The organism is Microbacterium wangyouchuni, assembly GCF_051546305.1.
In the GTDB taxonomy this organism is placed as follows: Bacteria; Actinomycetota; Actinomycetes; order Actinomycetales; family Microbacteriaceae; genus Microbacterium.
Window position 1 is genome coordinate 110,399 of record NZ_JBPTMA010000003.1, and the last position, 57,671, is coordinate 168,069.

Sequence of the window (57,671 nt, forward strand, 5' to 3'; positions counted from 1 at the left end):
GGGAGGGCCGCGACGCCGATGAATGCGAGCGTGGCGAGGATGTAACCCACCCAGATGCCATTGATCGCCCATGAGGTGTAGAGCGCTCGGCGGTCCGCCGGAGCGTGCTCGAGGGTCAACGAGGATGCGCCGGAGAGCTCACCGCCCACGGACAGGCCCTGGCACAGGCGCAGCACGATGAGCAGCGTGGGGGCGAGGATGCCGACGCTGTCGTACGAGGGCAGGCAGCCGATGAGGAACGTCGCGATACCCATGACGAGCAGCGTCAGGATCATGATGTTCCGTCGGCCGAAGCGGTCGCCCAGGTGGCCTGCGAGGAAACCGCCGACCGGGCGCGCGATGTACGCCACGCCATACAGTCCGAGGGCGTAGAGCAGGCCCGTGGCGCCGGCATCCGGGAAGAAGACGCGTGCGAAGACGAGCGCCGACGCGGATGCGTAGATGTACATGTCGTAGTACTCGAGCGCGGAGCCGATGAAACCCGCGAGCGAGGAGCGCTTGCTCTGGTTTCCCGGAGCGCGCATGCTCGCCGTTTCGGTGAGGATTTTTGTCTTCGTTGACATCGGGAGGTTCCTGATTCTGTGGTTGTTCGGTGGATGGGGAAGCTGGTCGCTCAGCAGGTGAGCATGCCGCCGTTGACGTCGAGGCTCGCGCCCGTGATGTACGAGGCGTTGTCGCTGATGAGGAACTCGATCGCGTCCGCGATCTCACTCGGCTGGGCGAAGCGTGCCATCGGAACCTGCCCGATCATCTGCTGCGCCTCGGCCGATGGCACCCCGCCAGTCATCTGCGTCTGTACGAATCCGGGCGCGACGCCGTTGACGCGGATGTGGAAGCTCGAGAGCTCACGCGACAGTGAGGCGGTCACGTTCTGCAGAGCGCCCTTCGAGGCGGCGTATGCGATGGATGACGGAAGGAAGGGCGGGAATGTGTCGCTCGGGAGACCGCCGGTGCCGAGGCGCGACACGATCGAGAGGATATTGACGATGGATGCCGATCCGTCTGTTGGCATGTGCCGGAAGGCTTCTTGCACCAACAGCAGCGGCGCCTTCACATTGACGGCCATCACGAGATCCCATTCGTCGGGAGAGACGTCGTAGAACGGACGCTTGCGCCCTTCGTCCTTGGGAGAGATTCCAACCCCGTTGACGAGAACGCTCAGCGTCCCGAGTTCGCGGGCGGCCTCGACGGCGGCGCGGTTCGTTTCGGGGCTGGTGAGATCTCCGGTGACCACTCGGTGGCCACCGTTCGGTGTGGGAAGGGATGCTCCGACGGCTTCGGCCGAATCGGCGGAGGCGTCGGCGATAACGACCCGGTAGCCGACCGAGGCGAGTCGCTCGGAGACGATGCGGCCAATGCCGCCGCCTCCGCCCGTGACGATCGCGCTGCGCGTGGTGGTGTTCATAAGTGCTCCTAGTAGGTGGCCCGGCCACCGGAGGCGTCGAAGACGAAGCCCGTAGTGAACGAGGAATCGGGAGAGGCGATGTAGGCGACAAGGCCGGCGATCTCTTCGGCCGTGCCGAACCTGCCCATCGGAATGAGCGACTTCTGCACCTCGCGACGCTCTGCCGTCATCCCCTGGATAAGGGGGGTGTCGATGGATGCCGGGGCGATGGCGTTGACGGTCACGCCGCTTGCCGCGTACTCGCGGCCGATCGCCTTGACCATGCCGATGACTCCCGCCTTTGATGCGGAGTAGGCGGCCATCTGCGGGTTGCCCTCCTTGCCGGCGATCGAGGCGATGTGGATGATCCGGCCAAAGCCCTGTGGCACGAGGTGCGCAAGTGCGGCCCGCGTGACGGCGAACGCACCGCCGAGGTTCAGTCCGACGATCCGGGAGAAGGTTGCTTGATCGGTCTCGAGGGTGGGCGCGACCGGGCCGAGGATGCCGGCGCAGTTCACGACGATGTCGAGGTGCGCGAGGTGTGCGGATGCTTCGGCGATGGCACGCGCGACGCCTTCGGGGTCAGTGACGTCTATCGAGCTGGTAGTCGCGCCGAGGTCAGCGGGCCATTGTGCGGTGGCGAGATCAAGGGCGACGACCTCGATGCCGTCTGCGACGAGTCGGCGCACGATGGCCGCGCCCATTCCGCTCGATGCGCCGACGACGATAGCGCCGCGGTCTGCGTCTGTTCTGATCGGCATTGAATCCTCAAACTTCATCGTTCGTTGGGGTACGGAGTTTTTCCCGGACGTTGCGATGATAGAGGGATATTGCGCGCTAAGCAATGCAAGGTAGTCTGTTTTGCGTGATACGCAAAGATGCTCCGCGAGTTGAGTCCGTCCACCGGGCGCTTGTCCTGCTGAAACTCCTGATCGAAGAAGGAAATCTGGGGGTGACGGAAGCGGCAGCGGCGCTCGATGTCAATGCCTCGACTGCGCAGCGTCTGCTCGCGACGCTCGTGCAGGACGGCTTTGCCGCGCAGGGGCGCGATCGTCGGTACTCGGTCGGGCCCGCTCTGCATAACCCCGGCCTTTCGACACGGATTCCGCAGCTGACCGATCGACTGCGTCCGGCGCTGGAAGACCTCTTCGAGCGGACGGGGGAGACTGTGCATGTCGCCGCGCTCGTCGGCACGCGCATTCTGCACTTGGACGGCATTGAGGCGCGCACGCACATTCTGCGCTTCGGACTGCGCGTAGGAGTGTGGCTCCCAGCGCACGTCACGTCCGGTGGAAAGGTTCTGCTGGCGGATCTGACCGACGAAGAGGTCGACGCGCGTTACAAAGTCGCCCTGGCGAGCCCAAGAGCGCAGCACGTCGGTGTCGACCTGGATTCGCTTCGGGAGCAGCTCGATGATGTGCGCCGATCGCGGATCGCATGGAACTTCGAAGAGAGCGAGCCGGGCGTCGCCGCGCTGTCGATCTCGGTCGGGGAATTCGGAGGTCAGCGCGTGGCCTTCAGTATTGCGCTGCCGATCGCCCGCTTCACCCGCGAACTCGGCGAGAAGTGGATGCAGGATCTCATCGAGGTGGCGGACGCCGTCGCCGGGCGGCGTTCCTAAGAAGAATCCGTCACGCGGGCCTGCGCCGGTACTCGCCGGCGGCGACGGCGTCGAGCACCACGTGACGGAACCACTTCTGGGCCGGTGACAGGCTCGCCTCGCGCCGGGTGTACAGCGAGACCGGCGTCGACTGCGCGGGCCACGGAAGATCGGTGATCCGCAGCCCTTGGAACCATCCGCTGAACACCTCGGCGACGTGCCTCGGCAGCAGTACGACGAGGTCGGTGGCCTGCAGCACAGCGGGCACGGTCGCGTACTCCTCGACCGTGAGTGCGACCTGCGACATGAGCGCGTGCTCGGTCAGCACCTGCAACGGGAACACGTGCCCCCCGCGCGCTGAGACGCGCACGAAATGACGTCCGGCGAACATGTCCGCCCCGGTCAGGGGTAACGGATGCGCAACTGAGGTCAGCGCCACGTATTCGACGGCTCGCACGTGCGTGCGCCACAGCCGCGGACTGCCGATCATCGAAACGGTCATCGCCAGGTCGATCGTGCCGCGGATCAGTCCGTCCTCGACCTGATCAGAATCCAATCGTTGCACCTGCAGGTGCGGACTCGCCGCTTCCCGGGCGAGTGCCGCCATGATCGGCGGCAGGAACGTCTGCTCGCCGATCGAGGTGAGCCCGAGCGCCAGCTCGCCGCTGAACCCGGCGGGCTCGAACGCATCCGGATCGCTGACCGTTTCGTCGATCTGCGCGAGGGCTTCGTGCAGCGGGGCGAACAATGCAGTGGCTTTCGCCGTCGGCACCATGTCCCGCCCCTCACGGCGGAACAGCTCATCGCCGAACTTCTCGCGCAGGCGCCGCAGGGTGTAGCTGACGGTCGGCTGCGTCACGTGCAGGCGTTCGGCAGCGGCTGTCACGCTGCGCAACTCGTAGAGCACGACGAAGGTGCGCAGCTGGTTGAGATCCGCCATGACCATGTATAGAGCGTATCTATAGTTTGGGTGCAAAACATCTATTGGACTGTATGGAAACGGCGACCTAGAGTCGTGAGCAACAGCATCCGAGTGACAGCATCCGAGTGACAAGGACGACACACGTTGATCATTGACATCCACGGCCATTACACGACGGCTCCCGCGCAGGTCGGCGCTTGGCGTGAACAGCAGATCGCCTTCACGAAGGGCGAGGGCGACGCTCCTGACCCCGCCGCGCTCGAGGTCAGCGACGACGACATCCGCGAGAGCATCGAGAAGAATCAGCTCCGCCTGATGAACGAACGCGGCAGCGACCTCACCGTCTTCAGCCCGCGTGCATCGTTCATGGCGCACCACATCGGCGACCGTGAAGTCAGCGCGACCTGGGCACGCATGTGCAACGACCTCGTCGCACGCGTCAGCTCGCTGTTCCCCGACCGGTTCATGATGGGCGCCATGCTCCCGCAGTCCCCGGGCGAGGACCCGAAGACCACCGTCGCGGAGATCACTCGCGCCGTCGAGGAGCTCGGGGCTGTCACGGTCAACATCAACCCCGACCCGTCGGCCGGCCGCTGGACGTCCCCGGCGATCACCGACCGGTCCTGGTACCCGATCTACGAGAAGCTCGTCGAGTACGAGCTCCCGGCCATGATCCACGTGAGCTCCACGTGCATGCCCGACGTGATGCACACCACCGGTGACCACTACCTCAACGCCGACACGACGGCCTTCATGCAGCTGATCCGCGGCGGCGACACCCTCTTCAAGGATTTCCCCGACCTGAAGCTCGTCATCCCGCACGGCGGCGGGGCGATCCCTTACCACTGGGGCCGCTTCCGCGGACTCGCGATGGCACTCGGCAAGCCCGAGCTCGAGGAATACCTGCTCGACAACGTCTACGTCGACACCTGCGTCTATCACCAGCCCGGTATCGACCTGCTGACCGACGTCATCCCCACCGACAACATCCTGTTCGCGAGCGAGATGATCGGCGCGGTCCGCGACATCGATCCGCGCACCGGTCACTACTTCGACGACACCAAGAAGTACGTCGACGCCACCGCGAACCTCACCGACACCCAGCGGGCCCAGGTCTTCGAGGGCAACGCCCGCCGCGTCTACCCGCGCCTTGACCGCGCCCTGACCGCTCGCGGTCTCTGAGAACGAGAGAAGAAAATGCGACTGAATAACCTCGGCATCGTCCACACGAACATCCAGCGCCCCGACCCCGATGACGTCGCGCGCCTGTCGAAGTTCGGCGTTGCGACCATCCACGAGGCGATGGGCCGCGTCGGCCTCATGCGCCCCTACATTCGTCCCGTCTACAAGGGTGCGGCGATGTGCGGTCCCGCCGTCACCGTTCTGCTGCAGCCCGGTGACAACTGGATGTTCCACGTCGCTGCCGAGCAGGTGCAGGAGGGTGACGTGATCGTCGCCGGCTGCACCACCGAGAGCGAAGACGGATTCTTCGGAGACCTGCTCGCCACCTCCCTCACCGCTCGTGGCTGCAAGGGCCTCGTAATCGACGGCGGCGTTCGCGATGTTGAGGACCTCGAGAAGATGGGCTTCCCGGTCTTCTCCCGCGCGATCAACTCCAAGGGCACCGTCAAGGCCACGCTCGGTTCCGTCAACGTGCCGGTCGTCGCAGCCAATGCCCTGGTCAACCCGGGAGACGTGATCGTCGCCGATGTCGACGGTGTCGTTGTGGTTCCGCGCGAGCTCGTCGGCGCGGTAGCGGATGCCAGCCAGAAGCGCGAAGACAACGAAGAGGAAAAGCGCCAGAAGTTCCGCGACGGTGTCCTCGGACTCGACCTGTACGGCATGCGCGAGCCGCTCGCCAAAGCCGGCCTGGAATATGTGGAGGACTGAGCATGGCGCACGGTGACACCACGGGTGACTTCACGAAGTCAGAAGGCTGGCTGGACTGGTACGACGGTCCCACGAAGCCGACGTTCACCCTGCCCGCAGGAGCCGTCGATGCGCACTGCCATGTCTTCGGCCCTGGCGCGGAATTCCCCTACGCCCCCGAGCGCAAGTACACCCCGTGCGATGCTTCGGCTGAGCAGCTGTTCGCACTGCGCGACCACCTCGGTTTCGACCGCAACGTCATCGTGCAGGCCACCTGCCACGGCGCAGACAACTCCGCACTCGTCGACGCGCTGAACCGCAGCGAGGGCCGTGCCCGTGGCGTCGCCACCGTTCGCCGCGACGTGACCGACGAGCAGCTCGCCGAGTTGCATCAGGCGGGCGTTCGCGGTGTGCGCTTTAACTTCGTCAAGCGTCTCGTCGACCGGGTCCCCACCGACTCGCTTGACGACATCGTTCAGAAGATCACGCCTCTCGGATGGCATGTGGTCATCTACTTCGAGGCAGAGGATCTTCCCGAGCTCTACGACTTCTTCTCCAGCATCCCGGCGCCCGTCGTCGTCGACCACATGGGTAGGCCTGACGTCACGAAGGACGTCGACGGCGAAGAGTTCGGCCTGTTCTTGCGCTTCATGCGCGAGAACGACAACGTGTGGACCAAGGTGTCGTGCCCGGAGCGGCTGAGCGTCGCCGGTCCCCGCGCCCTTAATGGTGAGCAGCAGGCGTACAGTGACGTCGTGCCGTTCGCCCGTCGCGTGGTTGAGGAGTTCCCCGACCGCGTGCTGTGGGGCACCGATTGGCCCCACCCCAACCTGAAAGACCACATGCCTGACGACGGGCTGCTGGTCGATTACATCCCCCAGATCGCGACGACGCCCGAGCTGCAGAAGAAGCTGCTCGTGGACAATCCGCGCCGCCTCTATTGGCAAGAAGGAGAATGACCATGGCACTCGATAAGCCGTACAAGGACATTCCTGGCACCACGATTTATGATGCCGACCAGGCCCGCAAGGGCTACCACCTCAACCAGTTCTCGATGTCGCTGATGAAGCCGGAGAACCGTGCGCGCTTCCTCGCCGACCAGGAGGCCTACCTCGACGAGTGGCCGCTGAACCCGGTGCAGCGTCAGGCCGTGCTCGACATGGACATGAATACCATGATCGCTGAGGGCGGGAACATCTACTTCCTCAGCAAGATCGGCGCCACGCATGGGTTGAGCTTCCAGCAGATGGCCGGCTCCATGACCGGCATGAGCGAGGCCGCGTACCGCGACATGATGGTCGGCGGTGGGCGGCGCCCCGAGGGCAACCGTCTGAAGGATCTGGACGGCTGGACCCCTCCTGCGCCCGGCGAGAAGGCCGAGACCTTCCGCCCGAATGCGCCAGCGAAGTACACCTCCGCGTTGTTCACCTCGCACGTGCCGGCTATCGGTGCCGCGATGGATCTCGGCAAGACCGAAGAGCCGTACTGGAAGAAGGTTTTCGACGGCTACCAGTGGACGCGCTCGTGGGTGAAGGACGAGAAGCCCGACGTCGTCATCCTGGTTTACAACGACCACGCCACCGCCTTCGACGCGTCGATCATTCCGACCTTCGTGCTCGGTACGGGCGCCGAGTATCCGGTTGCTGATGAGGGCTACGGCCCGCGTCCGGTTCCGGACGTCAAGGGTTACCCGGAGCTTGCTGCGCACATCGCCCAGTCGGTCATCCAGGATGACTTCGACCTCACCCTCGTCAACGAGATGGTCGTCGATCACGGCCTGACCGTTCCGCTGTCGCTCGTGTTCGGTGAGCTCAGCCCCGAGGAGCAGTGGCCCGTGCGGGTCATCCCGCTGGCGGTGAACGTCGTGCAGTACCCGGTGCCGTCCGGACGTCGTTGCTACGAGCTGGGCAAGGCACTGCGCCGCGCGCTGGACAAATGGGACGGCGAAGAGCTCAACGTGCAGATCTGGGGCACCGGCGGCATGAGCCACCAGTTGCAGGGCCCGCGCGCCGGCCTCATCAATGAGGAGTGGGACAACGCGTTCCTGGACCACCTCATCGAGGACCCGCTGGGGCTGACCGAATGGCAGCACATGGAGTACGTTGACGAGGCGGGCTCTGAGGGCATCGAACTCGTGGACTGGCTCATCGCCCGCGGTGCGATGGATGACCAGTTCGGTGGGGATGCCCCGGAGCTGAATCACCGGTTCTACCATGTGCCCGCGTCGAATACGGCGGTCGGACACCTGGTGCTAACCAACCCGTCCGCCCAGAAGGAGTAATGCATGACTGACAAGATTCGCGTTGCCGTCGTCGGCGCTAACGGGGCCTTCGGCATGAAGCATCTCGATGGCCTGAAGAATATCGAGGACGCCGAGGTGACTGTCGTCAGCGCCACCTCGCAGGAGAAGGCGGATGCCGTCGCCGCGCAGTACGGCGTCGCGAACGCCGTCGTCGGTCTCGAGGCCGTTCTTGAGCGTGATGATGTGGATGCTGTCATCCTCGCGACACCGACCGGGATGCACGCGGAGCAGACGCAGGCCGCGCTCGCCGCGGGTAAGCACGTGCAGGTCGAGATTCCGCTGGCCGATTCGTTGGCGGATGCCGAGGCTACGCTCGCTGCGGCCGAAGCGGCAGAAGCATCCGAGCTGGTCGCGATGGTCGGCCACACGCGCCGCTTCAACCCCTCGCATCAGCTCGTGCACAACCGGATCGCCGCAGGTGAATTCGCCGTGCAGCAGATGGACGTGCAGACGTACTTCTTCCGCCGCACCAACACGAACGCCAAGGGTGAGGCGCGGTCGTGGACCGACCACCTGCTGTGGCATCACGCAGCGCACACGGTCGACCTGTTCGCGTACCAGGCGGGCAAGATCGTCGAGGCTCACGCTGTCCAGGGGCCGATCCACCCGGACCTCGGCATCGCCATGGACATGGGAATCCTGCTCAAGAGCGAGACCGGCGCGATCTGCACGCTGTCGCTGTCGTTCAACAACGATGGACCTTTCGGCACGTTCTTCCGCTATATCGGCGACACCGACACCTACATCGCCCGCTACGACGATCTCTTCACCGGCAAGGAAGAACAGATCGACGTGTCGAACGTCGCCGTCAGCATGAACGGCATTGAGCTGCAGGATCGCGAATTCATCTCGGCGATCCGTGAGGGACGTGAGCCCAACTCCTCGCTTCGGCAGGTCATCGACTGCTACCGGGTGCTCGGCCAGCTGGAGAAGCAGCTCGCGTGACTGTGCTTGAGGGTGGCGCGCGGGCGCTTCCGCGGATGGGGCTGGGCTGCATGAACCTGAGCCACGCGTATGGCGTGCCCCCATCCGAGGAAGAGGGGCTCGCACTGCTGCGTGCTGCTCTCGATGACGGCGTGACGCACCTCGATACGGCCACGCTCTACGGTGCCGGTCGTAACGAGGAGCTCGTCGGTCGCGCTCTGCGTGGACGCCGCGACGAGGTCGTGCTGGCCAGCAAGGGCGGCATGGCGATGGTGGATGGCGTCAAGGTCATCGATGGGCGGCCCTCGACCTTGCGTGCGCAGGTGGATGCTTCGCTCTCACGCTTGGGCGTGGACCACATCGACCTGTACTACTTGCACCGGTGGGATAAGACCGTACCGATCGGCGAGAGCGTCGGCGCCCTTTCCTCTCTCGTGGATGCCGGAAAGATCGGCGCGATCGGGCTTTCGGAGGTGTCTGTTGAGCGGCTGCGCGAAGCGCAGGCGGTCGCTCCCATCGCCGCCGTGCAGAACGAGTACTCGCTGTGGAGTCGGAACCCGGAACTCGGGATGCTCTCCGCGACGCGTGACGCCGGGATCGCGCTGGTCGCGTTCTCCCCGGTCGCACGTGGGTTCCTCAGTGATTCCGTTGCTGATCCAGGTGAGTTGGCGGAGAAGGACATCCGTCGGGCGATGCCGCGGTTCTCTTCTGACAACTGGCCCGCGAACGAAGCACTGCTGCCCAGATGGCGCGCGCTCGCCGCAGAGGCTGAGTGCACCCCAGCGCAGCTTGCGCTCGTATGGCTGCTGTCGCGGGGCGAGCATGTCGTGCCGATTCCGGGCACCACGAGCGTCGACCACATGCGCGAGGACTTCGCTGCCCTGTCACTTTCGGTGGATGCCGCGCTGCTGGCGCGTGCCGGTGAGCTGATCTCCACTTCCACCGTTTCGGGTCCGCGCTATGCGCCCGGTCCTGCCGCCGAGGTGGATGCAGAAACTTTCGAGGACGCATCGTGAAGGCGATTTCCTCGATGGCGACCCGGCGGGTGCTGGCGGATCTGACAGCCGTCACAGCTGCGACCGGGCTCGCCCGTGTCGACATCGAGTCGGTCGGGGGAGTGGATGCTGCGGACCGTGTGGCGGCGGGCGAGGCCTTCGACCTCGTCTTCCTCGCGCAACCGGCGCTGTCTCGTCTGGCCGACGAAGGGCACGTGGATGCCGCCACCGTGGTGCCGCTCGTGCTCTCTCAGGTGGCGGTGGCCGTTCCAGCGGTGGGCGCGGGGCCCGCGGGGCTACCGGCGGGGGCGGCATTCGACTCTGCCGAGGGCGTGCGCGAGGCGCTGCGCGGCGCGAACCGCATCGGCTATTCGACGGGCCCCAGCGGCGCAGCGCTCGTGTCGATGATCGAGGAGTGGGGGCTTTCTTCGGAACTGGAGGGGCGTCTCGTGCAGGCGCGTCCGGGGATTCCTGTGGCCACTGCGCTGGCTGCGGGCGAGGCCGATCTCGGGTTCCAGCAGCTCAGTGAGCTCGTCGGACAGCGCGGCATCCGCATCCTCGGCGTCATGCCCTCCGATTGTGCAATCGACACCGTCTTCGCGGGTGCGGTGGCAACGGCATCCGTCGACCAGGAGCGCGCCGGTCGGGTGCTGAAATTCTTCGCGTCGCCGGCGGCTGCGCCGATCAAGGTGCAGAACGCGTTCGGGGTGCCGGGGCGCTGACGTCGCCCTCCCGTTCGGCCGGCACGCGTGTCGGTCGGCGCCCCTGTTTGCCCGGCACACGGTGGCGCGGCCCAGAGCCTCACGCGTACACTTCCACTCACCGGAAGCGGTTCGTCACGAGGAGGTGGCCGATGGCTGGACGTACATCCGAGCCAGGGCAGAGCGTCGCAGGGCGAGTGCTCACGATTCTGGCGCTCTTCGAGAGGTCGCTCTCACCGCGAAGCCTGACCGAGATCAGCACCGAGACCGGACTGCCGTTGAGCACGACCCACCGCCTGGTCGCCGAACTGGAAGCTTGGGGCGCGCTGCAGCGGGACGACAACGGCCGCTACCAGATCGGGCTGCGGCTGTGGGAACTCGGCCAGCACGCGGGACGTCAGGTGCGCGAGATCGCCCGCCCGCTGCTGCAGGACCTCTTCACCCTCACTCAGGAGACGGTGCACATCGCAGTCAGGGAGAATGCCGAGGCGCTGTATATCGACCGTGTATACGGCACTAGGCGTGTACCGCAGGCTTCGCGCGTCGGTGGCCGACTGCCGTTGCATGCCACCGCAGTCGGCAAAGTGCTGCTCGCATTCGAGGAGCCATGGGTGCGCGAGGCGATTATCACGCAACCGCTCGAAAGACGCACAGCGCTGACGCACGTCGATCCGGATGCGCTGCGCGCTGAGCTCGCAACGGTGCGGTCGCAGAGCTTCGCCACGACCGTCGACGAAACCAGGCTCGGGGCAACATCGATCGCCGTACCGGTGTTCCAGCTGGGGGTGGTCGGCGCTGCCCTGGGGCTGGTCACCACGACAGATGCCGCGTCATCGATTGAGCGTCATCTTCCGGCGATGAGGGGGATCGCGCGACGCCTCGAAGCGAGTGTCGGCGGCTTCCCGTTGCAGACACTTCAACAAGCCGCTTCCACTGGGCGGAAGTCGACCACCCGGAAGCCTGATCCGAAGCGTTAGATGAACAGTAGTTCCGGCGGCCCACCTTTACTTCACGGAAGGTCGTCGGAATCCCAATGCATCAGGTGCTGACACGAAGGAGTCGTCATGGCGCTCTCGCCAACCGAAGCCCGAGCCGCAGCTGCAGCCGGCTGCCCCATTGATCACAGTGCAGCCGCTCAGGCTGAGGCCGCCCACGATCGTCACGGCTATGAGCCGTTCGATATGAAGAACCCGTTCCCGTCCTACACCGAACTGCGTCGCAACGAGCCAGTCATGTACGACGAGCGCATCGACTGCTGGGTCGTCACCCGCTACGCCGATGTGAAGTCGACGTTCGAGAACTGGGAGACGTTCTCCAGTGAGAACGCGCAGGCACCGGTCCGTGAGCGCGGCCCGCAGGCCACGCAGATCATGAAGGACGGCGGCTTCACCGCCTACTCCGGACTCTCCGCTCGTATGCCTCCCGAGCACACCCGCATTCGAGCCATCGCACAGCGTGCGTTCACCCCACGCCGTTTCAAGGCACTCGAGCCCACGATCCGCGAGAACACCCGTGCCGCGCTGCAGGAGATGCTCGCGAACCCCGACCGCACCGGCGATTTCTTCGCCCAGGTCGCCTATGACATCCCGACCATCACGATTCTCACTCTGCTCGGCGTCGACCCTTCGCTCGTTCCCACCTACAAGCGCTGGTCGGATTCCCGGGCCGCGATGACCTGGGGCAACCTCGACGATGATGAGCAGGTGCCGCACGCGCACAACCTCGTCGAGTACTGGCAAGAGTGCACCGCACTGGTGACGGCCGCACACGCAGATGGCGGCGACAGTCTGATCGCCGACCTCGTCTCGGCGCAGGACGGTGGAGCGGAGATCACCGATCACGAGATCGCCTCGCTCTGCTACAGCCTGCTGTTCGCAGGGCACGAGACCACCACGACCCTGATCGCGAACTGCATTCGCGTGCTGCTGTCGCATCGCGATCAGTGGGAGCACCTCGTCGACGACCCCAGCCGCATCCCCAGTGCGGTCGACGAGGTGCTCCGCTTTAGTGGCTCGATTGTCGCCTGGCGCCGCCGTGCGCTGGCCGACACCGAGATCGGCGGCGTGGCGATCCCGAAGGGCGCGAACGTCCTGCTGGTCATGGGCTCCGCCAACCGCGACGCCGAGGTCTTTGAAAACCCCGACGCTTTCGACATTGACCGCAGCGACGCCCGCAACCACCTGTCCTTCGGCTTCGGCATCCACTACTGCCTCGGCAACATGCTCGCCAAACTCCAAGCGAAGATCGCCCTGGAGGAGACCATCGCCGCGGTCCCTGGCCTGCAACTGGCCGAGGATGCCGACATCGACTTCCGTGAGAACCTCTCGTTCCGCGTGCCGCTCTCCGTACCTGTCACCTGGGAGGCTTGACATGAACGACTACCTCTTCATCCGCTTCTTTGACGAGGCAGGTGCGACGACAATCGAAAACCTCGGTGGCAAGTGTGCATCGCTGGTGAATCTCACATCGGCGGGGATGCCGGTTCCTCCCGGCTTCGCCGTGACCACTGCTGCATATACGTCCTTCGTGGAACTCACCGGCCTCGCCGATGAGATCGATCATCTGCTCGAGGGCCTCAACGCCGACGACGTGTCCGAGGTCGACGCCGTGTCGGAGAAGATTCGCGCCGAATTCTCCACCCGTGAGATTCCGGATGCCATCGTCACCGAGTTCGATCGCGCCTACGCCGCACTGCAGCAACGCTTCAGTGAAGAGCAGCCAGTGGCGGTGCGCTCGTCGGCCACGGCTGAAGACCTACCGGATGCAAGTTTCGCCGGACAGCAGGACACCTACCTGTGGCTACGCGGTCGGGATGCTGTCGCTGAGCATGTGCGCCAGTGCTGGGCCTCGCTCTACACCTCGCGTGCCATCGTCTACCGTCTGCGCAATGAGATCCCGGACGAGGGCCTATCTATGGCGGTCGCGGTGCAGAAGATGGTCGACGCGAAAGCGGCCGGAGTCGCCATGACCATCGACCCCTCCAACGGTGACCGCTCCACTATCGTCATCGATGCGGCCTGGGGCCTGGGTGAATCCGTGGTCTCCGGCACTGTCACTCCCGACAATCTGCACATCGACAAGGTCCTCCTGACGATCTCCGAGGAGCAGATCGGCGAGAAGCACATGGAGATGGTTCCGGATGCTGCATCCCGCGGCGTCGTCGAGCGCGAGGTGGAGGCAGAGCGCCGCAGCATCCGCTGTCTCACTGACGAAGAGGTCACCGCTGTTGCGGCGATCGCGAAGCGCGCGGAGAAGCACTTTGGCTCACCCCAAGACATCGAGTGGGCGATCGATCGCACACTGCCCGCCGGTGAGAACCTGCTGCTGCTGCAGTCCCGCCCCGAAACGGTGTGGTCGACGAAACAGCCAGATCGCGCGCCGACGAGTTCCGGTTTCGGAATCGCCAGTATCACCCAGTCTTTGATGACCCAGATCGGCCGCTGAGCCGCTTACCCGAAGTTTCCGAAGATCCCGCAGTCCCCGAAAGGACGCAGTCATGTCAGAGTCGACCGCTGTAGACACCACCACCACCGCACGCAATTCCTTCCCCAGCCCCTATGAGCAGGAGCCGCCTGCCGGCGCCGAGGGGTGGAAGGACCTCTACGCCTACAACCTCGTATTCCAAGACAACCTCCGCGAAGTGGAGGAGAACAAGTTCTGGTTCTGTGACAGCCAGCACTGGCCCACGGTGACCAAGCCCTTCGAGACGATCGGCTTCGAATTCGCCGTCGGCTGCCTCGGCCAGTACAACGCTCGTCAGCTACTCATTCCCACCGCGAACGGCATCGAATATCGCATCCACAACGGCTACGTCTTCATGTCGCCGGTTGCGGTTGATCCGCAGCACATCGAGGCGCGTGTTCCGGAATTCATGAAGCGCGCCGGGCACTACTTCGAGAATTGGGACAGCCTGCTCGAAAACTGGCACAAGAAGCTCCGTTCTACGATCGATGAAATTGAAGCACTCGACTTCACCGGACTGCCGGATGTCATCCCGATCGAGGACGTGCTGGCAGGCAAGGGCACGAGCCCCGCCACGGAGTTCCTGGAGAACTACGACCGCCTCATTTCGTTGGCCTACCGTGCCTGGCAGTACCACTTCGAGTTCCTGAACCTCGGCTACGTCGCCTACCTCGACCTGTTCATGTTCTGCAAGGAGTTGTTCCCGCGGATCCCCGACCTCGCCATCGCGACGATGGTGCAGGGCGTCGACATGGAGCTGTTCCGCCCGGATGACGAGTTGAAGAAGCTCGCCAAGATCGCGGTGCGTGACGGATTGAGCGATCTCTTCTCGGATGCCCCGGATGCCGAGGCGACACTGGCGGCGGTCGCCGCACATGCTTCCGGTTCAGCGTGGATGCAGGCGTGGAATGACGCACAGGACCCGTGGTTCAACTTCACAACAGGCAACGGCTTCTACGCACATGACCAGTACTGGCGTGATGTGCCGGCGATCCCGCTGGCGTTCATCAAGGGCTACATTGATCGACTGCAGGCCGGTGCGGACATCGACCGAAACGTGGATGCGCTCGTCGCAGAGCGCGACCGCATCACTGACGAGTACGCCGAGATGCTCTCGGGTGATCAGCTGGCGGCTTTCCAGGGCAAGCTGGGCCTGGCTCGGGTGGTTTATCCCTACGTCGAGAACCACAACTTCTACATCGAGCACTGGACCATGGGCGTTTTCTGGCGAAAGGCCCGCCAGCTCTCGAACGTGCTGCATGAGGCGGGTTTCTGGGCCGAGGCGAACGACATGTTCTACCTGCGCCGTGATGAAGTGCGCGAGGTGCTCTTCGACTATGTGAACGGGTGGATGGTCGGCGCTCCCGCGATCGGCCCCTCACGCTGGCCCGCAGAGATCGAGCGTCGCCGCGGCATCGTGGACGCACTCTCGACCGCACGACCGCAGCCTGCCCTGAACACGCCGCCGGCGGTCATCACCGAACCTTTCACTCTCATGCTCTGGGGAATCACCGATGACCAGATCCAGAACTGGCTGGGCAAGAGTGACGTCCCCGAGGGAACGCTGAAGGGCATGGCTGCCTCTCCCGGCATCGCCGAGGGCCCCGCGCGCGTCATCGGCTCCGCAGATCAACTCTCCGAGGTGCAGGACGGCGAGATCCTCGTTGCTCCCGTAACCGCTCCCAGCTGGGGGCCGATCTTTGGCAAGATCCGCGCAACCGTGACTGACATCGGCGGCATGATGAGTCACGCTGCGATCGTCTGCCGTGAGTACGGGATGCCCGCAGTCACCGGCACCGGTACCGCATCCGTGAAGATCAAGACCGGCCAGCGGCTGCGTGTGGACGGAAGCTCCGGCACCGTCACGCTGCTGGATGACTGAACGGCCCAGGAGCTGACATGACCGGTACATCGAATGCCCGCACCGTCGTCGTCACCGGCGCCGGTGGAGGCCTCGGAGCTCAGTTCGCGCGAGCCTTCGCCGAGTCAGGCGATCGAGTGATCCTCGCCGACATTGACGCGGATGCGGCCGCCAGAACCGCTACTGAGATTTCGCGCACAGCCGCCGTTCCTGCCGTCGCGGTGCATGTGGATGTCACCGACCGTGCGTCGACGGATGCCCTAGCCGCCGCGGCGATAGCCGTTGGGGGATCCGTCGACGTACTTATCAACAACGCAGCCATCTACGGGACGGTCACGCGCTCGCCGTTCGAGGACATCGACGAGGGTGAGTGGGATCGGGTGATGGCGGTGAACCTCAAAGGTCCGTGGCAGGTGACTCGTGCCCTGTCGCCGCACCTCGCCACTGGAGGACGGGTGATCAACATCTCTTCGGCGACCGTCTTCAGCGGATCTGCGCAGTGGGCACACTACGTCGCATCCAAGGCCGGTGTCATCGGCCTCACCCGCGTGCTCGCCAAAGAGCTCGGTGTGCGTGACATCACCGTCAATACCGTCGCGCCCGGGTTCACTCTCACCGAGGCCAGCAACGCGCTGATCGAGAACGCCGCCGAGTACGGTGTCGACCGCGGGGCGATCCGCCGACCAATTTCGCCCGAGGACATTGTCGGGACCGTGATGTACCTCGCTTCACCCGCCAGCGCATTCGTCACCGGGCAGACCATCGTCGTCGACGGTGGACGCCAGTTCATCTGAGCACCGATATCTGATCGAAGGAGACCAATCATGAGCACCGTCATCTACACCGCCGACAATGGCATCGTCACAGCGATTGACGGCCGCCCAGGGGATTCGATCATGGAAACCGCGGTCCGTAACGGCGTGCCGGGCATCGTCGGGGAATGCGGGGGGAGTCTCTCCTGCGCCACCTGTCATGTCTTCGTGGCCGCGGATACTCGCGATCTTGTCGGAGTACCGGGTGATCTCGAGGACGAGATGCTCGATGGCACTGCCGTCGATCGCCGAGACGAGTCTCGTCTGTCCTGCCAGATCAAGCTGCAGGACGGCTGCGAATACCACGTCACCACACCGAGCGACCAGATCTGATTCGGAGCACACCATGAACGCGACACTCATCGTCGGGGCCTGTCAGGCCGGCGTGCAGATCGCATCGGTCATGCGCGACCGCGGCGACACCGCCCCGATCATCCTCGTTGGTGAAGAGGCACACCGTCCCTACCAGCGCCCGCCTCTGTCGAAGGGGTGGATCAAAGGCGAGCTGCAGCCAGACGACGTGATCCTGCGCACCCGGGAATGGTTCGCCGAGCGCGATATCGAACTCGTGACCGGCGACCGGGTCGTCACGGTGCACCGCGCCGCCGACGGTTCGGGCACCGCGGTGACCGAAGGTGGTCGCCGCATCGCCTTCGATCGTCTGGCGCTCACGACCGGAGCATCCGCTCGTCGTCTGCCCTTAGAGGGCACTGATTATCACGGCGTGCACTACCTGCGCGATGCGGATCATGCGATCAGCCTGCAGCCCGCGCTCGCCGACGCGTCGGCAAAGAATGTCGTCGTGATCGGTGGCGGCTTCATCGGCCTGGAGACTGCGGCTGTCGCCCGAGGGCTCGGTAAGAGCGTCACGGTGCTCGAAGCCGCACCTCGCCTCGTCGGACGCGTCGTCGCGGAGGAGACCAGCGCCTTCTATCTGGGCGCGCATCGGCGCCGCGGAGTGCAGGTCGTCCTGGACGCGCGCATCTCGCGCATCATCGGCGGAGATGCCCGCGTGGCCGGTGCCCAGGGATCCGTAACCGGAGTCGAGTTAGAGGACGGCACCGTCATCCCCGCAGACCTCGTTCTGATTGGCGTCGGCGTGATCCCGCGCACGGAGCTTGCCGAGCAACTGGGCCTAGACGTCGAGGGTGGCATCGTCGTAGATGCGGCGGCCCGGGCATCCGATGGTCTGACGGTTTCGGCAGGCGACTGCACCATGATGCCCAATCCCTACCCGCTCGGTATGGGCGGCAGCATCCGGCTGGAGAGCGTCAACAACGCACTCGAGCAGGCGAAGATCGCGGCCGCTTCCCTTCTCGGTGAACCGGCGGAGTACCGCTCGGTGCCGTGGTTCTGGTCGGATCAGGGCGATCTGAAGCTGCAGATCGCGGGCCTGTCGACCGGCTACGAGAGCGTCGTCGTGCGCGGCGATCCCGATACCGAGAAGTTCGCGGTGCTGTACTACCGCGAAGGGCGATTGATCGCCGCCGACGTCGTGAACCACCCGGCGGAGTTCATGGCGATCAAGTCGGCCCTCATCAAGGGCGGGACGATCTCACCCGCCGCCGCGGCCGACGTCAGCACATCCCTGAAATCCGCCATCGTCCTGCCTGACGCAGTGAACGCCTGAAATCGGAGTCATCATGACCCTTCCCGATACTGTCCCCGTAGACATCAGCCCTATCGCCGCCGCGGCTGCGAACGACGACCTCGACCCGCTGTGGCGCGCCATTGTTGCTGAGTCGCGCTCGCGGCAGAACGACATCCATCTGCCCATCTCATTCGCTTTCGCCGAGCGCTTGTGCGCCTCGCACCCCGAGGCAGACGCCCTGGTCGTCAGAGTCGCCATTGTGCTGCATGACACGGGTTGGTCGCGCGTCGACCAGGACCGCATCATCTCCGAGGGATTCTCCGGTGACTGGCGTCGGGCGGATGTTCGATACGAACATGAGCGGCACGGCTGCGACATCGCCCGCGAGGTGCTGCCGCCGCTGGGGTACGACGAGGCCTTTATCGAACGCGTGACTGCGATCATCGATGGTCACGACACCCGCCAGGTGTCGCACTCGATCGAGGACAGTCTCGTGCGCGACGCCGATCGACTCTGGCGGTTCACGCCCACCGGAATCGCGCTCGCTTCGTCGTGGTTTGGCATCACGCCCGCCGCGTACTGTGCACGACTGCGCGTAGAGATCGTGCCTGAGCTACTCACCGACGCCGCAGTGCGCATGGCCGAGGCCGAGCTCGGCCGCGCCGAAGTGCTTCTGAAGATCGAGCAATTGTCATGACGATGCTCGATGACGATTTCGTGGTGGCGATGCGTCATCGCCACCACGAAGCTGCCGCCGGATTGCCCTACACCCACGTCTCTGGACACCGCATCGGCGGAGCCGAGACGAACGGGTCCGGCGGCGGCGTCTCCCCGGTTGTGGACCCAGCCACGGGGGAGCGTTGGGGGTCTGTTCCGGATGCTGATGCGTCCGACATAGACGCGGCAGTTGCCGCAGCTCGCGCTGCCTATCCCCAGTGGGCGGCGCGGGCTCCCTCCGATCGTGCCGAGCTGTTGCGCCGCATGGCGGATGCGATCGAGAACAGAGCCGATGTGCTCAGCCTCACCAACACTCTGGAAAACGGATCACCGGTGGCCGAGACTGCCGGGGCCGCGGCAAATGCGGCATCCATCTTGCGAGTGTTCGCAAGCCTGGCCGGGCAACTCGAAGCGGGCGACGTGCGCGCCTTTCCAGATCGACGCAACGAGACCGTCGTCGCGCAGGACCCCATCGGCGTGTGTGCGCTCATCGCGCCCTGGAACTTTCCGATCAACCTCGTCGTGATCAAGCTCGCCCCTGCGCTCGTTGCCGGGTGCACTGTCGTGATCAAACCCGCGGGGCCCACTCCGCTGTCCATACGGTTCCTCCTCGACGCCGCCGAAGAGGCCGGGATTCCGGCGGGGGTCATCAACCTCGTGACCGGTGACGGTGCGACGGGCGAGCTGCTCGTGCGCCATCCTGGCATCGACAAAGTGGCTTTCACGGGGTCGACACCGGTCGGGCGTCGCATCGCTGCCGCGTGCGGCGAGCTGCTGCGTCCGGTGACCCTCGAACTCGGCGGTAAGTCGACGGCGATCGTGCTGCCGGATGCTGATTTGGATGCCATGTCGGCGGTGCTTCTGCGCAGCAGCATGCGCAATACTGGCCAGACCTGCTACATATCGACCCGCCTGGTCACCACTCCCGATCGGTATGACGAACTGGTCGACATGGTCACAGCGACGGTTGCGGCAGCGCCCGTCGGAGACCCGCTGGATCCTGCGACCGTGTTCGGCCCGGTCGCCACGTTCGCGCAGCGTGATCGGGTGCTCGGGTATATCCGCGCGGGTGTGGCAGAGGGCGCCAGGGCGACGGTCGGCGGAGACGTGCCCGAACCGCTGCGGGGTGGCGCGTTCGTCGCCCCGACCGTGTTCGCCGACGTCACGCCCGACATGACCATCGCCCGCGAGGAGATCTTCGGACCCGTCATCACTCTGCTCCGCGCGCCGTCGGTGGACGCGGCGGTCGAAATCGCCAACAACACGTCGTTCGGCCTCGGTGGGATCGTCTTCGGCGGAGATGAGGATGCCGCGTTCCGTGTGGCTCGTCGCATGGACACGGGCTCCGTCGGAGTAAACATGTTCGCTTCGAACCACTACGCGCCCTTCGGCGGGCGACATGATTCCGGGCTCGGGGTCGAGTACGGGCTGGAGGGGCTCAAGGCGTATCTCACGCCGCAGTCTGTGCATCGACGCGTGCGCTGACTGTAGGCGCCGCTGCGTCGGGCTTCGTCGTCCGGTACACTTGTCGGTCGGAATCTACGGATGTCTGTCCAGAACGGGCGGATGCCCCGGCATCCGTGGATCTCGACCGACATCCGTACCCGGCGAGGGCCGAGGGCTGGTCGATGACACTGCAAAGGCGTAGGCTCGTATCGCCAGGCGAACTCACGTTCGCACAGCGAACGCCACGGGAGAGTGCAGTGACCACTTACATCTACGACGCCGTGCGCACACCGTTCGGGCGTGCGGGCGGTGCGCTCGCCAGCATCCGTCCCGATGATCTCGCCGCCATTGTCATGCGGGCAAGTGCTGAGCGCACGGGGCTTGACCCAGCGCGTATCGACGACGTCATCTTCGGCGACGCGAACCAGGCCGGTGAGGACAACCGCAACGTCGCACGCATGGGCGCGCTGCTGGCGGGCTTTCCTACTTCGGTGACCGGGGCGACAGTGAACCGGCTGTGCGCATCGAGCGTGGAAGCGGTGATCCAGGGTGCGCGGGCAATCGAATCCGGGGATGCCGAGATCATTCTCGCCGGCGGCGTCGAGTCGATGAGTCGGGCGCCGTACGTCGTGGAGAAGTCAGCGAAGCCGTACCCGGCGACCGGCAACCAGATGATGTGGAACACCGCGATCGGTTGGCGGATGACGAACAAGGCCCTTCCGACGCACTGGACGATCTCCAACGGCGAAGCAGCGGAGAAGGCTGCGCGGGTCGCGGGAATCAGTCGTGAGGAGCAGGATGCTTTCGCCGTCCACTCGCATGAACTCGCCGCCCAGGCGTGGGCGGATGGCATCTATGACGGTGAGATCGTGCAGGTGCCCGGAGCGGAACTGACTCGCGACGAAGGCATCCGCGACGGCTCGACGGTGGAAAAGCTCGCGGGGCTGCGACCGCTGTTCGCCGAGGATGGCACCGTGACCGCGGGCAACTCCTCGTCGATCAACGATGGGGCATCCGCCGTGCTGCTGGGCACGGAGGGCGCCTTGCCGGACGAGCCGCTCGCGCGCATCACCGGCCGCGCCGCGCACGGTGTCGATCCCGATGACTTTCCGATCGCGCCGATCGAAGCAGCGAACAAGGCGCTCGCCCGAGCAGGCCGCACCTGGGCGGACGTCGATTTCGTCGAGCTCAACGAAGCCTTCGCATCACAGTCGCTCGCGTGCCTGCGCGGTTGGCCGGAGCTGGAGCCCGAGAAGCTGAACATTCACGGCGGGGCGCTGGCCATCGGGCATCCGCTCGGCGCATCCGGCGGCCGCATCATCGGCCACGCCGCGCACGAACTGCGCCGCCGCGGTCGTGGTGTCGCGGTTGTCGCGATCTGCATCGGTGTCGGGCAGGGCCTCGCCGTGGTCCTCGAACGCTAGGGCGGTTCAGAGTGCTCCGGTGTGCTGCGGGATGCGATGGCCGCACCGGGTTGGGCGGAGTTCGCACTGTTGGGCGGAGGTTTGATTCGCATTCCTCCGCCCAACGCTGCGTTCTCCGCCCCACGCTGCGGCCCGATGCGGCCCGATTCGCGCCGATCAGTGCTCGTGTGCGCGAACGATAGGGTTTCGATGTGACTGAATCGGATGCCGCGCCCAGTGCAGATTTCGTGCAGTCGCTGGCTCGGGGGCTCGCTGTCATCCGCGCCTTCGATGGGGAACCGGCCGAGCTGTCGCTCGCCGAGGTCGCCCGTCGCGCAGACATTCCTCGGGCCGCGGCCCGCCGGTTCCTGCGCACTCTCGAGCAGCTCGGCTATGCGATCGCGACGTCGGATGCCCGATTCCGGCTGACCCCACGGGTGCTCGAGCTCGGCTACGGGTATCTCTCATCGCTGTCGCTGCCCGAGATCGTGCAGCCGCATCTGGATGCGCTCTCGCACCGAATCGGCGAGTCGGTGTCGGTGTCGGTACTCGACGGCGCAGACATCGTCTACGTCGCACGCGCGGCTGCGCGGCGCATCATGAGTGTTCGCATCACTGTCGGCACCCGCTTCCCGGCGTTCGCGACGAGCATGGGGCGCGTGCTGATCGCGGCGGAGGCATCCGACAGGGCGGCTGAGCTGCTGGCAAACGCGCCTCTCCTCTCCTACACCCCGATGACCACCGTGGACCCCGCTGCGATCCACCAGATTCTCGACGTCGTGCGCGATCAGGACTGGGCGATGGTCGACGGCGAGCTCGAAGAAGGATTGCGGTCAATCGCCGTTCCGCTGCGCGGGCGCGACGGTGCAGTCGTCGCCGCACTGAACGTCTCGACAAGCACGGCCCGGGGATCGGCGGATCAGGTGCGGGCGGAGATGCTTCCGCCGTTGCTCGAGACTGCGGCCCGCATCGAAGGCGAATTGGGTGCAACCAACCGTTGAATGCAAAAGTAGGGGTATGAGCGAGAGAATTCGGATCGGTATCGCCGGCTACGGCAACCTGGGGCGCGGCGTGGAGGCCGCGATCGGCAAGAACCCGGACATGACGCTGGTGGGTGTCTTCACCCGTCGCGACCCGGCGCAGCTCACGCCGCTGAACCCCTCGACAGACGTCTTCAGCATGGATGATCTGACCGCGAAGCGCGACGACATCGACGTGCTCATCCTCTGCGGCGGCTCCAAGGACGACCTGCCCATCCAGGGCCCCGAACTGGCCGCGCACTTCACCACCGTCGACAGCTTCGACACGCATGCGCGCATTCCGGAATACTTCGCGGCGATGGATGCTCCGGCTCAGGCCAGCGGCACGACGGCGTTGATCTCGGTCGGGTGGGATCCCGGACTCTTCTCCATCAATCGGCTCTACGGCGAAGCGCTCATTCCCGAGGGCGACACCTACACGTTCTGGGGTCGTGGACTCAGTCAGGGGCATTCGGATGCCGTTCGACGCGTCGACGGCGTCGCCGCCGGAGTGCAGTACACCCTGCCCGCCGAAGCAGCGATCGACGCCGTGCGTAGCGGTACGCGCCCGCAGCTGAGCACGCGTGAGAAGCACACTAGGGAGTGCTTCGTCGTGCTGGAAGAGGGTGCGGATGCAGCATCCGTCGAGCAGGCGATCGTGACGATGCCGCACTACTTCGCCGATTACGACACGACCGTGCACTTCATCTCGGCCGAGGAACTCGCCCGAGACCACCAGGCGATGCCGCACGGCGGATTCGTGATCCGCAGCGGCAACACCAGCGATACGGCAGCGCAGGTCATCGAGTACCGTCTCGCTCTCGACAGCAACCCCGAGTTCACCGCCAGCGTTCTCGTGACCTACGCTCGCGCTGCTTTCCGGCTGAACAAGCTCGGCCAGCACGGCGCGGTAACGGTGCTGGATGTTCCGCCCGCGATGCTGTCGCCCAAGAGCGGAGCAGAACTGCGCGCCGAGCTGCTCTGACAATTCGGGAGCATCCGAGGGCAGTGCTCCCGCGTTATGCGTAGGGGAACGTAGGATTTGAGCATGCAGCTGAATGAGACGCGCGCCTGGAACCGGTTCTACGCGCCCGGGACGCCCATCGACATCGAGCCGGTCACCGGGTCGCTGAGCGATCTGCTCGACGAGCGCGTCGCCCAGTGGTCAGACCGACCGGCGATCGCGTTCTTCGACCGGACGGTCAGCTACCGCGAACTCGGCGATCGCGTTTCCCGCGTCGCGAACGCGCTGCGCGAGATGGGCGTCACCGCCGGCGACCGCGTTGCGTTGATCATGCCGAATGCTCCTCAGCACGTCATCGCCTTCTACGCGGTGCTGCGCCTGGGTGCTGTCGTCGTCGAACACAATCCGCTGTACACCCGCGATGAGCTCGAGGTGCAGTTCCGTGACCACGGCGCGACCGTCGTCATCACCTGGGACAAGCTTGTGCCCACTCTGCGCGCACTGCCCGCCGAGCTCGGCATCCGTGACATCATCTCCGTCGATGTCACCCGCGCCATGCCGTTCGCGATGCGCCTCGCGCTGAAGCTGCCGATCGCGAAGGCCCGCGAGTCGCGCGACAAGCTGACCGCGTCGGCGCCGGGAACCATTCCCTTCTCGAAGCTCGAGAAGAGCGCGCCGCTTTCAGCGTCGCATCCGCGCCCCGCGGCATCCGATCTGGCGTCTCTGCAGTACACCTCCGGGACCACCGGCACGCCCAAGGGGGCGATGATCACGCACGTGAACCTGTGGGCAAATGCTCGCCAGGGTGCGGCGTGGATGCCGGACTTCACGCGCGGCGACGGTCGCATCTACGGCCTGCTGCCGATGTTCCACTCGTTCGGTGTGCTGCTCTCGGTCATCTACTCCGTTGAGACCGGGTCGTGCGCTGTACTCTTCCCGACGTTCGACCCGGCCCTGGTCGAGAAGGCGGCGAAGAAGTTCCCGCCGACGTTCGTGCCGGCCGTTCCGCCGATGTTCGACCGTCTCGCTCGTGTCGCGAAGGAGGGCAAGCTCGATCTCTCCGGTGTCGTCTACGCGATTTCGGGTGCCATGACGCTGACCCCGGCGATCGTGAAGCGCTGGGAGGACCAGGCCGGCAGCATGCTCAACGAGGGTTACGGGCTCACCGAGACCAGCCCGGTCGCGCTGGCGAACCCGTTCACGGATGCTCGTCGCATCGGCGCCATCGGCATCCCGTTCCCATCCACCGACATCAAGGTCGTCGACCCCGCCGACCCGAGCCGCGAGGTCGAACTCGGCGAGGCGGGGGAGTTGCTGATTCATGGTCCGCAGGTCTTCCAGGGTTACTGGAACCGGCCGGAGGAGACGGCGGCCACACTGCTCGAGGGCGGCTGGCTGCGCACCGGTGACCTCGTTGTGCAGGACGACGACGGCTTCGTCACGGTCGTCGACCGCAAGAAAGAACTCATCATCACCGGCGGCTTCAACGTCTCACCCAGCGAGGTCGAGCAGGTGATCGTGACGGTTCCGGGTGTTGCGGCATCCGCTGTCGTGGGAATTCCGCGCGGAAGCGGTGCGGAGATCGTCACCGCCGTCGTCGTGCTGGAAGACGGCGCGACATTCGATGAGGATGCTGCGCGCGAAGCGGCTCGTGAGCGTCTGGCCGAGTACAAGCGCCCGAGCGCCTACGTCGTGTGGGAAGAGCTGCCGACGTCGTTGATCGGCAAGGTGCTGCGCCGCAAGGTGCGCGACACGCTCATCGCTGACCGCAAGGCGACGCGCGCCGCGGAGGACTGATTCTTCCTCCGCTCCGGTCGCACTTCGTGCTGCCAAAACGCGCGAATAGCAGCACGAAGTGCGACGGGAGCAGGGATGTAACCCCGCGCGGAGCGTACGGGCGCGGAGCGCGGGCGGAGCGCGCCGCGCGGAACCTAGCGCGGGTCGAGCACGAACCGGTCGCGCGCGGCGAAGATGCCGAACAGTCCCTGCAGCGACATGGTCACCAGCAGGATGATCAGCGGAACTGTCCAGCTGCCGGTCAGAGCTTGTATGCCGCCGAACAGTGCGGGTCCGACAGCAGCAATCGCATAGCCGACCGACTGCGACATGCCTGACAGTGCGGACGAGGTGCTGTGGTCGCGGGCCCGATCTGCCATGAGCGTCAGCGAGACTCCGAGCGAGATGCCGGAGAACACTCCGAGCGGCACGACCCAGACGCCGATGGCATCCGGCCAGATCATGAGGCCGATGATGCTGAGGATACCGAGTGCCGGGAGCGCCGCCGGAGTGATCCGTGCGCCGCGCCCACGCATGACGAACACGACGGTGAGCGAGCCGACCAGGGAGAAGATCTGGTAAACCATCACGTCGACACCGGCGAGGACGGCGCCGCGGCCGGTGTCGACGGACATCGTCGCGAGCCACGTCACCAGTACGTAGAACGTCGTTGACTGCACACCCATGTATCCGGCCACTTGCCAGGCCACCGGGTCACGCCAGATACCCAGGCGAGTCGCCGGCACCGCGGACGCCGCGCGCATCGCGCGCATCTCGCGGCGACTGACCTGCCACCACATGACCAGGGCAAGCGGTGCGACGACCGCGCCGGTGATCAGCAGTGAGATTCGCCACCCGGCGCCGGCATCGTCACCTGTGAGGCCGGCGATCGGAACCGCCAGTCCGGATGCCACGGCGCCAGCACCGCCCAGAAGCGCTGAGTACACGCCCATCATGAGGGGCACCCGCAGCGGGAAGTCGCGTTTGATGACGGCCGGCAGCAGCACGTTTCCGATCGCCAGGGCGACGCCGATCAATGCGGTTCCGATCCAGAGCCAGGCGGTGGAGCCGGGCAAAGAGCGCACGATGGCGCCGACCGCGAGCAGCCCCATCGCGGCCAGCACGGCGCCGCCGAGGCCGAGCCGGCGGCCGAAACCGTGGGCGAATGGGGACACGATCGCCCACGTAATCAGCACGACAGTTGACAGCGAACCGAGTAATGCGAGCGGGATGCCGGTGTCTCCGGAGATCCGGTCGATGAGCGGCCCGACCGCCGACACTGCCGGACGCATCAGCGTCGCGACCAGGCACAGCGCGATGATCGCGAGGACAACCTGCTTGCGTCCGCGTTGTGTCATCTGTTCGGTCCTTTCACACACAGTTCAGGTCGCAGTTGCTGCTGCTAAAACACACGTTTAGCGGCAGCAACTGCGACCTGAACAGAGGGGTGGGGCGTGGATCAGGCGCTGGTCGCCTGCTCCTCGCCGCCGGCGTTGTTCTTGGCTCGTTGGATCTCACCGTAGATGTGATGACGCAGTTCCACGAACCGCGGGTCCGAGCGTGTCGTCAGCTGGTCACGCTCATCGGGCAGGTCGATCACGATGTCATCCTGCACGACCGTCGGCCGGTTCGACAGCACGATGACGCGCTGACCGAGATACACCGACTCATCGATGTCGTGCGTGACGAACAGCACGGTGACGCCGAGCTCCTTCCAGATCTTGCGGACGAGATCCTCAAGGTCGGCCCGAGTCTGCGCGTCGACGGCCGCGAACGGCTCGTCCATGAGCAGAACCTGCGGCCGGTAGGCCACCGCGCGGGCGATGGCGACGCGCTGCTGCATGCCTCCGGAAAGCTGCCACGGGTACTTGTCTGCCGCATCGGCGAGTCCGACCGCTGCAAGCGCTTCGCTCGTGCGCTGCTGGCGCTCAGCCTTGGCGATGCCGGCACTCTTCAGCGGCAGCTCGACGTTCGCCTGCACGCTCATCCAGGGGTAGAGACTGCGCCCATACTCCTGGAAGACGACCGCCATGGTCTTGGGTGGCCCGGTGATGGCCTTGCCCTCAAGTTCGAGGCGTCCGGCGGTGGGCGGCAGAAGACCGGCGATGCACTTGAGCAGCGTGGTTTTGCCGGCTCCAGACGGGCCGACGATGCAGACCAGCTGTCCCTGAGGGATGCTGAATGTCAGATCACGGATCGCTTCGACAGCCTCGCCACCGGGAGTCGGTGACGGATAGATCTTGCGCAGACCGTCGACGAGGAGGACAGGGGTGTTGGTGTCTTCAAGATTCACGTTGGACTTCTCTCAATCCGTGGTACCAGCGGAGGATGTAGCGCTCCGTGTAGCGGAACAGCACAGCAAGTCCGAGACCGATCAGGCCCAGCACGAGGATGCCGCTCCACATTTCCGGTATCGCAAAGTTGCGCTGGAATTGGACGATGGTGAAACCGAGACCGGCGGAGGTGTACCAGAGCTCGGAAATCACCATGAGGATCAGGGCGATCGACAGGCACTGGCGCACTCCGGCCAGAATCTGTGGCGCCGCTGCGGGAAGGATCAGATAGCGCAGGCGCGCCATCCGGCCCAGGCCATAGCTGCGGGCGGTGTCACGCTGAACTTCATCGGTGGCGCGAACGCCCTCAACGGTGTTCAGCAGCACGGGCCAGAGCGACCCGAAGATGATCACGAAGACCTGCATCCGCCAGTTGACGCCGATGATGATCATCAGCAGCGGAAGCAGCACGGGCGGCGGGATCGCCCGGAAGAACTCCAGCAGCGGTTCGAGCAGTTGGCGAAGCGGCTTGAATGAGCCGATCAGCAGGCCGAGACCCACGCCGATGATGATCGAGCCGGCGATCCCGAGGAACAGGCGGCCAATGCTCGGCAGCACATCCTCCGCGAGGCGTTCGCCGAACCAGGTGTCGAAGAACGTCGTGACCAGCTCGCCCGGCGTCGGCACGAAGAAGCTGGGATTGACGATCGTGGAGATCCACCACAGCAGCACCAGGACGATCGGCAGGGCGAGTAGGAAGAAGACAGACTTGAGGAGTTTCATCCGGCCACATCCATTCGCACTGAGGTGTGCCAGGCGAGCACGCGGCGCTCGACGAACCGGGCCACCAGATTGATAGCGACGCCGATGAGTCCGGTCGCGAGGATCAGGGCGTACATGCTCGTGATCGCTCCGCCCTCTCGCGTCTCGGCGATCTGCTTGCCGAGGCCAGGAGTTCCGATGATGAGTTCGGCGGTGATCGCGAGGATTAGTGCGACGGCGGCGGCCAAGCGGATGCCGGTCATCAGATACGGCAGCGCGGTCGGCCACATCACGTGCCGAACCCGCTGGAACCGGGTGAGACCGTAGCTTCGTGCCGTGGCATCCGCGACGGGATCCACGTCCTTTGCCCCATAGATGACCTGCAGCAGAACCTGCCAGAACGCGGCGTAGACGATGAGCAGGAGCCCCGCTTGGATCTTCGTGCCGAACAGGAGTACAGCCAACGGGATGAGCGCGACAGATGGCACGGGGCGGAGGAACTCGATCGTCGAATGCGTCAGACGCTCGAGGAACCGGCTCGATCCGATGAGGAAACCGATCACGGTCGCCGCGACTACGGCGATGATCAGACCCAGCGACCAGCTGAGCATGGTGGAGCCGACATCGCGCCAGAAGGCCTTGTCGACGACGTACTCGCCGAAGCGGATGAGTACCTCGCTGGCCGGGGGAACGAATCGGGAATCGACCAGGTTCAGTCGTGAGGCCGCTTCCCAGATAGCCAGGAATGCGATCACACCGACTGCGCCCAGCCAGGGACCGGCCCCAGGCGAGGGGCGACGGCGTAGCCGCCGCACCTCGCTCAGGGTGTTGATGACAGCTGTCACGGCAGCAGGTTATCGAAGTCCGGCTCGGCCTTCAGGACGCCATAGTTCTGGGCGGCAGCGGCGAGCTTCTCAACCGAGGCACGATCCATCTCCGTCGGGAACCTCGGCAGCGTGATCTCTGCGAGAACCTCCGGCGGAGTCTTCGTGTAGGTGCCCATGACCTCGCGCACGACATCCGGGTTGGAGTCAGCGAACTCCAGCGACTTGGTCATCGCGGACTGGAACTTCTCAAGCAGTTCCGGGTCGATGTCGCTGAGGGCGAAGTATGCGGCGATGTCGAGCTTGGGGTCGAAGTCAGCGTAGGCGTAGGTGACGACGTTCAGGCCGGCTTCCAGCGCAGACGTGACGAACGGCTCCACGACGAATGCTGCGTCGACCTGGTCGTTCTCGACGGCCGCGATGGCGTCAGGGAACGGCACCTCGACGAAGTCGATCGTGGAGGAGTCGGCGCCGGCTTCATCGACGACCGAGCGAACGACGGTGTCGTTGATGTTTCCGACGCTGTTGCTCGACACGGTCTTTCCAGCGAGGTCGGCCGGACTGACGATGCCGGAGTCGGCCTTGGAGACGACCGCGCCCATGTCCTGGGTGGTGTCGCCAGTGCTGGAGACAGCAGCACTGACCATCGTGATGTTGAGGCCCTGATCGGCTGCGACCATCAGTGACAGCTGGTTGCTGAAGCCGAATTCGTAGTCGCCGGAGACGACGGCCGGAACGATCGCTGCGCCACCGGTAGCGGTCTCGATGGTGAGGTCCAGGCCCTCGTCTTCGAAGAAGCCCTGGGCATCGCCGACGTAGAGCGGTGCCGTGTCGGCGATCGGAATCACGCCGACCGTGATCGGAGTCAGGTCAGCAGCAGAGCTACTGGTGTCGGCATCGTCGGTGCCTCCTGCGGGGGCATCGGAGTCGGTGCAACCGCTCAAAACCAGAGCGGTGATCGCCGCGAGGGCGAAAAAGCCTGCCTTTTTCATGTCACTCCATTGTGTGAAAGGGGTATGGATTTCGGGTGGCTGCTGTGCCACTCGATTCGATGACCGTACCCGCGCTTTGACAGCGTTGTCAATTCTGTTTACGAGATTGATAACAATCCGCGTTCGACCTTCAGTGGACGGGTGTCGCCTCGGCGAACTGCGTCAGGGTGGCGATGACGCTGCCGACATGGGTCTCCATCGCGGCGCGGGCGCGGTGCGGGTCGCGCGTGCACACGCCCTCAATGATGTCGAGGTGCTCGGGAAATGAGGTGTTCGGTCGACCGGGCACCAGGAACAGCTGGAACTGGTGGCGCACCATCTGGCCGTTGAGCTGCTCAAGTACCCGGTTTGCGGCGGCATGCTCGGCGATGTCGCGGATGGTGCCGTGTAACAGGGAGTTGAGTTCTGAATACCGCATCAGCTCATGGTTCTCGATGGCCTCGCGCATGTCCTCGCCGACCTGGCGGAGAAAGATGATCTGCTCCTCGGTGACTCGTTCGGCCGCTCGGGCGGCGACTAGGCCCTCGACCGACTGGCGGATCTCGGTGATCTCGACCGCTTCCGCCGGCGTAATCTCGCGGACGCGCGCGCCGCGGTTCGGCGTCAGTTCGACGAGCCCTTCCGCTTCGAGTTGGATCAGCGCATTGCGGAGGACAAAGCGGCTTGCGCCGTACTCCTCAGCGAGGTCGGCTTCGATGAGGCGCTGGCGTGGTGCATAAGCTCCGCGCAGGATGGCGGAACGCAATTTACTGCGGACATCGGGATTCTCGGGCACCGGACGTGCTCCTCTCAGGTCTGCAAGATTGTTGACAATCTAGCGCATGGCGACCCGCGGTGATCGCGTTTGTGCTGTTCCGGTCGCACGTGACGCTGCTAAAACGCGGGTGTAGCAGCGCAAAGTGCGACCGGAGCGGGGGTCACGGATCGCATGGAACCTCGAGGAGAGCGAGCCGGGCATCGCGGCAATGTCCATCTCGATCGGTGAGTTCGGAAGTCAGCGGATCGCGATGAGCATCGCTCTGCCGATCTCGCGATTCACCGCCGAACGCGGCGAAAAATGGTCACACGACCTCATCGACATCGCCGATGCGATCGCCCAGGGGCGCAGCTGACGGGGCCCCACGCTCCGCCAGCGCCGAGGCGATCCGCTTGATCGCCTCGGCCATCAGCGGCCGCGGCATCGCGAACACGAAGCGGGTGAAGCCGACGGCGGCTTCACCGCATGCGGCCCCATCGGTCATCGCGACCCCGGCGTGCTCCCGGAACCAGGCGCCGAGATCGCCGGTGAGGCCGGTGTTCCGGAAATCGAGCAACGCGATATAGGTACCCTCCGGCATTGTCACGCGCACATCGGGCAGGTGCGCGGAGACGAGGTCCGCAAGCGTGCGCCGGTTCCCGTCCAGATACTCGACGACCTCGGCCAGCCACCCCTCGCCCTGGGTGTACGCCGCGACGTTCGCCACCGCGCCGATGGTCGATGTACCGTGGCCGGCCCAGCCGCCGGCGCGCTCCCAGAGCGCAGCATCCGCCTCGTTGGAAATGATGATCTGCGCGCACTTGAGGCCGGCGAGATTCCAGGCCTTCGACGCGGATGCTGCGGTAATTGCGTGATTCGCGGCAACGTCGGAGATTGAGGCATACGGGATGTGCTGTGTTGGGGCGTAGACGAGCGGCGCGTGGATCTCGTCCGAGAACACGCGTCCACCGGCGGCCGCCACTGTTTCGGCGATCTGCTCCAGCTCTGCGCGCGTGGCCACCGTGCCGAGCGGATTGTGCGGATTGCACAGCACGAACAGCTCGCCGCCATCGGCGAAGGCTGCGGCGACGGCGGTGTGATCGATGTGCCAGCGGCCGTCGGCCTCGATGCTCGGAACCTCGATGACCCGGCGCCCGTGCATCTGCGGAACCATCAGGAACGGCATGTACGCCGGCGTCGGAACGATGATCGCGGCGCCGGGACTCGTGAAGTGCTCGATCGCGAACTCGAAGGCGGCGATGACGTCGGGGAGCGCGTGCACCTGCGCTGGATCGATCTGCCATCCGTGCGCACGGGCATAGCGATTCGCCGTCGCCTCGGCGAGTGAATCCGAGAGGTGGGTGGGGAGGTAACCGGTGAGCCCGCGTTCCATCGCTGCACTGACGGCCTGCGTGACCGCTGGGGCCTGACCGAAGTCCATCTCTGCGACGAAAGCCCCGATCATGCCGGGAAAGGCCGTCCACTTCATGCTGCCCGCATCACGCAGGTCATCTTCGGTGAGCGCGTCGAATTCCTGGGACATGATCGCTTCCTCTCGCAGGTCACGGAGAACTCCGGGTGAGAGTCCTCCGTGACGAGCGTAACCACGATCTGCGACGAGGAGGCACGCAGCAGCCGACTACGCGCAGCAGCCGACTACGGCTGCGGCAGTGCCGCCGACCGCTCGACGCGACGCGCCTTGCGAGTGATGCCGAGCCCGCGCGCGCCGATCTGGCTGAGCTGCTCCTCGCGGAAGCGGTTCGCCCACTCCACCTCGTAGTCCTCCTTCGGGAAGTCCGCCGGGCTCTCGCCGCGACGGAACCGATCGGCGACATCTTGGGCGTAGGCGGCGTTCTTCGCGCACATGGGGGCGGCGGGAATGTAGATGACGTTGCCCCAGCCCTCCTGCTGCTCAACCGAGGCGACGCCGTGAATCACATCGGAATGCCACCACACCGAGTCGCCGGGCTGCACGGTGGGGATGCCGGCGCGTGCGCGCATGAGCAGTGGATGCCACTCCTCGCTGATGCCGAGGGCCATGCCCTGCGCCGCGCCGCAGAGGGAGTCCTCCGGCACGTCGTCGAGCAGTGGGCGGATGAGGATGTACGCCATCGCCTCGGGGATCGGGACGGTCCAGAGCACACCCTGGTCATCCTGCATCTCACTCATCGCAAGCCACCCCTGGAAGCTGCGGAACACGCTGCACATCGTGGATGACGGGTACTCGTCGACCTCGGTGCGGAAGGCGCCGTCCCACGGGTCGTACGATTCGATGTCGCCGTGGAAGATCGACTCGAACACCTGCTGATAGGCCGGCGTGAACCAGCGCTCGATCGATCCGGAGTCGGTGTGCGCACCCAGGCCCTTCGACGTCGTCCCCGGTGGGCGGCGACGGATGCGATCGGGGTACATCGAGTCCTGATCCGGGTCGAACCAGGTCACCCCGCGCGATTCGCTCTTCCACAGTCGGTTGAGGAAACTCTGCGTCTTCGCAGTGTGCTCGTGCTGGCGCGCCTCCATCTGCGACGGTGACCAGTAGATCGGATAGATCTCCGGCTTCGAAGCATCCAGCGTCCCGAAGAAGTTGTCCGCAGGTCCGCGGTACTGCGTCATGAAATCGTTGCTGTCGACGTAGTTCACCAGGGACTGATCCCACTCGGTCGCCTGTTCGGGGGAGACCTGACCGCGTACGACGGCGCAGCCGCGACGGTGGATGAGATCGATGGTCTCCTGTGGGACGGTGCCGGCCTCGATATCGGCGTACTGCACGATCGGCCAGACGTTCTCGCCGCGGGCGTGCGCGGCTTCGATCTCGAGAACCTTCGGCTCGATGAGCGCTTCGATTCGTTTGAAGTAGGCGCCCACGTCGCCGATCTGCTCACGCAGCATCCGTTTGATGGTCCGTACCGCGGCCGGGAAGTCTTCGGGCGGGGATGTCCAGCTCGTCTGCTCTGACATGATGTCTCCTGATGATTCGGGATTCAGTAAGGTATGATTACTGAATGCGTTGGACCCACCATAGGAGATGCGGATGACGACGTCAACAGGCCCGGGTGTCGACCGCACCGTGCCGCGGCCGGAGCTTTTGGCATCCATTACCGACGCCAGCGTCCTTGCGGCGATCCGCAACGCCGACGAGCCGGCATCGCGTGCGGAGATCGCGCAGGCGACCGGACTCTCCAAGCCGGCCGTCTCCACAGCGGTCGCTCGCCTGGCAGCGCGCGGAGTGCTGCAGGAAGTCGGCATCCGACAAGGGCGCCGCGGTGGAGTCGCCACTCTCTTCCGCATCGATCCGGACCACGGCCGCTCGCTCGCGATCGTCATTCAGAATGATCAGATCACCGTCGTCTCGCGCGATCTCGCCGCCGTTGTGCGCGCCGAGCATCGCGCCGTGGTCGCCCCCGACAGTGATCCGGCCCGCATCGTCGCGCAGACCAACGCTCTGATTGCGGATGCTGCGCGTGAACACGCCGCCCGGGTGCTCGCCGTGACCGTGTCGATCGCCGACCCGGTGGATGCCCGCACCGACAAGCCGGCCGTGCTGGAGCGCTCGGTCTTCCCGGCGGCGCTCATCGACCCGCGCCGGGATCTGCAGCTGCCGGCCGGTGCCGATGTGGTCATCGACAACGACGTGAACTGGGCGGCTCTCGGCGAACTGCGCGAGGGCGCGCTGCGGGAGTGCACGAACTTTCTCTACGTGTACGCGGGGGAGGGGCTCGGCGCCGGGCTTGTGCTGGATGGGCGCCTGTTCCGCGGCAGTTCCGGACTCGCCGGTGAGATCGGATACCTGCGCGCCGACGAGACCCAGGACATCACCCAGCACCTCGCCCGTCTGGGGCTGGGGACTGCCGAGCGCTACGGCCTGGACCCGTCTCGGTTCCCCGGACTCGATGACGAGAGCCTCACCGCGGTTGTGGATGCCCTCGCCCGAGCGGTCGCGAACGCGGTCATCATCGTCAACCCCGAGGCTGTCGCGCTGGGTGGGCCGCTCAGCCGGATCCCCGATTTCGCCGAACGCCTCGGCGACGGCATCCGTTCGCTGAGCATCGATCCGCCACGGGTCATCGTCAGCGCATCGACGCCGCTGCGCGGTGCCGCGATCGAGGCGCATCGGCTTGCGCTCGCGCAGATCGGACTTCCGAAGGAGATGACGGCATGAGCGCCCTGCGCCCCGCGTGGCTGCGCGAATTCGATCTGTCGCTGCCGATCACCGCGCAGTACCTCGTCACCGGAAATGTGCACGATCTGCATCTCGATGGGGATGACGGGCACTTCCTCACGACCGTCGATGCGCTGCTGCGCTGCCTCGTCGAGAATGCGTACGACCTCGTCTACCGCTTCGATCCACTCGAGGGCATTCTGCTCGATCATGCGGGAGCCGGCGTCGTCAGCAACGACTTCTTCCCCGATGCCCATCTGGGCCGCGCAACCGTTGGTGCCATTGCGAAGGTCGCCGATCTCGCGCTGCAGGCGACGGCCGTTTCGCATCTTCGTGTCGCGCTGATCATCGACGGGGCGTCGGCTCTCTGGGTCGACGACATCAGCGTTGAAGTCTCCCGTCTGATGCTCGTGGCTCGCCGGCTTGCCGCGCGGGATTTCGTGGTGGATGCGGTGGATCCTCTTGCTGCGCGTGTCGCAACCAGCGGCAGCGGGCGGGGCGTTTCGCCGCGAAATGCCGTCATCTGGGTCGGTGATGCCGAGGCGGATGCACCCGGATGGCTCCGTGAAGCCGACAGTACTCGTGCGCTGCGGGTGCCGCTGCCGACTCTCGGTGCGAGGCGTCAGGCTGCGATGGAGCTTCTTCCCGCGCTGGACGGCTTTGCCGATTCGGATGCTGATGTGCGCGGTGCCGCGATCGATCTGCTCGCGGCGACCACGCAGGGGGTGACGTTCCGAGGCATCCGAAACATCGTCGCGCTTGCGCGCGATCAGGGAACAGCGCCGGGGAACATCGACGAAGCCGTCCGCAGCCATCTGCTTGGTGTGGTCGACAGTCCGTGGCATGATCCGCATCTGCTGGCGCGCGTGCAGGGGGCTCGCGAAAGCGTGCAGCAGCGCGTTCTCGGACAGGCGCGCGCCGTCGAGCGGTCGTTGGATGTGCTGTTGCGGTCTGCGCTCGGGCTTACCGGTGCCCACCAGGGGCGTCGACGTGGCGGTCCGCAGGGGATCCTGTTCTTCGCCGGCCCGACCGGGGTTGGCAAGACCGAGCTTGCGAAGGCGCTCGCCGAGGTGCTGTTCGGTGCCGAAGACGCCTACATCCGCTTCGATATGAGTGAGTTCTCCGCTGAGCACAGCGAGGCGCGTCTGATCGGCGCTCCTCCCGGCTATGTCGGGCACTCAGCGGGAGGAGAGCTGACGAATGCCGTGCGCGAGCGGCCGTTCTCGGTGCTGCTGTTTGACGAGATCGAGAAGGCGCATCCGCGGATCCTCGACAAGTTCCTGCAGATTCTCGACGAGGGTCGTCTCACCGACGGTAGCGGCAGCACCGTGCACTTCAGTGAATCGCTGATCGTGTTCACCTCGAACCTGGGTGCGGTGGATGCTTTTGTCGAGTCCGATCGAGATGCGCGTCAGCGTCGCATCCTGAACGAGATCCACCGCCACTTCACCACCGAGCTCCAGCGCCCGGAGCTGCTCAGCCGTATCGGTGACAACATCGTCGTGTTCGACTCGATCTCTGCCGCGACGGGAGCGCAGCTGGCCGAGCGTTATCTGGATGCCGTGATCGACACCGTGCGGTTGCGGCGCGGTGTCGCGTTGGAGCTTCAGCCCCAGGTGCGCGCCGATCTGGTCGCGGCAGCGCTGGAGCGGCTGGAGTTCGGCGGGCGTGGCGTTGCGAGTGTGATCGAAGCGGCACTGGTCAATCCGCTCGCGAGAGTGCTGGCGGAATCGGGTGATGCCCGGACGGTTTCTGTGAGGGGACTCGCGCGGGTGCAGGATGCGTGGGTTTTGAGCGTGGCGTAGCCCGGGGCACTCCGATGGAAGTGCTTGTGTGAGTTCTCAAGCTAGTTGGCACACTGAAGGATAGTTGGCACTGATGTTGGCGCGGCTTCTCGCTGCGTCCTGGCATCCGTGTTCTCACACTAGTTGGCATAAATCCAGGAAGAACTTCCTGGTCAACGCACTTTTCATGCGGATGACGTCTCGCTATGCGGTGTCGAGAAGGTCCGCCACGCGGCGGGGCGTCATCAGCCAATGCCGGTCGGTCCAACTGCTGATGTCATCGGTCGCCGATAGACTGCGGGCATTTACTGAGGGAGTACAGATGGCACGTCGTCGTGGTCTTTTCGCTGAGCTTCAGCATCAGGCGAAAGTGGCGGAGCAGCGTCAGCAGGCAGCGATGCGGCAGCAGGCGCAAGCTGCGAAGCGGGCCGAGTCTGCTCAACGCGCTGCGGAACGCGCGAGAATGGCCGCGGATCGCGCTTCCGAGCAGGACCGCAAGCGGCTTGAGCGTGAGGCGGCGTTAGCTTACGCTGCTGCTCGTGTCGCCGAAGCTGAAGAGCTGACTTCTGACCTAAACGGCAAGTTCGCTGAGCTTGATGATGTTCTCGCGGGGACGCTGTCGGTTGATGACTTCGTCGATCTTGAGTCGCTCCGTGCGGTGGTAGTTCACCCGCCGTTCCCGCATGTGGATCTGCAGATACCGATCCCCGCCCCAACGCCGATTCCTGATCCTTCACTGCCGGTAAAGCGAGAACCCGAGCCGGTGAAAGGGCTGTTTGGGCGCAAACAGAAGCAGGAACAGGCGGTTGCTGCTGTTGAGGAGCAGTACGCGGTCGACTACGCAATATGGGAGGCGGCCCGAGAGGAACTGCCCGCTAAGCGTGCGGCGGCGTCGGCTAGGCACGCGGAGGCTGAGCGGCAGCGTGAGCAGAGTCTCGCAGCGGCGATTGCGCGTTATGAAGACGAGAGTGCCGCGCGTGAGCGTGCGGTCTCTGCTCAGAATGAGGAGTTGGATCAGTTGATTGCTGGTCTTGGCTACGGAACTGTGGATGCTGTGCAGGAGTACGTCTCTATCGTGCTTGCCAATTCCACGTACCCGGAATGGCTTGAGATTACGCATTCTGCAAGGTTTGATCCTGCTGAGGCCGAACTAACGATGCGAGTCCTGGTTCCAGGTCCGGGCGTTGTGCCCACATCGAAGCACTACAAGTACACGAAAGCAACGGACGAGATCACACCAGTCGCCGCGACCCAGAAGGATACAAAGGAGCGTTACACCGCACTAGTTCACAACGTTGCGTTGCGTTCGCTTCATGAAGTGTTCGAAGCGGATAGGCGCACGCTGATCAAGACGATTGCGCTCGAGCTCGGAACACAGACGATCAGCCCCGCGACGGGCCAACCGACTTACGTGCCGTTCGTCGCGGTGGCTGCGAGTCGTGAAGAGTTCGACAAGCTCGATCTTTCCGGCGTCGTGCCCGCGGCAACGCTGGAGCACCTTGGTGCTGCCATCTCCAAGAATCCACACGGACTCCTTCCGGTTGTCGCTGGCGGGGTTCGGCGCGCACGATGAGCAGCACTGGTCTGTCGTTTAATCCTCCGCCTGGCTGGCCTCAGCCTCCGTCGGGTTGGGTGCCACCGGCAGGCTGGACGCCGGATCCGTCGTGGCCCGAGCCACCTCTGGGGTGGCAACTGTGGGTGGTCGATTCGCTCGAAGCTCCTCAGCAGAGCGAGGCAGAGGAGCCACTGGAGGAATTTTCTACTGCGAACGAGGAAGTTGAGTACGCGGGCGACTCTGGCCGTCTCGCGTTTTTGGAGGCCGAGAACGCGGCATTGCGCGCGCAAATCACGGAGTCCAGTTCCGCGGAGTACGTGGATCTCGACGATGCGCGCGTGCTGCAAGACGTTGGAATCTACCGTTACCACCATCCCCTGGAGTCCGCTGCGGCGTATCAGGATCAGTTGAGAACTCTGGAGAAGGAGATTGCAGCACTCGTTCTTGCCGGAAACGCGATTGTCCGATCTGAGCTCTTCACGTTCAACAACTCTCTCGCGCAAGGGCGCCGGATGACGGATGACCTCGCCAAGCTCATGCTCCGCGCGTACAACGCCGAAGCAGACAACTCGATTCGTGCTCTCCGTGCCGGCAACGTGGTGACAGCGAAGAAGCGCCTCGATGCGTCGCGCACCGCGATTGCGAAGCTAGGCAAGCTCATGGAAATGCGCATCAGCGACGAGTTCCATGACCTTCGGGTGCGCGAGATTGAACTCACTGCAGACTGGCTCTTCAAGAAACAAGAAGAGCGCGAAGCTGAACGTGAGGAACGAGCGCGCCTTCGAGAACAGAAACGAGTTGAGAGGGAGCTCGCAGAGGAGCGCGCCCGACTAGACAAAGAGCGGTTGCATCTGATCAACACTCTTGCTGCGTTGCAGCAAAGCGGTCATGTTGACGAGGCCCTTGCGCAGCGGTTGTCGGCTGTGGACGAGGCGATTGCGCAGAACGACTATCGAGCGGCGAATATTCGAGCTGGGTACGTGTATGTGATCTCTAACCAAGGCGCGTTTGGAAAGAACGTCGTCAAGATCGGGCTGACGCGGCGCCTTGAGCCTCGCGACCGCATCTTCGAGTTGGGTGGCGCATCGGTACCATTCAGGTTCGATACTCATGCCTTGTTCTTCTCCGAGAACGCGGTCACGCTCGAGGCCGACCTCCACCGCCACTTCGCCGATCGAGCGCTCAACCGTGCCAATTCACGTAAGGAGTTTTTCTTCGTGACACCGGCAGAGGTCCGCGAAGTGCTTTTGAGCAAGGTCGGGAACATTCTCGAGTTCAACGAGAACGTTGAAGCGACCGAATATCGACAATCGGTCGGGCTCTGGCCCGTACCCTAAGCGGCCCCCGAGGGCTCTTAACCGGGTGAAGCGGGTGTAGTTCCCCGGGATGACTTGCGGCACGCTGGGCTTGCCCAGGCTGGAGCGACGACACGGGAATCATGACCCGCGCGGGTCACCGCACTGCACCCGCGGCGTTTATCCAACAGCGCGCCGCGGACGATCTGAGGAAGAACGTGAACTCGCGTACTGGCTCGCAAACGAACGTAAGAAGGCGCCCGCGCAATTCATCCCGGAACAAGTCGAACGGCTCGCAGCACTTGCGGTCCTTGCGGACAATCGAGGGAACCAAACACGCGACAGCGCCATCGCGCAAGAAGATGCGTAGTCGAAGGCTGTCCACGATAGGGGCCATTTCGCTCGACCGGCTGGTGAGGCGGGTGCGGTCGGTACGCAACTGGCCTGCGAAGGGAAAAGGTTAGAGCACACGTCGGCCGATCTGCGTCCTGGCATGGCGGGGATGGAGCTCGCCCTGGTTGCCCGCGGATCCGTAGGTGTGGACGTAGATTGCCGGTGCCTCCGACTCAGCGACGAGAACGCGGAGTCGGAGGCACGGGGTTCAAGTGATGTTGGCGGTCGGCGCCGTTATGTTGGTGCGACGGCGGAGTTCTTTTCGCCCACGGGTACGAAGCGCAGCGGTGAATGCGGATTCGCGCTTCTCGTAGAGCTCTTTCTCTCTCGCGTCCTCCTCTTCCGAGGTCATGTCGTCTGGCCAGGGCGCGGAGTCATCCTGGTCGAGGTTCCAGATGAGGAAGCAGGCGCCCATCGCATCGAGGAGGTCCTCCAGCAGATCCGGTCCAGGACGCTGAACATCGGGCAGATCCTCGAGCGAGGTGAGGTGCATGTTGTAGCCGTTGGCCACAGCGAGAGCCTCGCGGACCATGGCGGTGATGATGGACTCTGCTGACTGCCGCTTGGCCATCCGCTCGAGAACCAGTGTGGGGCGCTCGCACGCGAAAGGTTCGATGTTGTCCGCCGTCATGACGACCGCCGTATGGCGAATGCCACTTGCCTTGGAGGCGAGGAGCGCCGCCCACTTCAGCCAATCGGCGACCGCCACAGCGCAGGCCACCGGCTCAAGACCGATGAAGGCAGACGGGCGGGCCATCGGGTCGGCGGTGAGAAGTTCATGCGCGCGTGCCACATGAGCGGCGGAGACAACTGAGCGGCTGAGAATGCTTGCCTGCTCACCGCGTCCGCTGAGGTCTCCTGCCTGCGCGGCGGTGACCGCGAGGATCTCGGCTTTGGACTCGTCCAGAATTGCGGCGAGTAGCGTGGGAGATCCGACCGCGTGGAGGATACGCCCGACGGCATGTCCGGATTCCTCGGCGTCGTCGTATGAGATGTTCATGCCGCCGGACGCGAGAGGCAAGTTCGGCTTGCTGACCGCGTTGAGTGTTTCCTGATACTTATCACGATCCGGCCCGGCGTCGTGGCCTGGAACGTCCTCGTGTTCGTCGTCTTCCTCGGGGCTCTCGTAGGCAACCCAAAGGGCGGTTGAAAGGCGGGTCAGGGCCTTCGCGAGTCCGATGGCGTAGGGCTCAAGGGCGGCATCGATTGACGTGAGATCGCTTGCGCGGTCTCCGATGGATGTGGGGTATGTACGGACGATCGTTGAGCGGGATTCATCTACTGCGTATCTGGTCATCGCTTCTCCTATGTTGGTGGTGGCTGATGGTGTGTGGACCGACCATCTGTCGGTCAGCCGTCAGTTTCATTCGGGAAGGCTGCGCGGTAGGCGGATTCCAGTTCGTCGAACACGGCCGTATCGCCACGTGTGAGAAGCGTCCGGAGCAGGTCCTGCGGGTCGAGACCGACGTCGATCGAGTCCGTGCGGTGGTCACCGCCAGCCGGCGCAAGCAGAGCCCCAAGTGGTTCAGGGAAGCGCGTGGCGAGTGCATGGTCGATGCCGGGGCGAGAGCTGCGGCTTTGCGGTCCGGGAACCATGGTCGGATTGGTCATGGGGCTGAGAGCCCAGCCGGTGTTGATGCTCCACACAATGTGTCCGGAAGTGCCTACGAGCCGGAAGACCAGGCCCATGCCGATGAACCTGCCGTGCGGTTCGTCGCGGGTGTCGTATCCGGTGGCCGTGGTGACGGTGCGGCTAAGAGTGGTCATGTTTCTCCTGTGCGTGGTTGAGTTGCTGTTAGGCGGGTGGAGGTGTGGAGCGGGGGTCGGTCTCTGCGGTAATGCGCTTGAGCGTGGCGTGATGTCGCTTCGCCGCATTCCCGCGGCGTCACTGGCGTCAGATCTGGTCCACGAACCCGCTGGAACGCGTGAACAAGGAGATCAAGCGTCGCACCGATGTTGTCGGGGTGTTCCCCAACTCGGCCGCCCTGCTGCGCCTGGCTGGGGCCGTACTGATCGAGCAACACGACGAGTGGGAAGCCGGCGAACGCCGCTACTTCTCCGAAGCCTCGATGCTCGAACTCGCCACGATGAACGACCCCATTGAGGCTGTCAATGAGGAGGTGATCCTCCCAGAACTCGCCGCCGCCTAAACGAGAACAACTGACCTGCACGGTGTTGAGGAAACTCCACCACCTAGCGGGACGTCACCCCCGCGCAGGGCGAGAAAGCAATGCGCGCGAGCTCGACATCATCATCCGCGAAGTGTGTCGCACGCGCGATGCGGAGGATCTTTACGAGGCGCTCGCTCCGCTCGGTGTTCCCGTCGGATATTACGCAGATGCGCCTGCCCTGGTTGCGTCAGTGCACGCACGTACCCGTGGAGATTTGACGATCCTGGATCATGCGCAGCAAGTACTGATGGTCCCACGTCCCGGATACACATTCGGGGGTGAGCAGCTTGGTCCGCTGACCGCGTGGCCAGCTTCGCCAGGTGTCGACAATGAAGATGTCGATGCGTGGCCGGACGAGTCTCCTAAGCACGTGGCGACTCAGGATCCGCATGAGCACGCAGAGCAAGAATCGAGCTTGTCACACCTACCCCTCACGGGCGTACGAGTTCTCGACCTTACTTGGGTGGCCGCGGGCCCGTACTCCACGCAGTTGCTGACAATGCTGGGCGCGACTGTCGTCAAAGTTGAATCATCCAAGCGCCCGGACCTGTTCCGTCAGATGGTCGGCACGACAGCGAAGGGGCTCGACAGTTCGGCTCGCTTCAACTCAGTCAATCTGGGAAAGGCGAGTATCGGCATCGACTTCAAAGCACCGGACGGGCGGGCGCTTCTGAGGCGTCTGGCGCTGACATCGGATGTCATCGTGTCGAACTATCGGGCGGGGGCGCTGGAAGGCCTCGGGCTTAGCTACGAGGACCTCAAGAGCGAGCGCCCCGATCTCCTCGTGACCTGCATCTCTAACGGAGGTCGCGGTGGAACGGACCCCGGGTACGTCGGTTACGCGTCGAACTTCAACTCCATGGGCGGATTGGGGCACTTGACGGGATACCCCGATGGTCCCCCGACTGAGGTTAGAGACTCCATCGATCTTCGTGTCGGCACCGTGGCCATTGTCGGAACTATCGCAGCGCTCTTAGGCGTGGCGAGGACGGGACGGGGCGGAGCGGTCGATGTGTCAGCCCAGCAAGCGATCACCGGCCTCGTGGGCGATTCAGTGTTGGAGTATCAGCTGACCGGTCAGGTGCCATTGCGTTCGGGCAACGGGCTCTACTCGCAATGGCCGTATGGCGTCTATCGCTGCGCGGGGGGCGATGAGCGGGTCGCCATCGCCACCGGGACCGTAGAAGAGAGAGCGAGATTGTTCGCAGTCGTAGGGCTCGAGCAGGCCAGCGCATGGTTCTCCGATGGTGATCAGCGAGTTGTGGCCGAGCATCAAATCCAGAGCTGGGTGGCGTCTCGCGCCGCAGACGAAGTAGCCGCGGAGCTGAGTGTTGCCGGCGTCGCGAACAGCCAGGTGATGAATGGCCCAGATCTCCTGGATGACGAGCATCTGCAGAGCAGAGGTCTCCTGCGTAGCGTCACCCATCCGTCACTTGGCGAGCAGATCGTCGTGGGTGCACCGTGGCTCATAGACGATCGTGCGCCAGAACTCACGTGTGCACCTGAACTTGGACGGGACACCGCAGCTGTTCTGGATGAATGGTTAGGGCGGACCGGCGAAGAAATCGCGGAGCTGATCTCGACGGGGACGGTCGAGTCATCGGAGAGCATCCGAGACAAACCGGAGGCGGCTGTAATATGAATCATTCATAGTTCGATCGGAAACTTTCCTAATGCATAAAGATCGTCAGGTGTAGTGATGAAGAGTGAGTGCAGCGAGCCCGATCGGGTAGGCACTGGGGCGCTCGCTCGGCGTCTCGGCGTTGACGAACCGCGACCCGAGCGACGCAGTCTTCCAACCAGCTCAGGCTCGCTCAGCGCCTTGCAGTGGGGCGTAGCGCCGCCGCAGATCATCCTTTTGCACGGAGCAGGGCTGCACGCGGGGGCGTGGTCACGAATGCTGCTCGAGCTGAACCTTCCGGCGCTCGCGATCGACCTGCCTGGTCATGGGGTCTCGGATCATCTGCCCGTCGAGTCATATCGAATCGCATCCATGGCTGACATGCTGGCAGAGGCGCTCGATTCCATCGCGATCAACGATGTCGTCTTTGTCGGACACTCACTCGGAAGCTTCGTCGCGGCATGCGCTGCTTCCAGCCTGGGGGGCGTCAGCGACTTGGTCGTACTCGATGCCACCCCGCATCGTCTGGGCATGAGCGATCCGACACGGATGCATTCGGGTACGCTCGATGAGCTCGTCGAAGCGATGCTTGTGCGCATGCCCCAACGATCACGTGAGTCGCTCGAGCGTTCGATCATTCGCAACACGAGACCAGTGTCCGGTGGTCGCCGCGAGTGGCTGTGGGATCCGGCGTTCGTCGACGCGGCACCCCTCCGAGCGCGGGAGCGCGAGAGCGTGTGGCGAGCGTTCGCAAGCGCTGCTGCGCGCACTGTGCTTCTCCGGGCCGAGAGGGGCGGTGTGACCGAAGACGAGGCTGATGAGTTCGCGCGCCGGGTTCCTAGAGCACAGGTGACGACGGTCGCGGGCGCGGGCCACAACCTGCACAGTGACCGCCCCGATTTCGTCGCGGAGAGGATCCGAGGGCTCCTCGAGGATGGCGAGTCACCTTCGAACGGGTTAGATGTAACACTGGGGGAACGAACAGGCGATCAAGAGCGATCTCTCCGGGTGTCAGTGTCGAAGTCCAAGTGGCGCCCGACGGGGTAACGCTGCCAGCGAGAAGGATGGATGAGTAATGTCGGAGTCGATGCTGCCGCGCCCCTATCAGTTTGCGAAGGATGTTCAGCCCGCCTGGCCTGACCCGTCCCGGCCGCCTGCGGGTGCGCCGAATGTGATCGTGATCCTCGCCGATGATCTCGGATTCAGCGACATCGCCCCCTTCGGCTCGGAGATCGAGACCCCCGCCCTCGACGAGCTGGCGGCCTCGGGCTACCGCATGCCGAACTATCAGACCCCGCCGCTTTGCGCTCCCGCGCGTGCAGCGCTGCTGACCGGACTGAATCCGCATCGCGCCGGGTTCGCCACCGTCCCCCACTCCGATCCGGGTTATGATCACAGCCGGTTCGTCCTTCCGCCTGGTGTGCCCACTCTCGCGGAGTCGTTCGGCGGGGCGGGCTACGCGACGTTCATGCTCGGCAAATGGCATCTGACCCCGGAAGCGCAGCAGCATGACCTGGGAGAACGAGCATCGTGGCCGTTGCAGAAGGGATTCGACAGATTCCTGGGGATCCTCGACGGCTTCACCAACCAGCATTCGCCGCACCGGTTGATCCGGGACAACGGGCTCGCGGGCACCGAGGAGTACGCCGAGGACTACTTCCTGACGGATGAGCTGACAGATCAGGCGGTGCGCTGGATTCGCGAGACGAACAGCACCGGGGAGCGCCGGCCGTTTTTCATGTACTTCGCACATCCGGGAATGCACGCGCCTCTTCAGGCCCCCGTGCGCACCGTGGACAAGTATCGAGGCAGGTACGCGGAAGGGTGGGATCGCCTTCGCGAGCAGCGATTCACCCGCCAGAAGGAGCTGGGAGTCATCCCGGAAGGCGCTAGCCTTCCACCGTCTAACGCCGAGCCAGGAGGCGACGTCGCTGACTGGACGGAACTGGATGACGCGTCGCGAGCGCGCTTCGAGCGGTACATGGAAGTGTACGCAGCGGGCGTCGATGCCATCGATCAAAGCACTCGACGCATCATGGATGTCCTGCGTGAGCACGGCGAGCTCGAGAACACGATCATTGTCTTCACTTCGGACAACGGCGCGAGCGGCGAGGGCGGTGCGCATGGCACACGCAGCTACTACAGCCAGTTCGGCGTCGCGGCCGACGTCGAGGACTGGCCTGTCGATGTCGAGGCTCCGCTCGCGGAGATCGGCACATCGCGCACGATGTCGCACTATCCCCGCGGCTGGGCGCAAGTGTCCAACACGCCCTTCCGCCTCTACAAGTCGCATCTGCTGATGGGGGGTGTGCGGGCGCCGCTGATCATCTCCTGGCCCGCCGGCCTGCCGCGCGCCGAGGGCGACGGGGGCATCCGAGAGCAGTTCGCCTTCGCCACCGACATCGGTCCCACACTTCTGGATCTCGCGGGCTGCGACCGCGTCACGAGGACCGAGGGCCGGGAGCCTGTTGCCATCGACGGCGAATCGCTGAGCGACGTCATCGCAGACCCCGCTGCCGCGCGGCTCCGCGAGCAGTACCAGGAGCTGATCGGGCGACGCTCCCTCACCCGCCATCCCTGGAAGCTCGTCAGCTCGGTGCGCGGTGGCCCGGCCTGGAAGGAGGCGGACTGGGCGCTGTACGACTTGGGGGCGGACCCGACCGAGATTCATGACCTCGCCTCAGAGTTCCCGGACCTCGTGGCGGAAATGGCCGACCGTTTCGTGCAGTTGGCGTGGCAGAACGGGGTGTTCCCGATCTTCGACGACGGATCCCAGAGGCGGCGGCGTCCGGAGAGTGAAGCGCACCTCTCCGCCCCGGTTCGCCTGCATCCCGACCTGCCTCAGCTGGAGCGTTTTCGCTCGGCCCGACTCGTGCAGTCCCGTACCGTCACGATCCGCTGCGTGTTCGTGCACTCGGACGGCGACGAGGGTGTGCTGGTGAGCCATGGCGACCAGGGCGGCGGCTACGCGATCAGGGTCGAGTCCGGCGGTGTGCGCCTCATCTACAACGAGTACGGAGCGCTCCGCAGCTTCTGGCAGGAATCCCCGAGTGCCTTCGCGGGCCGACGATCGGTGTCCGTGCGATTCGAGCACCGCCCCGGGCGTCGGTGGGGGGTCTGGATGGCACAGGGGGCTGGCGAGCTCCAGGAGGTTGGAACGGTGCGGCAGCTGCTCGGCATGGCGCCGTTCGCAGGCATCAGCGTTGGTCGCGATGCAGGCGGACCGGTCGACTTCGAGCGGCCGAGGGGCATCGGTGTCGATCGATATTCCGGAATGGTTCTCCATGTCGACTACGAGCCCGGTCCACTGCAGTCGGAGGCCGGATACTCGCTGGCGCCGCGTTTCAGCGCCGCCTTCGATTAGTCAGCTTTCGGCCGGCCGGCCGCGGCGCGATCAGCGGAGCTTGCGGTGGCCCTGCTTACGCGGAGCTGTTCCAGTGGGTCAGCGCGTTGCTGGGGAAGTCGATCGCGCGACGAAGCGTTCCCCGCAGATCGCTCTCGGAGGATCCGCGGGGAACGCTGTGCCGTGCACAGGTGTCAGGTCACTTCTTCACGCCGACCCCGTCGAGCATCGGGTATCCGGCCTGGGATTCGGTGATGCCGAGGACATTGTCGCGGTACGCGATGGTGTAGCTTCGCCACAGAATGGGGATGTACGCGGGCACGGTCTCGGATGTCGCCACGGCGATCTCGGCATAGAGCTCCTCCCGAGCGGCGTCATCGATCGTCTGCTGCGCCTCTTGCATGAGGTCGCTCAGACCAGGCACCTCGACGCCTCCGGGATTGCGGATCGTGTCGGTGCTGAGGTGGCGCCAGAGGAATGCGGAAGGGTCGACTCCCGGTACGAGGTTCTGCGGTGCAGAGGGGATCGTCGGCTTGGACCAGATGGACTCGGCGACTCCGCCGGTCGCCGGGAACACCAGCTCGACGTCGACGCCGATCTCGGCCCAGCTCGCCTGCACAGCTTCTGCGAGCTGCTTGTTGTTGGGAGGGACCGCCATGGAGAACGAGAATCCATCGGCGTAGCCGGCGTCAGAGAGGAGCTGCTTCGCCTCGTCGAGGTCGGCGGAGGGCTGAGGAACGTCGGAGTTGTGCCCCGGTTGCCCCGGGGCGATGAACTGATTCGCGACATCTCCTCGGCCGAACATCACTCCGTCCACCAGGCCGGCACGGTCGATGGCTTTCGACAGGGCCATCCGAACGCGGGGATCTTCCAGTTCAGGTGCGAGATCCGGGTTCAGGAACATTGCCACCAGTTCCGCGCCGACGATGTCGTACGTCGCGATGCCCTGTGACTCGATCGCGTCGGCTTGCGTCGGCTCGATGACCGCGATGTCGATCTCGCCGGAGCGGATTGCGTTCGACATCGCGACGGGATCCCGCAGAGCGCGAAGCGTTACGCCGGCGACCTGGGCCGCGTCGGGATTCCAATGCGTCGCACTCTTGACGAGCCCGATCTGCACGTCCGGAACGTCCTCCTCCACCAGGAACATTCCCGTGCCGACGGGCATCTCGAAGTCTCCGCTGGCGACGACCTCCGAGCTGAGCATTAGCCCTACGCCCCCCGCCAATGTCAGCGGCAGGGTCGCGTTGGGGGAGCTCAGCTCCACGCGCACCGCATGATCGTCGATCGCTGTGATGTCGACGACCTCAGCCAGATCAGCGCGGATGTTCGACGACGGAGCCATGTAGTGCGAGAGGGTTGCGACGGCGTCCGCAGAGTCGAAGTCCGTTCCGTCGCTGAACACCACGTCTTCGCGTAGCGTGATATCCCAGCTTGTCCCCCCGTCGGGAGTCTCCCACGCCGTGGCCAGGCCCGGCAACAGTTCTCTGTCGTCTCCCAACAGGATCAGGGGGTCGTACACGAGCTGGTAGATCGGCACGATTGTGGATCCGGGCATCTTGGACGGATCCCACGAGTTCTTCAAGTTCCGGACGCCGACGGTGATGTGCCCGTCTGGATCCATCGAGGCAGCCGCGTCGGAACCGGGACTCCCCTCATTCTGCGGTGCGGCGCATGCAGTCAGTGGCGCGGCCATGAGCGCGAGGGTCACGAGGAACGCACCAGTATGTCTGGCGATCGTCTTTGGCATGTCACTCCTTTGTGAAGGCGAGACGGAGATGGTATGTAACAAATTATCCGTCGGCGTGGTCAGAGCATTACACAATGTCCCTCTCGTGGTCAAGGGTGCCATTGTGAAGTGATGAAAAACGCCGCCGAATCAGTATCGAGAGCTGGGCCGCGGTGTAACGATCACGATTGACACGGAAGCCAAATTATGTAACCGTTGAGCACACGACAAGTAAATTTGCATTATGCAATAAGGAGATTCTCGCCGCGGGCGGTCGTCGATCACGAGGGAGTGACATGGGGAGTATTGCCAACGCAGACGCAGGTGTACCGCGATCGCGAAGCCGGTCTGGGGAAGGTCAAGCGGGCGTCGGGCGGTTGATGGCGCCCCTCAGTGGCATTCGTGTTCTCGAGATCGCCGACCAGCACGGCGAGTACCTGGGACGGACGCTCGCCTCGCTCGGCGCGGATGTCATCAAGATCGAGCCTCCAGGCGGGGAGGTGACGCGTCGACTCGGACCGTTCGCCGGTGATCCGACCGACCCGGAGCAGAGCCTGCACTTCCGGTACTACAACCTCGGCAAACGAAGTGTGGTGGCGAGCCTGGATACATCTGCGGATCGTGCGCACGTAGAGAGTCTCCTCGAGACGGCAGATGTGCTGATCGATTCGCGGGCGAGCGGTCCTGTGTTCCGTCCGCAGGAGCTGGAAGGTCGATGGCCCCACCTCATCCACGTGAGAGTTTCTCCGTTCGGAGATGAGGGTCCCTGGAGCACCTTCGTGGGAAGTGACCTCGTCCACCTCGCGCTCGGCGGAGTCGTCATGAACTGCGGATACGACCCCGACCCGACGGGGGCATACGACACGCCTCCGGTAGCCCCCCAGGGTGGGCAGGCATATCACATCGCCGGCGACCAGGCGCTCATCGGCGTTCTCGGCGCCCTCCGCTACAAGCGGCGGACGGGGGTGGGGCAGCGCGTTGCCGTCTCCGTCCACCACGCAGTCAGCCAGAGCACCGAGCTCGACCTGCCGAGCTGGATCTACAACCGCGAGGAGCGCAAGCGGCAGACTGCCCGGCACTCGTCGCCGCAGTCCACAGAGCGTTCCATAGCGATGACCAAGGATGGTCGTTGGCTCGCGACGTACCGCACGTACCTTCAGCACTTCCTGCCTGCGTACCGTGGGAACGTCGCCTTGCTCTCACGCTTCGGGATGCAGAACGGCCTCGATGCGCCCGAGTGCCAGGAGGAGGCGAAGAAGGGAACCCTGGCGCTGAGTGCGCGGGTATCCGCCGCGGTGGACGCATTGGTTCAGCGATTCCCGTTCGCACGGGACCTCTGGCGGGATGCTCAGGAGCTCGGCATGTCGTGGGCGCCGGTGCGGTCGCCTGAGGAGAATCTTCACGATCCCCATTGGCAGGAACGCGACACGTTCGCAACCGTGCTCGAGCAGGATCTCGGGACCGAGGTCAGGTACCCGCTCGGCCGGTGGTTCTCGGAGGACTCGAAGTGGGCGATCGGTGCGGGTGCTCCTCGACTGGGCGCACATTCACGGGAGAGCTGGCACCCCGCCGAGGAGCGAGCATCGTCCTCTGAAAAGTATGGGTCGCCTCTGCCGTCGGATGCCCCTGCTCACGCGGACGGAAGCGATGCGGAGCTGCAGGATTGGCCGCTCGCCGGTGTTCGAGTAGTCGATCTCTCCTGGGTGCTCGCGAGCGGGGGCGCGGGGCGATTCCTCGCCGCGCTCGGCGCCGAGGTGATCAAGGTCGAGCACGATTCTCGCCTCGACGGGTATCGGAACAGCGTCGGCCTCGTCCCACCGGGCGGCAGAGAGGAACGGGACCGTGCGACATCACGTCTCACGCCTGAGCGCACGAGCATCAACCAGAGCGGGGCCTTCCTCGAAGCGAACGCCGGCAAGCGCAGCTTCAGCTTGAATCTGAAGAGCGATCGGGGGCTGGAGATCCTCACGCGTCTCGTGGAGGAAGCGGACGTGCTCATCGAAGGCTTCTCTCCGGGTACCCTGGCGCGGCTGGGCTTCTCGTCGGAGCGATTGCGTGAACTGAATCCTCGACTCGTCTACGTCGCACAATCCGGAATGGGCGCTCACGGGAGCTACGGCGACGTGCGCACCTACGGGCCGAGTGCACAGGCCTTCTCCGGGCTGACGGAGATGAGCGGTCTGCCCGATCCCTATCCTCCCGCCGGGATCGGATACTCATATCTCGACTGGTACGGGGCTTACAACATGGCGTCGGCGGTCCTTGCCGGACTTTATCAACGCGACGCGTCGGGGCAAGGTGTTCACCTGGATCTCTCACAGGTGGAGATCGGGCTGGTGCTCGCCGGACTTCCGATCGTCGACTACCAGGTGAATGGACGTCCGTCGGCGCGACAGGGGAATCGGCCTTCGTACCTGAAGTCGGCCCCGCACAATGTCTACCCGGTTGCGGGGGACGACCGATGGATCGCAATCACCTGTATGACCGACACACAATGGCGGAGCCTGGTAGAGGTGCTCGGATCGCCCGCCTGGGCGGATGATCCGGCGTTCGCGTCCATGGATGGTCGGCTCCGCGATGTCGATCGTCTCGATTCATTCATCGCGGAGGCCACTCGAGGCTGGGACGGCAACGAACTCATGATGCGGTTGCAGGCGGAGGCGGTGCCTGCAGGGATCTGCCAGACAGCAGCCGATCGCTGCGACAGCGATCCGCAACTGTGGAGCGATCGGTGGATGGCTGAGCTTGACCAGATCGACATGGGCAGATGGCCGGTTCGAGACGTGGCATTCCGGCTGTCGCGAACACCCGCGCGCATCGGAGGGATGCTGCGCAGGAGCGGACCCAGCTACGGCCAGGACAACAACTACGTGCTTCGCGACGTCTTGGGTCTTACGGAGGAAGAGATCGCGGACTTGGCTACGGACGGAGCCCTCTGAATCAAGAGGGTCCGGTAATTGAATTCTGAAGAGAGGAAGAAGATGGGCAATCTGCGAGATAAGTACTGCATCGTCGGCGTCGGCGAAACTGAGTACACGAAGAACTCCGGCCGAACCACCCGAGCGCTCGGGACGGAGGCGATTCGAAACGCGTTGGCTGACGCCGGGCTTCGACCTGAAGACGTCGATGGAATGATGAGCTATAGCGATCGGGACTCCACCGCCTCGACGGCGATGGCGCTCGACCTGGGCATTCAGCTCAACTTCTACATGGACTGCCAGGGCGGCGGGTCGAGTACGGAGGCCCTCGTCGGGCTCGCCATGGGAGCTATTGAAGCGGGCATGGCCCACACGATCGTCATCTTCCGAGCGATGAACGGCTACAGCGGCGTTCGCATCGGCGGTACACCGACGGACAAGACGGGCGTTGCGACGAAGATCACGGGTCAGGACCTGGACACACTCCCGTACGGGTACAAGTCGGCAGCGCAGAAGTTCCAGTTCGCCATCGCCCGGCATATGCACGAGTACGGCACGACGAACGAACAACTCGCGCACATCCGTGTGGTGCACAGCAAGCATGCCGCCAACAATCCGAAGGCATACTTCAAGGACCCCGTGACCGTCGACGATGTCCTGTCCTCGCGTTGGATCTCTAAGCCGGCGACTCACCTGCTGGATTGCTGTCTGGAGACCGACAACGCAACATGCATCATCGTTACCTCAGCGGAGCGCGCACGAAATCTACGGCAACGTCCGGTGTACGTGAAGTCCGTCGCGGGCCGCGTCACCAAGCCCTTCCCGTCCGCGTTCTACCACTATCAGTGCGACCCCATCACGCGGCAGGCGGGTGAGTACGCCGCTCGCACGGTGTTCCGGAACGCAGGTGTAGGCCCCGAGGACATTCAGATCACCGGCGCGTATGACGCTTTCACCTTCACTACGCTCTTCCTGCTGGAAGGATACGGCTTCTGCGAGAGGGGAGAAGGAGGCGACTACGTCACGAGCGGTGCGATTGAGCTTGGCGGTATCCGGCCTAATAACACAAGCGGAGGGCTGCTCTGCGAGGGCTACACGAACGGAATGAGCCTCGTCATCGAGAATGTTCGGCAGCTGCGCCACGAAGCTGATGATTACTGTGAGGTGGACGCGGCGGGCCGGAGGAAACACACCTATGATTACTCGGCTGGTTGTCGTCAGGTCAAAGATGCCGAGCTCGCGATGTCGATGGGGGAATCGGGCGTCGTCTCGACCACGAGCGCGCTGATTCTGGGGGGTAAGTGATGTATCTCGGAATGGATCTGATCGTCGAGAGCAACGACTCCGAACGCCAGGGGTACTTCGAGCATGCGAAGGCAGGGCGACTGGTCGTCCAGAGCTGCGATGACTGCAGTTTGCTGCGGGGTGCCATCGGTTCCGGCTGTCCTTTCTGCGCGTCGCCGAACTGGAGCTGGCGCGAGGTGAGTGGACGCGGCCAGATTTACAGCTGGCAGATGGTCATGCATGCGATCCAGCCGCAGTTCCGCGACTGGGTGCCCTATCCGATTGTCCTGGTCGAGCTCGACGAGCAGCGGAATGTGCCATGGCGCGACGGACGCGAGGGCGAAGCGGTCTCAGTGCGGCTCATTACCAATCTCGTCGCGGAGGACGTCATGCAGCCGGAACGTCGAGAGGGCGAGATACGGATCGGTCGCAGGGTCGAGGTCTGTTTTGCCGACATCGACGAGACACGGGCGCTCCCGCAATTCAGGCTGATCGATGACGAAGAACTCGGGTAGCAGTCGTTCGAGCGGCGCCCCGGCTGCGGGGAAATCCGCGCAGCCGGGGCGCCGTCGTTGGCGGGCGGTCGACGCCACCAGTGGAGTTGCGTGGGCGCCCAGTGCACAGACGGCCGGGGGAAGATGTCATGACGCGGCTCAATAAGGTTGTCGGCCTTCTTGAGGACGGACTCCCAGCTTTCGGGCCGCTCGTGGCTTCAGCGGGCAGTTACCAGGAGGCGAATGCACTCGCCGATTCTCCCTACGACATGGTGACGTTTGACCTCGAGCACAACCCATACGATGTCGATGCGCTGCGTATTTCGCTGCAGTTCCTCTTGAACAGGCGCCAGATCCATCGGGCAGAGACGGTGGCGCCCTCGATCGTTCCGTTCGTCCGCGTGCCGGTGAACGGACGCGAACGCAATGAATGGATAGTGAAGCAGGTGCTCGACCTCGGGGTGTTCGGCGTAATCTTCCCGATGGTCAACACAGTCGAAGAGGCCGAGCATGCCATTGCGTCGTGCAGATACCCCCGTCCACAGTCTCGGACTTCCACCGAACCTTCCGGGTTGAGGGGGCATGCACCGACCCATGCGGTGCGCTATTGGGGTCTCACGCCGGACGAGTACTACGAGAAGGCGGACGTCTGGCCGCAGAACCCTGACGGGGAGATTCTGCCGATCCTGCAGTGCGAGCACGTGGAAGGCGTAAGCAACATTCGCCGAATCCTCAGCGTGGCGTCGTCGCGCCCTGGCGTGGTGCTGATCGGAGAGAACGACCTTTCGGTGTCGATGGGTTATGGGGGTAAGTCAACGCCGGAGGTCGAGTCCGCGGTAGGCGAGGTGATCCGGGCCTGCCATGAGTTTGGCGTTCCCTACGGCACTGCCCGAGGCAACGCGACGTCGATCGAGCAGAAGGTGGCGGATGGCTACCGCTTCATCTTCACGCGTGAGTTGCCGTCGTATGAGGTGCTTCGTGCCGGGCTGCGGGCGGCCGGCAGATCGTAGAGGCCGTGCCCGGTAGTCCCGCACGTCCTTCGAGCGACCGGGGTTTGACGCCTGCCGAGATATGTGTAACATCTAATCTAGTGACCGTGTGTCGAATCTTTACATTTAGCGGGACAACTCACAAAGGAGTGACATGCTCAGGAATACTCAGAAGCGCCGGGCGCGGACGTGGGGCGCGGGTCTTCTCGCCGTCACGATCGTGCTCTCCGGGTGCGCAGGCGGGAACACCGCCGAGGAATCGGGAGCGACCGCGGAGACGGACCCGAACGCAGAGATCTCGATCGGCGTACGCTTCTTCGGGACGTCGTGGGACCCCGCGACGATGCCCGGCGCGACGATCGTGCCGATCTATCAGCTCGTGTACGACAACCTCATCGGTCTCGATGCCGATCTGGACCTGGTTCCCTCCCTTGCGGAGGAATGGTCCACGGACGACGGCGGTCTGACGTGGGACCTGACGCTGCGCGAGGGAGTCGTCTTCAACGACGGCTCGACCTTCGGGTCGGAGGATGTCATCGCGACGCTGGACTACTACGCGGGTGACGGGTCGAACACGAAGGCCGACCTTGCGGGAATCAGCAGCGTCGAAGCAGTCGACGAGACCCACGTGCGGATCGCGCTGACCAGTGCGAACGTGGGGTTCCCTCAGGTGCTCGCAGGCCGCGCGGGACTGATCCTCAGCGCAGAAACGGTGGAATCCGGTGACTTCGCCTCCCCGGTCGGCACGGGCAAGTTCCTCGTCGAGAAGTACATCGAAGGGTCCGAAGCCGGCTTGGTGCCGAACCCCGACCACTGGAACGCGGATGCCGTCAAGCTCGGCGGCGTCACCGTCCGCTGGATCGAAGACCCCGTCGCCATGGCGAACGCCATTCGCTCGAACGAGATCGACATGGCCGTGATCGAGCCAGCACAGGTCGATGCCGTCGAGGCCGCCGGCATCCGCACGTACACCGTGCTGGGAGCGCAGCTCGTCGCCATCGGTCTCAACGACGACCTTGCTCCCGAGCTCGAGGATCCGCGCGTTCGCAGGGCGCTGTCGATGGCGATCGACCGCGAAGGGATCGTGCAGGGGCTGAACTTCGGCCGCGCGACCGTCGCCGATCAGCTGATCGCTCCCGGACGCGTCGGCTACAACGAAAACCTGGGTGAGATTCCGTACGACATCGACGGCGCCAAGAAGCTCCTCGCTGAGGCAGGGTACCCCGACGGCTTCACCTACACGATGGCCGCGCAGGCGAACAACAAGCAGCTCGCCGAGGCCATTCAGGCCAGCTGGGCCGAGATCGGCGTCAAAGTCGAGCTCACCTTCCCCCCGGGCAGCGGTGTCGCCGACGCCACGTGGGCCAACCCCACGATCGCGATCGCGACGCAGAACCTGGTCCCCGACGTCGACCCGGCGCCGTTCCTGTGGCGGCACATCAGCACGGAGACGATCCGCAACCCCGGGAAGATCGAAGTGCCCGGCGTGGAGGATCTGATCCGTCAGGCGCAATTCACGGCAGATGGCGACGAGCACGACGCCATCTTCGACGAGATCGCCGAACTCACGCGTGAGAACATGTCGGCGTACATTCCGGTCATGTGGCGGAACTACACCGTCGCGTACAGCGAGGACTTCGTCGGGATGCAGGAATGGCAGGCCGGGTACCCGATCATCGACGGGCTCGGCGTCAAGAAGTAACAGGATGCGCCGGTGGGGACAGTGCTGCTCCCACCGGCTCCGTCTCGAAGGAAACGGGAGAAGGAGTTACCATGACGGCGACCAAAGCTGAGGCCTTGCGCCGAGCGCCGGCGGACGGCAGAGCGGATCGGCGCCCCATCGTGACGCGGGGCGCCCTCCGGTTCCTCGGTACGAAGTTCGGTCGGATGCTGCTCGTGTTCATCGCGACCACGCTGCTGGTGTTCAGCCTGACATCGCTCGTGCCGGGGGACCCCGCACTGGCCCTCGCTGGTGATGATGCGGACCCAGCGACCGTTGCCCTCATTCGGGCCGAGCTCGGCCTCGATCGCCCGTGGATCGTCCAGTATCTCAGCTGGTTCGGCGGGCTCTTCGTCGGAGACTTGGGTACATCGTTCACCCTCCGAGCTCCGGTGGGTGCGCTCATTCTCGACCGGCTCCCCGCGACGATGTCGATCGCGCTGACGGCCATCGCCATCGCGGTGATCGCTGGCGTGCTCGTCGGGATGCTCGCCGCCGCCTATCGTGGGCGGATGGCGGACCGCGTAACCACTGTCCTGTCGACGCTGGGAATCGTGACTCCCAACTTCTGGGTCGGGATGATCCTCATCCTCCTATTCGCCTTCGCCATCCCGATCTTCCCCGCGGTGGGCTACACCGCATTCGAGGACGATCCGGTTGATTGGTTCGCCCACATCATCCTCCCGGCCATCGCTCTGGCCATGGCCGTGGGCGCAGAGTTGCAACGTCAGACTCGCAGCTCGATCTCCGATACGCTCACCCAGGACTACATTCGCACTGCCCGCTCGCAGGGTCTGTCGCGCTCCCGTGTGCTGTGGACCCGAGCGCTCAAAAATGGTTCGCTGCCGGTGGTCACCGTGATCGGCTACCAGATGGCGGGG

Annotated in this window: 50 protein-coding genes and 1 pseudogene (2 of these 51 running past the window's edge); 36 read left to right on the forward strand and 15 right to left on the reverse strand. The window is 64.6% G+C overall.

The features are described 5' to 3' along the window. The 3 genes in view from ACSS7Z_RS07190 to ACSS7Z_RS07200 are tightly spaced (at most 50 nt apart) and all read right to left on the reverse strand, a layout consistent with a single transcriptional unit that may run on beyond the window. Positions 1-563: the 5' end (the start) of an MFS transporter gene (locus ACSS7Z_RS07190; RefSeq protein WP_438253823.1), read on the reverse strand. 808 nt of this gene lie to the left of the window's left edge; 563 of the gene's 1,371 nt are visible here — the first part of the coding sequence; the start codon lies at positions 561-563; its stop codon lies off the left edge, out of view. Positions 564-613: 50 nt separating this feature from the next. Beyond that, the gene (locus tag ACSS7Z_RS07195) at positions 614-1,405 is read right to left on the reverse strand and encodes an SDR family NAD(P)-dependent oxidoreductase (RefSeq protein WP_438253824.1); all 792 of its coding nucleotides are present in this window, start codon (positions 1,403-1,405) and stop codon (positions 614-616) included. 8 nt (positions 1,406-1,413) lie between these two features. Then, entirely contained in the window at positions 1,414-2,145 is a 732-nt protein-coding gene (locus ACSS7Z_RS07200; protein WP_438253825.1) for an SDR family NAD(P)-dependent oxidoreductase, read from the reverse strand. 104 nt (positions 2,146-2,249) lie between these two features. On the opposite strand from ACSS7Z_RS07200, the gene ACSS7Z_RS07205 reads away from it, so the two are divergent. Continuing rightward, positions 2,250-3,005 (forward strand): IclR family transcriptional regulator, encoded by a 756-nt coding sequence (locus tag ACSS7Z_RS07205; RefSeq protein ID WP_438253826.1) that lies wholly within the window; start codon positions 2,250-2,252, stop codon positions 3,003-3,005. A gap of 10 nt (positions 3,006-3,015) precedes the next feature. On the opposite strand, the gene ACSS7Z_RS07210 is transcribed toward ACSS7Z_RS07205, so the two are convergent. Further along, on the reverse strand, positions 3,016-3,930 hold the full coding sequence (locus ACSS7Z_RS07210) for a LysR family transcriptional regulator (RefSeq protein WP_438253827.1): 915 nt from the start codon (positions 3,928-3,930) through the stop codon (positions 3,016-3,018). Positions 3,931-4,050: 120 nt separating this feature from the next. Here ACSS7Z_RS07210 and ACSS7Z_RS07215 point away from each other — a divergent pair, with 120 nt between their 5' ends. The 20 genes from ACSS7Z_RS07215 to ACSS7Z_RS07310 all read left to right on the forward strand — a co-directional run bounded on the left by ACSS7Z_RS07215 (position 4,051) and on the right by ACSS7Z_RS07310 (position 25,769). Next, a complete protein-coding gene (locus tag ACSS7Z_RS07215) occupies positions 4,051-5,088 on the forward strand; it encodes an amidohydrolase family protein (protein WP_438253828.1) in 1,038 nt (345 codons plus the stop codon). A gap of 15 nt (positions 5,089-5,103) precedes the next feature. Further along, positions 5,104-5,796, forward strand: a complete 693-nt coding sequence (ligK, locus tag ACSS7Z_RS07220) for a 4-carboxy-4-hydroxy-2-oxoadipate aldolase/oxaloacetate decarboxylase (protein WP_438253829.1) — start codon at positions 5,104-5,106, stop codon at positions 5,794-5,796. A 2-nt stretch (positions 5,797-5,798) separates the two neighbouring features. Then, the gene (locus ACSS7Z_RS07225) at positions 5,799-6,734 is read left to right on the forward strand and encodes an amidohydrolase family protein (RefSeq protein WP_438253830.1); all 936 of its coding nucleotides are present in this window, start codon (positions 5,799-5,801) and stop codon (positions 6,732-6,734) included. Between the two features lie 2 nt (positions 6,735-6,736). After that, on the forward strand, positions 6,737-8,056 hold the full coding sequence (locus ACSS7Z_RS07230) for a protocatechuate 4,5-dioxygenase subunit alpha/beta (protein WP_438253831.1): 1,320 nt from the start codon (positions 6,737-6,739) through the stop codon (positions 8,054-8,056). 3 nt (positions 8,057-8,059) lie between these two features. Then, on the forward strand, positions 8,060-9,022 hold the full coding sequence (locus ACSS7Z_RS07235) for a Gfo/Idh/MocA family oxidoreductase (RefSeq protein WP_438253832.1): 963 nt from the start codon (positions 8,060-8,062) through the stop codon (positions 9,020-9,022). After that, positions 9,019-10,017 (forward strand): aldo/keto reductase, encoded by a 999-nt coding sequence (locus tag ACSS7Z_RS07240; protein WP_438253833.1) that lies wholly within the window; start codon positions 9,019-9,021, stop codon positions 10,015-10,017. The genes ACSS7Z_RS07235 and ACSS7Z_RS07240 overlap by 4 nt, the downstream gene beginning before the upstream one ends. Next, positions 10,014-10,718 (forward strand): substrate-binding domain-containing protein, encoded by a 705-nt coding sequence (locus tag ACSS7Z_RS07245; RefSeq protein WP_438253834.1) that lies wholly within the window; start codon positions 10,014-10,016, stop codon positions 10,716-10,718. Before ACSS7Z_RS07240 ends, ACSS7Z_RS07245 begins: the two co-directional genes overlap by 4 nt. A gap of 131 nt (positions 10,719-10,849) precedes the next feature. Beyond that, positions 10,850-11,674: an IclR family transcriptional regulator gene (locus ACSS7Z_RS07250; RefSeq protein ID WP_438253835.1), complete on the forward strand. Its 825-nt coding sequence runs from the start codon at positions 10,850-10,852 to the stop codon at positions 11,672-11,674. An 87-nt stretch (positions 11,675-11,761) separates the two neighbouring features. After that, on the forward strand, positions 11,762-13,066 hold the full coding sequence (locus ACSS7Z_RS07255) for a cytochrome P450 (RefSeq protein WP_438253836.1): 1,305 nt from the start codon (positions 11,762-11,764) through the stop codon (positions 13,064-13,066). A gap of 1 nt (position 13,067) precedes the next feature. After that, complete coding sequence (locus ACSS7Z_RS07260) at positions 13,068-14,141, forward strand: PEP/pyruvate-binding domain-containing protein (RefSeq protein ID WP_438253837.1); 1,074 nt, start codon at positions 13,068-13,070, stop codon at positions 14,139-14,141. A gap of 52 nt (positions 14,142-14,193) precedes the next feature. Then, a complete protein-coding gene (locus tag ACSS7Z_RS07265; RefSeq protein WP_438253838.1) occupies positions 14,194-16,041 on the forward strand; it encodes a PEP-utilizing enzyme in 1,848 nt (615 codons plus the stop codon). A gap of 17 nt (positions 16,042-16,058) precedes the next feature. Next, positions 16,059-16,814 carry an SDR family NAD(P)-dependent oxidoreductase gene (locus ACSS7Z_RS07270; protein ID WP_438253839.1) on the forward strand — a complete coding sequence of 252 codons (756 nt, stop codon included), beginning with the start codon at positions 16,059-16,061 and terminating at the stop codon, positions 16,812-16,814. Positions 16,815-16,844: 30 nt separating this feature from the next. Continuing rightward, positions 16,845-17,165, forward strand: a complete 321-nt coding sequence (locus tag ACSS7Z_RS07275) for a 2Fe-2S iron-sulfur cluster-binding protein (protein ID WP_438253840.1) — start codon at positions 16,845-16,847, stop codon at positions 17,163-17,165. Between the two features lie 13 nt (positions 17,166-17,178). Further along, positions 17,179-18,462 (forward strand): NAD(P)/FAD-dependent oxidoreductase, encoded by a 1,284-nt coding sequence (locus ACSS7Z_RS07280; RefSeq protein WP_438253841.1) that lies wholly within the window; start codon positions 17,179-17,181, stop codon positions 18,460-18,462. Between the two features lie 13 nt (positions 18,463-18,475). After that, on the forward strand, positions 18,476-19,120 hold the full coding sequence (locus ACSS7Z_RS07285) for an HD domain-containing protein (RefSeq protein ID WP_438253842.1): 645 nt from the start codon (positions 18,476-18,478) through the stop codon (positions 19,118-19,120). Further along, entirely contained in the window at positions 19,117-20,625 is a 1,509-nt protein-coding gene (locus ACSS7Z_RS07290) for an aldehyde dehydrogenase family protein (RefSeq protein ID WP_438253843.1), read from the forward strand. Before ACSS7Z_RS07285 ends, ACSS7Z_RS07290 begins: the two co-directional genes overlap by 4 nt. A gap of 218 nt (positions 20,626-20,843) precedes the next feature. After that, positions 20,844-22,010 carry a thiolase family protein gene (locus ACSS7Z_RS07295; protein ID WP_438253844.1) on the forward strand — a complete coding sequence of 389 codons (1,167 nt, stop codon included), beginning with the start codon at positions 20,844-20,846 and terminating at the stop codon, positions 22,008-22,010. 191 nt (positions 22,011-22,201) lie between these two features. Continuing rightward, the gene (locus tag ACSS7Z_RS07300) at positions 22,202-22,990 is read left to right on the forward strand and encodes an IclR family transcriptional regulator domain-containing protein (RefSeq protein ID WP_438253845.1); all 789 of its coding nucleotides are present in this window, start codon (positions 22,202-22,204) and stop codon (positions 22,988-22,990) included. A 16-nt stretch (positions 22,991-23,006) separates the two neighbouring features. After that, the gene (locus ACSS7Z_RS07305; RefSeq protein WP_438253846.1) at positions 23,007-23,993 is read left to right on the forward strand and encodes a diaminopimelate dehydrogenase; all 987 of its coding nucleotides are present in this window, start codon (positions 23,007-23,009) and stop codon (positions 23,991-23,993) included. A 63-nt stretch (positions 23,994-24,056) separates the two neighbouring features. After that, the gene (locus ACSS7Z_RS07310; protein ID WP_438253847.1) at positions 24,057-25,769 is read left to right on the forward strand and encodes a long-chain-fatty-acid--CoA ligase; all 1,713 of its coding nucleotides are present in this window, start codon (positions 24,057-24,059) and stop codon (positions 25,767-25,769) included. A gap of 134 nt (positions 25,770-25,903) precedes the next feature. Here ACSS7Z_RS07310 and ACSS7Z_RS07315 read toward each other — a convergent pair whose 3' ends face one another. The 6 genes from ACSS7Z_RS07315 to ACSS7Z_RS07340 form a co-directional block, all read right to left on the reverse strand. Further along, positions 25,904-27,106, reverse strand: coding sequence for an MFS transporter (locus tag ACSS7Z_RS07315; RefSeq protein ID WP_438253848.1), 1,203 nt, complete (start codon positions 27,104-27,106; stop codon positions 25,904-25,906). Between the two features lie 101 nt (positions 27,107-27,207). Next, complete coding sequence (locus ACSS7Z_RS07320) at positions 27,208-28,041, reverse strand: ABC transporter ATP-binding protein (RefSeq protein WP_438253849.1); 834 nt, start codon at positions 28,039-28,041, stop codon at positions 27,208-27,210. Then, positions 28,031-28,804 (reverse strand): ABC transporter permease, encoded by a 774-nt coding sequence (locus ACSS7Z_RS07325; RefSeq protein ID WP_438253850.1) that lies wholly within the window; start codon positions 28,802-28,804, stop codon positions 28,031-28,033. The genes ACSS7Z_RS07320 and ACSS7Z_RS07325 overlap by 11 nt, the downstream gene beginning before the upstream one ends. Continuing rightward, positions 28,801-29,628 carry an ABC transporter permease gene (locus ACSS7Z_RS07330; protein WP_438253851.1) on the reverse strand — a complete coding sequence of 276 codons (828 nt, stop codon included), beginning with the start codon at positions 29,626-29,628 and terminating at the stop codon, positions 28,801-28,803. Before ACSS7Z_RS07330 ends, ACSS7Z_RS07325 begins: the two co-directional genes overlap by 4 nt. After that, a complete protein-coding gene (locus ACSS7Z_RS07335) occupies positions 29,625-30,599 on the reverse strand; it encodes an ABC transporter substrate-binding protein (RefSeq protein ID WP_438253852.1) in 975 nt (324 codons plus the stop codon). Before ACSS7Z_RS07335 ends, ACSS7Z_RS07330 begins: the two co-directional genes overlap by 4 nt. A 130-nt stretch (positions 30,600-30,729) precedes the next feature. Further along, positions 30,730-31,374, reverse strand: a complete 645-nt coding sequence (locus ACSS7Z_RS07340; protein WP_438253853.1) for a GntR family transcriptional regulator — start codon at positions 31,372-31,374, stop codon at positions 30,730-30,732. 124 nt (positions 31,375-31,498) lie between these two features. Here ACSS7Z_RS07340 and ACSS7Z_RS07345 point away from each other — a divergent pair, with 124 nt between their 5' ends. Beyond that, positions 31,499-31,711, forward strand: coding sequence for an IclR family transcriptional regulator (locus ACSS7Z_RS07345; protein ID WP_438253854.1), 213 nt, complete (start codon positions 31,499-31,501; stop codon positions 31,709-31,711). On the opposite strand, the gene ACSS7Z_RS07350 is transcribed toward ACSS7Z_RS07345, so the two are convergent. After that, positions 31,661-32,878 (reverse strand): MalY/PatB family protein, encoded by a 1,218-nt coding sequence (locus ACSS7Z_RS07350; RefSeq protein WP_438253855.1) that lies wholly within the window; start codon positions 32,876-32,878, stop codon positions 31,661-31,663. The genes ACSS7Z_RS07345 and ACSS7Z_RS07350 overlap by 51 nt on opposite strands. A gap of 113 nt (positions 32,879-32,991) precedes the next feature. Next, positions 32,992-34,293 (reverse strand): DUF1479 domain-containing protein, encoded by a 1,302-nt coding sequence (locus ACSS7Z_RS07355; RefSeq protein ID WP_438253856.1) that lies wholly within the window; start codon positions 34,291-34,293, stop codon positions 32,992-32,994. Between the two features lie 73 nt (positions 34,294-34,366). Here ACSS7Z_RS07355 and ACSS7Z_RS07360 point away from each other — a divergent pair, with 73 nt between their 5' ends. The 4 genes from ACSS7Z_RS07360 to ACSS7Z_RS07375 all read left to right on the forward strand — a co-directional run bounded on the left by ACSS7Z_RS07360 (position 34,367) and on the right by ACSS7Z_RS07375 (position 40,170). Then, positions 34,367-35,494: an ROK family transcriptional regulator gene (locus tag ACSS7Z_RS07360; protein WP_438253857.1), complete on the forward strand. Its 1,128-nt coding sequence runs from the start codon at positions 34,367-34,369 to the stop codon at positions 35,492-35,494. Further along, positions 35,491-37,299, forward strand: coding sequence for an AAA family ATPase (locus ACSS7Z_RS07365; protein WP_438253858.1), 1,809 nt, complete (start codon positions 35,491-35,493; stop codon positions 37,297-37,299). Before ACSS7Z_RS07360 ends, ACSS7Z_RS07365 begins: the two co-directional genes overlap by 4 nt. 301 nt (positions 37,300-37,600) lie before the next feature. Then, positions 37,601-38,851, forward strand: coding sequence for a hypothetical protein (locus ACSS7Z_RS07370; RefSeq protein ID WP_438253859.1), 1,251 nt, complete (start codon positions 37,601-37,603; stop codon positions 38,849-38,851). Between the two features lie 125 nt (positions 38,852-38,976). Continuing rightward, a complete protein-coding gene (locus ACSS7Z_RS07375; protein ID WP_438253860.1) occupies positions 38,977-40,170 on the forward strand; it encodes an SNIPE associated domain-containing protein in 1,194 nt (397 codons plus the stop codon). A 559-nt stretch (positions 40,171-40,729) separates the two neighbouring features. On the opposite strand, the gene ACSS7Z_RS07380 is transcribed toward ACSS7Z_RS07375, so the two are convergent. Next, entirely contained in the window at positions 40,730-41,818 is a 1,089-nt protein-coding gene (locus ACSS7Z_RS07380; RefSeq protein ID WP_438253861.1) for a hypothetical protein, read from the reverse strand. 53 nt (positions 41,819-41,871) lie between these two features. After that, on the reverse strand, positions 41,872-42,288 hold the full coding sequence (locus ACSS7Z_RS07385; RefSeq protein ID WP_438253862.1) for a hypothetical protein: 417 nt from the start codon (positions 42,286-42,288) through the stop codon (positions 41,872-41,874). Positions 42,289-42,386: 98 nt separating this feature from the next. On the opposite strand from ACSS7Z_RS07385, the pseudogene ACSS7Z_RS07390 reads away from it, so the two are divergent. From ACSS7Z_RS07390 to ACSS7Z_RS07405, 4 genes and pseudogenes are all read left to right on the forward strand, one after another. Then, a pseudogene (locus ACSS7Z_RS07390) lies at positions 42,387-42,671 on the forward strand (transposase); the annotation flags it as partial. 436 nt (positions 42,672-43,107) lie between these two features. Continuing rightward, entirely contained in the window at positions 43,108-44,334 is a 1,227-nt protein-coding gene (locus tag ACSS7Z_RS07395; protein WP_438253863.1) for a CaiB/BaiF CoA transferase family protein, read from the forward strand. Between the two features lie 57 nt (positions 44,335-44,391). Next, on the forward strand, positions 44,392-45,360 hold the full coding sequence (locus tag ACSS7Z_RS07400; RefSeq protein WP_438253864.1) for an alpha/beta fold hydrolase: 969 nt from the start codon (positions 44,392-44,394) through the stop codon (positions 45,358-45,360). A gap of 28 nt (positions 45,361-45,388) precedes the next feature. After that, positions 45,389-47,677 (forward strand): arylsulfatase, encoded by a 2,289-nt coding sequence (locus ACSS7Z_RS07405; RefSeq protein WP_438253865.1) that lies wholly within the window; start codon positions 45,389-45,391, stop codon positions 47,675-47,677. Positions 47,678-47,855: 178 nt separating this feature from the next. On the opposite strand, the gene ACSS7Z_RS07410 is transcribed toward ACSS7Z_RS07405, so the two are convergent. Then, positions 47,856-49,406, reverse strand: coding sequence for an ABC transporter substrate-binding protein (locus ACSS7Z_RS07410; protein ID WP_438253866.1), 1,551 nt, complete (start codon positions 49,404-49,406; stop codon positions 47,856-47,858). 359 nt (positions 49,407-49,765) lie between these two features. Here ACSS7Z_RS07410 and ACSS7Z_RS07415 point away from each other — a divergent pair, with 359 nt between their 5' ends. From ACSS7Z_RS07415 to ACSS7Z_RS07440, 6 genes are all read left to right on the forward strand, one after another. Then, on the forward strand, positions 49,766-52,324 hold the full coding sequence (locus tag ACSS7Z_RS07415; RefSeq protein ID WP_438253867.1) for a CaiB/BaiF CoA-transferase family protein: 2,559 nt from the start codon (positions 49,766-49,768) through the stop codon (positions 52,322-52,324). Between the two features lie 42 nt (positions 52,325-52,366). Further along, entirely contained in the window at positions 52,367-53,608 is a 1,242-nt protein-coding gene (locus ACSS7Z_RS07420) for a thiolase C-terminal domain-containing protein (RefSeq protein WP_438253868.1), read from the forward strand. After that, complete coding sequence (locus ACSS7Z_RS07425) at positions 53,608-54,102, forward strand: Zn-ribbon domain-containing OB-fold protein (RefSeq protein ID WP_438254273.1); 495 nt, start codon at positions 53,608-53,610, stop codon at positions 54,100-54,102. The genes ACSS7Z_RS07420 and ACSS7Z_RS07425 overlap by 1 nt, the downstream gene beginning before the upstream one ends. Positions 54,103-54,230: 128 nt before the next feature. Next, positions 54,231-55,091: an HpcH/HpaI aldolase family protein gene (locus ACSS7Z_RS07430; protein WP_438253869.1), complete on the forward strand. Its 861-nt coding sequence runs from the start codon at positions 54,231-54,233 to the stop codon at positions 55,089-55,091. Between the two features lie 133 nt (positions 55,092-55,224). Further along, positions 55,225-56,772, forward strand: a complete 1,548-nt coding sequence (locus ACSS7Z_RS07435; RefSeq protein WP_438253870.1) for an ABC transporter substrate-binding protein — start codon at positions 55,225-55,227, stop codon at positions 56,770-56,772. Positions 56,773-56,843: 71 nt separating this feature from the next. Then, on the forward strand, positions 56,844-57,671 hold the 5' portion of the coding sequence (locus tag ACSS7Z_RS07440) for an ABC transporter permease (RefSeq protein ID WP_438253871.1). It continues 198 nt past the right edge of the window; the window shows 828 of its 1,026 coding nt (coding positions 1-828); the start codon lies at positions 56,844-56,846; its stop codon lies beyond the right edge, outside the window.

What these genes read in the sequence shown, in the direction of transcription:
- ACSS7Z_RS07195 (WP_438253824.1), bottom strand. Translation starts at nt 1,405, where the DNA reads ATGAACACCACCACGCGCAGCGCGATCGTCACGGGCGGAGGCGGCGGC.
- ACSS7Z_RS07200 (WP_438253825.1), bottom strand. Translation starts at nt 2,145, where the DNA reads ATGCCGATCAGAACAGACGCAGACCGCGGCGCTATCGTCGTCGGCGCA.
- ACSS7Z_RS07210 (WP_438253827.1), bottom strand. Translation starts at nt 3,930, where the DNA reads ATGGTCATGGCGGATCTCAACCAGCTGCGCACCTTCGTCGTGCTCTAC.
- ligK (WP_438253829.1), top strand. Translation starts at nt 5,104, where the DNA reads ATGCGACTGAATAACCTCGGCATCGTCCACACGAACATCCAGCGCCCC.
- ACSS7Z_RS07225 (WP_438253830.1), top strand. Translation starts at nt 5,799, where the DNA reads ATGGCGCACGGTGACACCACGGGTGACTTCACGAAGTCAGAAGGCTGG.
- ACSS7Z_RS07230 (WP_438253831.1), top strand. Translation starts at nt 6,737, where the DNA reads ATGGCACTCGATAAGCCGTACAAGGACATTCCTGGCACCACGATTTAT.
- ACSS7Z_RS07235 (WP_438253832.1), top strand. Translation starts at nt 8,060, where the DNA reads ATGACTGACAAGATTCGCGTTGCCGTCGTCGGCGCTAACGGGGCCTTC.
- ACSS7Z_RS07250 (WP_438253835.1), top strand. Translation starts at nt 10,850, where the DNA reads ATGGCTGGACGTACATCCGAGCCAGGGCAGAGCGTCGCAGGGCGAGTG.
- ACSS7Z_RS07255 (WP_438253836.1), top strand. Translation starts at nt 11,762, where the DNA reads ATGGCGCTCTCGCCAACCGAAGCCCGAGCCGCAGCTGCAGCCGGCTGC.
- ACSS7Z_RS07260 (WP_438253837.1), top strand. Translation starts at nt 13,068, where the DNA reads ATGAACGACTACCTCTTCATCCGCTTCTTTGACGAGGCAGGTGCGACG.
- ACSS7Z_RS07265 (WP_438253838.1), top strand. Translation starts at nt 14,194, where the DNA reads ATGTCAGAGTCGACCGCTGTAGACACCACCACCACCGCACGCAATTCC.
- ACSS7Z_RS07270 (WP_438253839.1), top strand. Translation starts at nt 16,059, where the DNA reads ATGACCGGTACATCGAATGCCCGCACCGTCGTCGTCACCGGCGCCGGT.
- ACSS7Z_RS07275 (WP_438253840.1), top strand. Translation starts at nt 16,845, where the DNA reads ATGAGCACCGTCATCTACACCGCCGACAATGGCATCGTCACAGCGATT.
- ACSS7Z_RS07280 (WP_438253841.1), top strand. Translation starts at nt 17,179, where the DNA reads ATGAACGCGACACTCATCGTCGGGGCCTGTCAGGCCGGCGTGCAGATC.
- ACSS7Z_RS07285 (WP_438253842.1), top strand. Translation starts at nt 18,476, where the DNA reads ATGACCCTTCCCGATACTGTCCCCGTAGACATCAGCCCTATCGCCGCC.
- ACSS7Z_RS07290 (WP_438253843.1), top strand. Translation starts at nt 19,117, where the DNA reads ATGACGATGCTCGATGACGATTTCGTGGTGGCGATGCGTCATCGCCAC.
- ACSS7Z_RS07305 (WP_438253846.1), top strand. Translation starts at nt 23,007, where the DNA reads ATGAGCGAGAGAATTCGGATCGGTATCGCCGGCTACGGCAACCTGGGG.
- ACSS7Z_RS07310 (WP_438253847.1), top strand. Translation starts at nt 24,057, where the DNA reads ATGCAGCTGAATGAGACGCGCGCCTGGAACCGGTTCTACGCGCCCGGG.
- ACSS7Z_RS07315 (WP_438253848.1), bottom strand. Translation starts at nt 27,106, where the DNA reads ATGACACAACGCGGACGCAAGCAGGTTGTCCTCGCGATCATCGCGCTG.
- ACSS7Z_RS07325 (WP_438253850.1), bottom strand. Translation starts at nt 28,804, where the DNA reads ATGAAACTCCTCAAGTCTGTCTTCTTCCTACTCGCCCTGCCGATCGTC.
- ACSS7Z_RS07335 (WP_438253852.1), bottom strand. Translation starts at nt 30,599, where the DNA reads ATGAAAAAGGCAGGCTTTTTCGCCCTCGCGGCGATCACCGCTCTGGTT.
- ACSS7Z_RS07350 (WP_438253855.1), bottom strand. Translation starts at nt 32,878, where the DNA reads ATGTCCCAGGAATTCGACGCGCTCACCGAAGATGACCTGCGTGATGCG.
- ACSS7Z_RS07355 (WP_438253856.1), bottom strand. Translation starts at nt 34,293, where the DNA reads ATGTCAGAGCAGACGAGCTGGACATCCCCGCCCGAAGACTTCCCGGCC.
- ACSS7Z_RS07360 (WP_438253857.1), top strand. Translation starts at nt 34,367, where the DNA reads ATGACGACGTCAACAGGCCCGGGTGTCGACCGCACCGTGCCGCGGCCG.
- ACSS7Z_RS07365 (WP_438253858.1), top strand. Translation starts at nt 35,491, where the DNA reads ATGAGCGCCCTGCGCCCCGCGTGGCTGCGCGAATTCGATCTGTCGCTG.
- ACSS7Z_RS07370 (WP_438253859.1), top strand. Translation starts at nt 37,601, where the DNA reads ATGGCACGTCGTCGTGGTCTTTTCGCTGAGCTTCAGCATCAGGCGAAA.
- ACSS7Z_RS07380 (WP_438253861.1), bottom strand. Translation starts at nt 41,818, where the DNA reads ATGACCAGATACGCAGTAGATGAATCCCGCTCAACGATCGTCCGTACA.
- ACSS7Z_RS07385 (WP_438253862.1), bottom strand. Translation starts at nt 42,288, where the DNA reads ATGACCACTCTTAGCCGCACCGTCACCACGGCCACCGGATACGACACC.
- ACSS7Z_RS07400 (WP_438253864.1), top strand. Translation starts at nt 44,392, where the DNA reads ATGAAGAGTGAGTGCAGCGAGCCCGATCGGGTAGGCACTGGGGCGCTC.
- ACSS7Z_RS07405 (WP_438253865.1), top strand. Translation starts at nt 45,389, where the DNA reads ATGTCGGAGTCGATGCTGCCGCGCCCCTATCAGTTTGCGAAGGATGTT.
- ACSS7Z_RS07410 (WP_438253866.1), bottom strand. Translation starts at nt 49,406, where the DNA reads ATGCCAAAGACGATCGCCAGACATACTGGTGCGTTCCTCGTGACCCTC.
- ACSS7Z_RS07415 (WP_438253867.1), top strand. Translation starts at nt 49,766, where the DNA reads ATGGCGCCCCTCAGTGGCATTCGTGTTCTCGAGATCGCCGACCAGCAC.
- ACSS7Z_RS07420 (WP_438253868.1), top strand. Translation starts at nt 52,367, where the DNA reads ATGGGCAATCTGCGAGATAAGTACTGCATCGTCGGCGTCGGCGAAACT.
- ACSS7Z_RS07425 (WP_438254273.1), top strand. Translation starts at nt 53,608, where the DNA reads ATGTATCTCGGAATGGATCTGATCGTCGAGAGCAACGACTCCGAACGC.
- ACSS7Z_RS07430 (WP_438253869.1), top strand. Translation starts at nt 54,231, where the DNA reads ATGACGCGGCTCAATAAGGTTGTCGGCCTTCTTGAGGACGGACTCCCA.
- ACSS7Z_RS07435 (WP_438253870.1), top strand. Translation starts at nt 55,225, where the DNA reads ATGCTCAGGAATACTCAGAAGCGCCGGGCGCGGACGTGGGGCGCGGGT.